This is a genomic window from Pseudoalteromonas sp. SIMBA_162 (genome assembly GCF_046535955.1).
Classification (GTDB): Bacteria; Pseudomonadota; Gammaproteobacteria; order Enterobacterales; family Alteromonadaceae; genus Pseudoalteromonas; species Pseudoalteromonas marina.
In genome coordinates this window covers 1-57,671 of record NZ_JAWJBQ010000020.1, presented here as the reverse complement: position 1 = coordinate 57,671, position 57,671 = coordinate 1, and the positions used below count along the sequence as shown (strand labels likewise).

At 38.8% G+C, this 57,671-nt stretch carries 48 protein-coding genes and 3 pseudogenes (1 of these 51 running past the window's edge); 21 read left to right on the top strand and 30 right to left on the bottom strand.

The window, feature by feature from the left end; all coding sequences use genetic code 11:
* The 4 genes in view from glgX to R0J88_RS14835 are tightly spaced (at most 9 nt apart) and all read right to left on the bottom strand, a layout consistent with a single transcriptional unit that may run on beyond the window.
* Positions 1–369, bottom strand: partial view of a glycogen debranching protein GlgX gene (glgX, locus tag R0J88_RS14850; protein ID WP_410900283.1) — the 5' portion only. 1,695 nt of this gene lie to the left of the window's left edge; only the first 369 of its 2,064 coding nucleotides appear in the window; the start codon lies at positions 367–369; the stop codon falls past the left edge of the window.
* Entirely contained in the window at positions 362–2,599 is a 2,238-nt protein-coding gene (gene glgB / locus R0J88_RS14845; RefSeq protein ID WP_410900282.1) for a 1,4-alpha-glucan branching protein GlgB, read from the bottom strand. The genes glgX and glgB overlap by 8 nt, the downstream gene beginning before the upstream one ends.
* Entirely contained in the window at positions 2,600–4,591 is a 1,992-nt protein-coding gene (malQ, locus tag R0J88_RS14840; RefSeq protein WP_410900281.1) for a 4-alpha-glucanotransferase, read from the bottom strand. It lies immediately after the preceding gene.
* A 9-nt stretch (positions 4,592–4,600) separates the two neighbouring features.
* Positions 4,601–4,903 carry an isoamylase early set domain-containing protein gene (locus R0J88_RS14835; protein ID WP_008127875.1) on the bottom strand — a complete coding sequence of 101 codons (303 nt, stop codon included), beginning with the start codon at positions 4,901–4,903 and terminating at the stop codon, positions 4,601–4,603.
* Between the two features lie 388 nt (positions 4,904–5,291).
* Here R0J88_RS14835 and R0J88_RS14830 point away from each other — a divergent pair, with 388 nt between their 5' ends.
* The gene (locus tag R0J88_RS14830; protein WP_410900280.1) at positions 5,292–6,206 is read left to right on the top strand and encodes a hypothetical protein; all 915 of its coding nucleotides are present in this window, start codon (positions 5,292–5,294) and stop codon (positions 6,204–6,206) included.
* A gap of 33 nt (positions 6,207–6,239) precedes the next feature.
* Here the strand turns inward: R0J88_RS14830 and R0J88_RS14825 are convergent, their stop codons facing one another.
* Positions 6,240–6,668, bottom strand: a complete 429-nt coding sequence (locus R0J88_RS14825; protein ID WP_006791771.1) for an Lrp/AsnC family transcriptional regulator — start codon at positions 6,666–6,668, stop codon at positions 6,240–6,242.
* Between the two features lie 182 nt (positions 6,669–6,850).
* On the opposite strand from R0J88_RS14825, the gene R0J88_RS14820 reads away from it, so the two are divergent.
* The 4 genes from R0J88_RS14820 to R0J88_RS14805 are packed head-to-tail and all read left to right on the top strand — an operon-like array spanning position 6,851 to position 11,436.
* Positions 6,851–8,056: an aspartate aminotransferase family protein gene (locus tag R0J88_RS14820; protein WP_410900279.1), complete on the top strand. Its 1,206-nt coding sequence runs from the start codon at positions 6,851–6,853 to the stop codon at positions 8,054–8,056.
* Between the two features lie 45 nt (positions 8,057–8,101).
* On the top strand, positions 8,102–9,136 hold the full coding sequence (gene astA, locus R0J88_RS14815) for an arginine N-succinyltransferase (protein WP_138739683.1): 1,035 nt from the start codon (positions 8,102–8,104) through the stop codon (positions 9,134–9,136).
* A gap of 7 nt (positions 9,137–9,143) precedes the next feature.
* The gene (gene astD, locus R0J88_RS14810) at positions 9,144–10,610 is read left to right on the top strand and encodes a succinylglutamate-semialdehyde dehydrogenase (RefSeq protein WP_410900278.1); all 1,467 of its coding nucleotides are present in this window, start codon (positions 9,144–9,146) and stop codon (positions 10,608–10,610) included.
* Positions 10,611–10,632: 22 nt separating this feature from the next.
* Positions 10,633–11,436, top strand: a complete 804-nt coding sequence (locus tag R0J88_RS14805; RefSeq protein ID WP_271481027.1) for a DUF1338 domain-containing protein — start codon at positions 10,633–10,635, stop codon at positions 11,434–11,436.
* A gap of 76 nt (positions 11,437–11,512) precedes the next feature.
* Here the strand turns inward: R0J88_RS14805 and R0J88_RS14800 are convergent, their stop codons facing one another.
* Complete coding sequence (locus R0J88_RS14800) at positions 11,513–12,793, bottom strand: flavohemoglobin expression-modulating QEGLA motif protein (protein ID WP_410900277.1); 1,281 nt, start codon at positions 12,791–12,793, stop codon at positions 11,513–11,515.
* 145 nt (positions 12,794–12,938) lie between these two features.
* Between R0J88_RS14800 and R0J88_RS14795 the strand changes: the two genes are divergently transcribed.
* From R0J88_RS14795 to R0J88_RS14765, 7 genes and pseudogenes are all read left to right on the top strand, one after another.
* A complete protein-coding gene (locus R0J88_RS14795) occupies positions 12,939–13,196 on the top strand; it encodes a DUF3081 domain-containing protein (protein ID WP_006791765.1) in 258 nt (85 codons plus the stop codon).
* A complete protein-coding gene (locus tag R0J88_RS14790) occupies positions 13,196–13,501 on the top strand; it encodes a hypothetical protein (RefSeq protein WP_010556260.1) in 306 nt (101 codons plus the stop codon). The genes R0J88_RS14795 and R0J88_RS14790 overlap by 1 nt, the downstream gene beginning before the upstream one ends.
* Before the next feature lie 491 nt (positions 13,502–13,992).
* Positions 13,993–14,568, top strand: a complete 576-nt coding sequence (betI, locus tag R0J88_RS14785; protein WP_008127893.1) for a transcriptional regulator BetI — start codon at positions 13,993–13,995, stop codon at positions 14,566–14,568.
* Between the two features lies 1 nt (position 14,569).
* The gene (gene betB / locus R0J88_RS14780) at positions 14,570–16,033 is read left to right on the top strand and encodes a betaine-aldehyde dehydrogenase (protein ID WP_410900276.1); all 1,464 of its coding nucleotides are present in this window, start codon (positions 14,570–14,572) and stop codon (positions 16,031–16,033) included.
* Positions 16,034–16,044: 11 nt separating this feature from the next.
* A complete protein-coding gene (gene betA / locus R0J88_RS14775; RefSeq protein WP_410900275.1) occupies positions 16,045–17,712 on the top strand; it encodes a choline dehydrogenase in 1,668 nt (555 codons plus the stop codon).
* 145 nt (positions 17,713–17,857) lie between these two features.
* Positions 17,858–19,074: pseudogene (locus tag R0J88_RS14770) on the top strand (BCCT family transporter).
* Between the two features lie 9 nt (positions 19,075–19,083).
* On the top strand, positions 19,084–19,785 hold the full coding sequence (locus R0J88_RS14765; protein ID WP_410900274.1) for a TorF family putative porin: 702 nt from the start codon (positions 19,084–19,086) through the stop codon (positions 19,783–19,785).
* Positions 19,786–19,860: 75 nt separating this feature from the next.
* Here the strand turns inward: R0J88_RS14765 and R0J88_RS14760 are convergent, their stop codons facing one another.
* The 6 genes and pseudogenes from R0J88_RS14760 to fdxA all read right to left on the bottom strand — a co-directional run bounded on the left by R0J88_RS14760 (position 19,861) and on the right by fdxA (position 26,749).
* On the bottom strand, positions 19,861–20,697 hold the full coding sequence (locus R0J88_RS14760) for a putative bifunctional diguanylate cyclase/phosphodiesterase (RefSeq protein ID WP_410900273.1): 837 nt from the start codon (positions 20,695–20,697) through the stop codon (positions 19,861–19,863).
* Positions 20,698–20,727: 30 nt separating this feature from the next.
* A pseudogene (locus tag R0J88_RS14755) lies at positions 20,728–20,817 on the bottom strand (hypothetical protein); the annotation flags it as partial.
* Positions 20,818–20,879: 62 nt separating this feature from the next.
* Entirely contained in the window at positions 20,880–21,782 is a 903-nt protein-coding gene (locus R0J88_RS14750) for a diguanylate cyclase domain-containing protein (RefSeq protein WP_410900272.1), read from the bottom strand.
* Between the two features lie 93 nt (positions 21,783–21,875).
* Positions 21,876–23,786: a putative bifunctional diguanylate cyclase/phosphodiesterase gene (locus R0J88_RS14745; protein WP_248518918.1), complete on the bottom strand. Its 1,911-nt coding sequence runs from the start codon at positions 23,784–23,786 to the stop codon at positions 21,876–21,878.
* 249 nt (positions 23,787–24,035) lie between these two features.
* Complete coding sequence (locus R0J88_RS14740) at positions 24,036–26,279, bottom strand: DUF5916 domain-containing protein (RefSeq protein WP_410900271.1); 2,244 nt, start codon at positions 26,277–26,279, stop codon at positions 24,036–24,038.
* A 146-nt stretch (positions 26,280–26,425) separates the two neighbouring features.
* Positions 26,426–26,749, bottom strand: coding sequence for a ferredoxin FdxA (gene fdxA / locus R0J88_RS14735; RefSeq protein WP_006791755.1), 324 nt, complete (start codon positions 26,747–26,749; stop codon positions 26,426–26,428).
* A 192-nt stretch (positions 26,750–26,941) separates the two neighbouring features.
* On the opposite strand from fdxA, the gene R0J88_RS14730 reads away from it, so the two are divergent.
* Positions 26,942–28,549: an NAD(P)/FAD-dependent oxidoreductase gene (locus R0J88_RS14730; protein ID WP_410900270.1), complete on the top strand. Its 1,608-nt coding sequence runs from the start codon at positions 26,942–26,944 to the stop codon at positions 28,547–28,549.
* Positions 28,550–28,638: 89 nt separating this feature from the next.
* Positions 28,639–30,135, top strand: a complete 1,497-nt coding sequence (locus tag R0J88_RS14725; RefSeq protein WP_410900269.1) for an amidase family protein — start codon at positions 28,639–28,641, stop codon at positions 30,133–30,135.
* Between the two features lie 32 nt (positions 30,136–30,167).
* Here the strand turns inward: R0J88_RS14725 and R0J88_RS14720 are convergent, their stop codons facing one another.
* The gene (locus tag R0J88_RS14720) at positions 30,168–31,469 is read right to left on the bottom strand and encodes a DEAD/DEAH box helicase (RefSeq protein ID WP_006791752.1); all 1,302 of its coding nucleotides are present in this window, start codon (positions 31,467–31,469) and stop codon (positions 30,168–30,170) included.
* Between the two features lie 300 nt (positions 31,470–31,769).
* Between R0J88_RS14720 and R0J88_RS14715 the strand changes: the two genes are divergently transcribed.
* Positions 31,770–32,231, top strand: coding sequence for a DUF3015 family protein (locus tag R0J88_RS14715; RefSeq protein WP_410900268.1), 462 nt, complete (start codon positions 31,770–31,772; stop codon positions 32,229–32,231).
* A gap of 59 nt (positions 32,232–32,290) precedes the next feature.
* Positions 32,291–34,111 (top strand): DUF4105 domain-containing protein, encoded by a 1,821-nt coding sequence (locus tag R0J88_RS14710; RefSeq protein WP_058429198.1) that lies wholly within the window; start codon positions 32,291–32,293, stop codon positions 34,109–34,111.
* Positions 34,112–34,162: 51 nt separating this feature from the next.
* Here R0J88_RS14710 and dapA read toward each other — a convergent pair whose 3' ends face one another.
* Entirely contained in the window at positions 34,163–35,080 is a 918-nt protein-coding gene (gene dapA / locus R0J88_RS14705) for a 4-hydroxy-tetrahydrodipicolinate synthase (protein ID WP_305471135.1), read from the bottom strand.
* A gap of 172 nt (positions 35,081–35,252) precedes the next feature.
* Here dapA and R0J88_RS14700 point away from each other — a divergent pair, with 172 nt between their 5' ends.
* Positions 35,253–35,906, top strand: coding sequence for a DUF6058 family natural product biosynthesis protein (locus R0J88_RS14700; protein ID WP_008127925.1), 654 nt, complete (start codon positions 35,253–35,255; stop codon positions 35,904–35,906).
* Between the two features lie 113 nt (positions 35,907–36,019).
* On the opposite strand, the gene R0J88_RS14695 is transcribed toward R0J88_RS14700, so the two are convergent.
* The 3 genes from R0J88_RS14695 to R0J88_RS14685 form a co-directional block, all read right to left on the bottom strand.
* Positions 36,020–36,307: a putative quinol monooxygenase gene (locus tag R0J88_RS14695; RefSeq protein ID WP_410900266.1), complete on the bottom strand. Its 288-nt coding sequence runs from the start codon at positions 36,305–36,307 to the stop codon at positions 36,020–36,022.
* 65 nt (positions 36,308–36,372) lie between these two features.
* Positions 36,373–37,188, bottom strand: coding sequence for a 2,5-didehydrogluconate reductase DkgB (gene dkgB, locus R0J88_RS14690; RefSeq protein WP_410900265.1), 816 nt, complete (start codon positions 37,186–37,188; stop codon positions 36,373–36,375).
* 145 nt (positions 37,189–37,333) lie between these two features.
* The gene (locus R0J88_RS14685) at positions 37,334–38,506 is read right to left on the bottom strand and encodes an MFS transporter (RefSeq protein WP_006791745.1); all 1,173 of its coding nucleotides are present in this window, start codon (positions 38,504–38,506) and stop codon (positions 37,334–37,336) included.
* Positions 38,507–38,620: 114 nt separating this feature from the next.
* Here R0J88_RS14685 and R0J88_RS14680 point away from each other — a divergent pair, with 114 nt between their 5' ends.
* Both R0J88_RS14680 and R0J88_RS14675 read left to right on the top strand, forming a co-directional pair.
* Positions 38,621–39,508: a LysR family transcriptional regulator gene (locus R0J88_RS14680; RefSeq protein ID WP_008127930.1), complete on the top strand. Its 888-nt coding sequence runs from the start codon at positions 38,621–38,623 to the stop codon at positions 39,506–39,508.
* Between the two features lie 58 nt (positions 39,509–39,566).
* A complete protein-coding gene (locus R0J88_RS14675; RefSeq protein ID WP_410900264.1) occupies positions 39,567–40,604 on the top strand; it encodes a metal-dependent hydrolase in 1,038 nt (345 codons plus the stop codon).
* Here the strand turns inward: R0J88_RS14675 and R0J88_RS14670 are convergent.
* From R0J88_RS14670 to R0J88_RS14650, 5 genes are all read right to left on the bottom strand, one after another.
* Positions 40,601–41,521, bottom strand: a complete 921-nt coding sequence (locus R0J88_RS14670; RefSeq protein WP_410900263.1) for a diguanylate cyclase — start codon at positions 41,519–41,521, stop codon at positions 40,601–40,603. The genes R0J88_RS14675 and R0J88_RS14670 overlap by 4 nt on opposite strands.
* 2 nt (positions 41,522–41,523) lie before the next feature.
* A complete protein-coding gene (locus R0J88_RS14665; RefSeq protein ID WP_305471124.1) occupies positions 41,524–42,333 on the bottom strand; it encodes an alpha/beta fold hydrolase in 810 nt (269 codons plus the stop codon).
* Positions 42,334–42,486: 153 nt separating this feature from the next.
* Positions 42,487–42,753 carry a hypothetical protein gene (locus R0J88_RS14660; RefSeq protein WP_410900261.1) on the bottom strand — a complete coding sequence of 89 codons (267 nt, stop codon included), beginning with the start codon at positions 42,751–42,753 and terminating at the stop codon, positions 42,487–42,489.
* A gap of 313 nt (positions 42,754–43,066) precedes the next feature.
* A complete protein-coding gene (locus R0J88_RS14655; RefSeq protein WP_008127939.1) occupies positions 43,067–43,453 on the bottom strand; it encodes an OsmC family protein in 387 nt (128 codons plus the stop codon).
* Positions 43,454–43,462: 9 nt separating this feature from the next.
* Entirely contained in the window at positions 43,463–43,852 is a 390-nt protein-coding gene (locus tag R0J88_RS14650; protein ID WP_039037452.1) for a cytochrome b562, read from the bottom strand.
* Between the two features lie 693 nt (positions 43,853–44,545).
* Between R0J88_RS14650 and R0J88_RS14645 the strand changes: the two genes are divergently transcribed.
* Positions 44,546–47,389 (top strand): TonB-dependent receptor domain-containing protein, encoded by a 2,844-nt coding sequence (locus R0J88_RS14645; RefSeq protein WP_410900260.1) that lies wholly within the window; start codon positions 44,546–44,548, stop codon positions 47,387–47,389.
* A gap of 45 nt (positions 47,390–47,434) precedes the next feature.
* Here R0J88_RS14645 and R0J88_RS14640 read toward each other — a convergent pair whose 3' ends face one another.
* From R0J88_RS14640 to R0J88_RS14610, 7 genes are all read right to left on the bottom strand, one after another.
* A complete protein-coding gene (locus R0J88_RS14640; protein WP_010556278.1) occupies positions 47,435–49,213 on the bottom strand; it encodes a sugar phosphorylase in 1,779 nt (592 codons plus the stop codon).
* Positions 49,214–49,253: 40 nt separating this feature from the next.
* The gene (locus tag R0J88_RS14635) at positions 49,254–50,474 is read right to left on the bottom strand and encodes a hypothetical protein (RefSeq protein ID WP_006791735.1); all 1,221 of its coding nucleotides are present in this window, start codon (positions 50,472–50,474) and stop codon (positions 49,254–49,256) included.
* Complete coding sequence (locus tag R0J88_RS14630) at positions 50,467–52,212, bottom strand: HAD-IIB family hydrolase (protein WP_410900259.1); 1,746 nt, start codon at positions 52,210–52,212, stop codon at positions 50,467–50,469. Before R0J88_RS14630 ends, R0J88_RS14635 begins: the two co-directional genes overlap by 8 nt.
* A 144-nt stretch (positions 52,213–52,356) precedes the next feature.
* Complete coding sequence (locus R0J88_RS14625) at positions 52,357–53,595, bottom strand: uracil-xanthine permease family protein (RefSeq protein ID WP_410900258.1); 1,239 nt, start codon at positions 53,593–53,595, stop codon at positions 52,357–52,359.
* Positions 53,596–53,733: 138 nt separating this feature from the next.
* Positions 53,734–54,363, bottom strand: coding sequence for a uracil phosphoribosyltransferase (gene upp, locus R0J88_RS14620; protein ID WP_006791732.1), 630 nt, complete (start codon positions 54,361–54,363; stop codon positions 53,734–53,736).
* A 142-nt stretch (positions 54,364–54,505) separates the two neighbouring features.
* Complete coding sequence (locus R0J88_RS14615) at positions 54,506–55,462, bottom strand: kinase (protein WP_410900257.1); 957 nt, start codon at positions 55,460–55,462, stop codon at positions 54,506–54,508.
* A 120-nt stretch (positions 55,463–55,582) separates the two neighbouring features.
* Positions 55,583–56,005 (bottom strand): DUF4174 domain-containing protein, encoded by a 423-nt coding sequence (locus tag R0J88_RS14610; RefSeq protein ID WP_410900256.1) that lies wholly within the window; start codon positions 56,003–56,005, stop codon positions 55,583–55,585.
* Positions 56,006–56,315: 310 nt separating this feature from the next.
* On the opposite strand from R0J88_RS14610, the gene R0J88_RS14605 reads away from it, so the two are divergent.
* A protein-coding gene (locus R0J88_RS14605; protein ID WP_410900255.1) for an IS3 family transposase occupies positions 56,316–57,496 on the top strand; the annotation gives its coding sequence in 2 pieces (ribosomal slippage) (positions 56,316–56,574 and positions 56,574–57,496; 1,182 coding nt in all).
* Between the two features lie 16 nt (positions 57,497–57,512).
* Here the strand turns inward: R0J88_RS14605 and R0J88_RS14600 are convergent.
* Positions 57,513–57,671: pseudogene (locus R0J88_RS14600) on the bottom strand (IS3 family transposase); the annotation flags it as partial.

The window sequence follows — 57,671 nt, the reverse complement described above, 5'->3', positions numbered from 1 at the left end:
GGTGCCTATTGGCATTTGGCCATAATGGCGTTCACTCCATGTAAACTCACCAAATAAATCTTTTGCGTAAGGGTCAATTAATAATTTATGTTCATTAAATAGCGAGCCAGTATCAGGGTTATATTCACCCTCAACCCTAAACCCATAAAGTGCCCCAGTGGTGAGAGGTGCAATATGGATACTCCAAATACCACCTTCATTTATATTCATAGCCACTTTTAGTATTTCAGAGTGGCCACTTTTATCAAATAAACACACATACGCTTGTGTCGCTTTTGGCGCGTACAATGAAAAATTAACACCATTTAAATGCAAGCTCGAGCCAAGAGGCTCAACAAGGCCGTGAGTTACTTCAAATTGATTACTCATCTTGTACCTTTTGCAAATAAATTGTTGTTAAGCCACCCATAGCAATAGTGATGCTTTGGTTAAAACCATGTTGAGGATTGTCGTTAGTGACAACAGTATTTGATTGGTTTTGCGATACTTTAATACCCGAGCCAAAAAATTCGCTTTCATCTGTGTTTATTATTACTTTATAAACGCCTTTGCTCGGAACGCCTAAGGTATATTCTTGATATGACATAGGCGTAAAGTTGGCAATCACCACTACAAAGTCATGGGCATTTTTAGCGTAACGTACAAAGCTTAAAATGCTTTGTTCGTTATTATTGTTGTCAATCCAATCAAATCCTGCGGCACTTGAGTCAAGTTCATACAGCGCGGGTTGATTTTTATAAACCTCATTTAACGTTTTTACTGTCTGCTTTATACCTTTATGACTTTCATGTTGTAGTAAATGCCAATCAATAGAATGATCATGCCCCCACTCAGCACGTTGAGCTATTTCCCCCCCCATAAATAATAACTTTTTACCTGGGTGTGCCCACATAAATGCATAATAAGCACGTAAATTTGCGAATTTTTGCCAATCATCGCCCGGCATTTTTTCAATGAGCGCGCCTTTCCCATGAACAACTTCATCGTGACTCAGCGGTAAAATAAAGTTTTCACTAAATGCATATACCATCGAAAACGTTATTTCGTGATGGTGATGTTGCTTATAAAGTGGATCGCGTTGCATATACAACAAGCTATCGTTCATCCACCCCATATTCCATTTATAGCCAAAGCCTAGGCCATTATGCTCAACACTCTGCGTAACACCTGGCCAAGCAGTCGACTCTTCTGCCACCATCATAATGCCAGGGTTGTTTTTATAACTGCGTAAATTAACCTGTTTGAGGCATTCAATTGCACCGAGGTTTTCGCGACCGCCATAGCAATTAGGTATCCACTCACCTTCTTTACGGCTGTAATCTAAGTACAACATTGACGCAACGGCATCTACTCTTAAACCATCTAAGCCAAATTGATGAAGCCAATACATTGCATTAGAAATCAAAAAGCTCTTAACTTCTGGACGGTCATAATTATAAATATAAGTATTCCAATCTGGATGAAAGCCTTGGCGCATATCGGCATGTTCATACAAGTGTGTACCATCAAATCGGTGTAAACCATGGGGATCACTTGGGAAATGCCCAGGAACCCAATCAAGTAAAATCCCTACATTATATTTATGGCATTGCTCTACAAAATATTTAAAGCTGTTGTAATCGCCAAAACGACTGGTTGGAGCAAACAGCCCAACAGGCTGATAGCCCCATGAACCGTCAAACGGGTATTCACTTATGGGCATAAGCTGTAAGTGGGTAAAGTTCATTTCAAGCGCGTAACTAACGAGTTTGTCGGCAAGTTCGGTATAACTTAAATAACGATTACCTTCACCTCGCTGCCACGACGCTAAGTGCACCTCATAAATACTGATTGGTGCGTCTATATGATTACGCTTTTGCCTATTGCTTATTGCTTGTTCACTTAACGCTATTGCCTCTGGTTTGTATTGAAGAACACTCGCGGTACCAGGAGCCTGTTGCATTTTAAAAGCGTAAGGGTCTGCTTTTTCTATTACCTCACCACTTTGCGCTGTAATGGCAAATTTGTAGCACATGTCTGCTTTAAGCTCGGGAATGAATAACTCCCACACACCACTGGCAGGGTGAAAGCGCATAAAATGTCGATTCGCTTGCCAAAAATTAAACTCACCAATAATTGAAACGCTGGCTGCATTAGGTGCCCACAAACAAAAACGAACGCCATCTACATCTTGCTGGTTGGTAAAGTGCGCGCCAAAGTGTAAGTAGGCATGCTCTAAACTGCCCTCATTAAATAAATACATGGCATCAGTATCAAGCTCACTGTTAAAACTATATTCATCAAAAAACGTAGTCGAAGTGTCGCTATATTTGGCTGTACATAAAAAAGGCGAGGTAGGCAACTGACTTACACGGGCTATAAATAAATCACTGTGCTTATATCTTTGCGTTTCAACTAGTTGATTGTCAATTAACAAAGAAACATGTTGGGCATCAGGTAAATATACACGTACTTCTATATTTGATTCACTTACTTTATGTGCACCTAAAAAGCTAAATGGGTCTTTAAATCGCCCTATGTTAAGTGCATTAACTTGGGCATCGTAGTCAGCGCTTTGATATTTAGGTAATGCCGAACTATTTGAAGCTGTACTGCTCATTTAACCTTTCCTTATTGAATCGATTGCAGCTAAAAGCGTGGCGTTGTTTGCAAAAATTTCTTCACATGTATGTGTTAATACACGTCGCCAATTTGGATATTCTTTGTCTGTACCAGGAATATTCACCGGATATTGCTGTTCATCTAAATCATCTATTTGTAGTGCAAACAATCGAGAATCTGAGCCAGCTAAACACTGGCTAAGCGCACGGTAAACCGACTTAGCATCGCTGTGTATTGTTAATGTAAGATTAGCTGTAGCATTGATAAAACGAAGCAATCGCGTTTTTTCATCGATTCTCTGGTTGGTAATTTGCGTTGATTGCTGGTCGTCAATTAAATGATATTGTTGTTTTATAGCTATGTCATCGTGCTGCCACCAGCCTGTAAAGGGCGGTACATCGTGATTTGCAATCATCAACAAACACTGAGAGGGTAATTCGTGTAATGGTAAAAAATCACCATCGTTTTGCTTTTCAAAATAAAACAAACTGTTTGAAAAAATACCACTACTTGATAATGCATGTTTTACTTCTGGTGGGACAATGCCTAAATCTTCACCTATAACTATGCTTTGATTAATATGCGACTCTATTTTCAAAATAGCCAGCAAATGTTCAAAGGGGTAATAAGTATAGCAACCATCTCGCTGACCATTATTTTCAAAACACCACCACAAGCGGCGAATAGCCATAACATGGTCGATTCTTAGCCCGCCTACATTCTGCATATTTTCACGAATTAACGAACGGTAAAATGAGTAGTTATTGTGTGCTAAACTTTGCGGGTTTAAAGCCGGTAACCCCCAATCTTGCCCGCCCTCAGCCCAAGGGTCAGGCGGTGCACCCACACTGGCATTATCGGCGAATAATGACTGTTGTGATTTGAACTCAACACCATCGCCAGCGCACCCAACAGCTAAATCATTAATCAGACCTATTGCCATACCTCCTTTCTTGGATCGCTCTTGACATAAACCAAGTTGAAGATGCGCTTGCCACTGTAGGTAATAATCAAAAAGAGGGGTTTGTGAATCTATTGTTTGTAAGGTGGGCTGATGTTTATCGCAAAAAGTATTGAATGCATCACGACGAAGCTTACTGGCTGTTAATTCAAAATGGTTGTACAGTGCTTTAAATAATTTATATTTAACGCAACTAACATCCTCGTAATTAATAAACTGTCCGCTTTTATTTAAAAGAGAAGTCGCCTCATCACTTTGCATAATTTTTGCTAATTCAGCATTGTTTTTACTGTCTTCGCACAAATCAACAGAAATGTATAAAGGGTTTAGTAACGCTCGACTATTAGGGCTGTATGGGCTTGCACGCTCAGGCATGTCGCAAAACAACAAATGCAGAGGATTGAGCAAAATGTAATCCATATTGTGCTCACAGCACAAGTCAACTAGCGTGAGTAAATCTGAAAAGTCGCCAATTCCCAATCTTTCATTATTTTTAAGCGTATATAACTGAACCGACAACCCCGTTTTTTTTGTATCTTCAACTTGAAAAACACGCTCGGGCACAGACCAGATCTCAGTACTTGCGTGCTGTTCGCCTACTGTAATGTCTGCGTGGTAATACCCTGTTGGTATTGAAGGTAAAGGCAGTGTAATTTCAATATAACGGACGCCATTAAAGTGGTATTCGCCTGTAATTATTAAATCATCAAGGTTAGTAAATTCACACTCTATTCCCAGTTGTTCAACACTTACTGATGCAGTTTGGCTAAGTTGTCTGTCATCTATTTTCACTTTTAAATAACAGTCTGTTTGCTCAATTAAACTTACATTGGGTAAGAGCTGCATCCAAGGCTCTACATCGAGCTTATAATTTAATTGAGCTATTTTGTTATGATCGTTTGTATCAACACCACAACATTGCAGGGCACGCTTACGTGTATCTTCACTGAAAAATATCTGCTCGCCTGTGTATTTAGTAAACTCATAACCAATACCGTGTAAGTAAAACAACTGCGAAAGTTCGTTCATTTACAGGCCTTAATTAATACGTTGGGTATTAACAATACTATTTTCAGTTCCAAAACTGTTAGCCTCATAAGCGTCTGCTTTATGATCGTTATCCCAAAATTCGCCATTTATTAAATACCGAAAGTGGTATTGTTGATCAAGAGGAAGGCGTTGTTTGCATTTAAACACACCTTGTTTTTTATTAAGCTTCATTGGCACGGGCTGCCAGCTGTTAAACTCGCCAATTAAGCAGACCTCTTGCGCATCTGGGTGAGCAAATTCAAAGGTGATTTCCGCTTCATCTTTTGTTTTAAAAAATCGTTTGTGCAACATAGTAGGCTCCAACTAAACAGTAAAAGGTATTTAATTATTGCCACAGGGCCTATTTTTAAGCTGGCGATGTGGGAATGTATTCAGTCAAACTTTAAGCTAACCGTAGTAAAGCAAACTTTTGTTTACGCTTTATTACAGTGCAGGCAATCTTACTTATCGCACTTTATTAGTGCGTAAAGCGTAAAATATAGACATTAAGAATTGCATATACATTACAGAGCAATTTTCAAACCAACTGGAGCGATTTTAACCATTTAATACTTACCTTTATTACACTGATGATTTGGTTTGAAGTAACGAGAGAGCTTACACAATAAACTGCTTTTGTTACGTATTCACATCAGTGATAATACACATCAAGTTAACGCTCTGAAATATCGTAAATTTCATGTTGAAAAAAAGCATTTTATTAACTACGGCATTCATTTTTTTTGTTGTCGCAGTGTTTATTATTTCCTCAATCTACACCTTATACAGTAAAAAGGAAATTTCATTCGACCCTAAACTCAAAGAAATATCAGGCATTGAATTTGATAAGCGCGATCGCTTGTGGGCAATTAACGATGGGGGTGACGATCCAAAGCTTTACCGCTTAAATAAAGATGGGTCGATTGCGCAAGAGATTTTAGTATCTAATGCTAAAAACATTGATTGGGAAGACATGACTCAAAATAAATTTGGTCATTTCTTTTTAGGTGATTTTGGCAACAATAAAAATGATAGGCGTTGGCTGACTATTTATAAAATAGAGAATCCAATTGATATCAAAACCGATACAACAAATGCCGAAATAATAAAGTTTACGTACCCTGAAATGGATGGCAATCAAATAAAACCAAGTAATCGTAATTTTGATCTAGAAGCGTTTGTAGCCTTGGGTCGCCACCTTTATTTATTCACTAAAAACCGCACAGAACCTTTTGATGGCATTACAAATTTATACAAAGTAGGCGACCACGCTGCTAACTTTAAAGCCCAATTAATAGGATCTTTTAAAACCTGTACAACAATGGAAAAACTGTGCTGGATAACCTCTGCAGCGTTAAGCCCAGATCTTAAAAAACTCGTACTACTCGACTCTACCAGTATTTGGTTATTTGAGAACTTTAAAGGTGATCAGTTTTTCTCTGGTGATGTGTCTAAAATAGATTTAGGCATCGTTACGCAAAAAGAAGCCATCACTTTTTATGACGATAATACAATTGTATTCACCGACGAGGAGTTTAAAGGAATTGGTGGTAATGCCTACTTTATAAAACTTGATAAAGCAAAAAAAGTGGTTGTTAAACGCGCTCTCCCATAGTGCAATAAAACATAAATTTACATAGGAAGTACATCAACGTTTAAACTTGGTTTCTAAAATAACCGAAGAAGTTGTGCGTTCCACACCATCTAAATTACCAATATCATCGAGTAAATGGCTGAGTTTTTCTAAGTTTTGTGCTTGTACAACTGCAATTAAGTCAAACTCACCACTTATAGCATAAAGCTGTGATATCGCATCAATTTGCTTTAGCTCAATATTCGTCTTAGTAGTAAGCTTTTGAATCACCTTTATTGACACATGCGCCGATACCATTTTACTTAAAAAAGCATCGCCGTAATCAACGCTATAGCCTTTAATAACACCCGTTTCTTCTAATTTAAGCATCCTACTTTGCACGGTAGAACGCGATAAATTAAGAATTCTAGCTAAATCAGAAATACTCGCTCTAGCGTTGGTTTTAAGGACAGAAAGTAACTTTTCATCTTGTGGAGTTATCATATTGCTTATTGATTTCGTTATTTTGACTTTTATTGTAATCAATTTTCACAAAATAGCACTGCAAATTTAACCTATAACCTTCGATAATAACCACTAATAACAAAAATTACCTAGCTCAGAAAACGCTAACGTTTTTATTTTGCTAATCTTTATTCAATATTCACAATTTTTAGGTGTACATAATGCAAGTAACAAGAGACTTATTTAATGATGTAATGGTGCCAAACTACAACCCTTCTGCTGTTATTCCAGTGCGAGGCGAAGGCTCACGTGTATGGGATCAAAATGACAATGAGTTTATTGATTTTGCAGGTGGTATCGCCGTTAATTGTTTAGGCCACTGTCACCCAGCGCTTGTTAATGCACTTAAAGAGCAAGGTGAGAAAATTTGGCACTTATCAAATGTAATGACTAACGAGCCTGCCCTGCGTTTAGCACAAAAAATGGTTGAAGCTACATTTGCTGATAAAGTGTATTTTGCAAACTCAGGCGCAGAAGCTAACGAAGCGGCTCTGAAGCTTGCTCGTCGCTTCGCACTTGACGTACACGGCGAAGAAAAGTCACAAATTATAGCGTTTAACAAAGGTTTTCACGGTCGTACATTTTTTACTGTAACGGTGGGTGGACAAGCTGCTTACTCTGATGGCTTTGGCCCAAAACCTGGCGACATTATGCATTGTGATTACAACGATATTGCAGCATTTGAAGCACTTATCAGTGATAAAACATGTGCCGTGATGATGGAGCCACTTCAAGGTGAAGGCGGCATTATTTCACCTACCGACGAATTTGCTAAAAAAGTACGCGAATTATGTACTAAACACAATGCACTGCTAATTTTTGATGAAGTACAAACAGGCGTTGGCCGCACTGGCGATTTATACGCTTACGAAGGCTTAGGTGTAGTACCCGATATTTTAACGACTGCTAAAGCGTTAGGTGGTGGATTTCCTATCGGTGCAATGATCACAACAACAGACATTGCTGCTCATCTAAAAGTAGGGACGCATGGGTCAACTTATGGTGGTAACCCACTGGCGTGTGCAGTAGCAGAAGCTGCCTTTGATACTGTTAATACTGAAGATGTATTAAATGGCGTAAAGGAACGTGAGCAACTATTTCGCGATGGCTTAAACGCTATTAACGAAAAGTACAACGTGTTTAGCGAAGTGCGTGGTAAAGGTTTATTAATTGGTGCTTTATTAAAGGAGCAATTTGCAGGACGTGCACGCGACTTTTTAGTGGCGAGTGCTAACAATGGTTTAATGAACTTAGTAGCAGGTATGGATGTGATTCGTTTTACCCCTTCTTTAGTTATTCCATTTGAAGACATTAAAGAAGGCCTAGCTCGCTTTGAAAAAGCAGTAAGCGACGTAGTAAACGGCTAATTTAATTAAGCGCGCCCTAGGGCGCGCTGTTGGAGCAAATAATAAATGCAAGTATTACGTCCTATTACCACTGCAGATTTTGCCGCACTTAAGCAAATTGCAATCGAGTCAGGCCATGGGTTTACATCACTTCCGGTGGACGATGAGCAATTAAAAGAAAAAATAGATCGTGCCGAAAAAAGCTTTGCTAAAAATATCAATCAGCCGTTAGATGAGAGCTACCTATTTGTTTTAGAAGATAGCGAAACAGGTGAAGTCATTGGTACTACCGCCATAGAAGCCGCGGTTGGCTTATCGGTGCCGCTGTACCATTACCATTTAGGTAAAACAGTACACCACTCGCCTACACTTAATGTTTATAACACCGTAGATATTTTAAGCATGTGTAACGATTACACCGGATGCTCTGAAATATGTACTTTGTTTTTGCGCGAAAACAGCCGTAAAGGTTTAACCGGGCGCTTTTTATCACGCTCACGCTTTTTATTTATGGCCCAGCATAGCGAACGTTTTGCCGATACCGTGATTGCTGAAATGCGCGGCGTAAGCGACGAAGATGGTCACTCACCGTTTTGGCAATGGTTGCAAGAGCACTTTTTTAGTATTGAGTTTCCTCAGGCTGATCACTTAGTGGGACTTGGCGATAAAGTGTTTATTAGTGAATTAATGCCTAAATACCCTATTTACGTCAACTTACTCAGTAAAAAAGCCCAAGCAGTGATTGGCAACGTGCATGATAAAACTAAACCGGCGCTCAAACTGCTCGAAAAAGAAGGTTTTGAGCATCGTGGCTACGTTGATTTGTTTGATGCAGGGCCAACGGTAGAAGCTAAGCTTGGTAATATTCGCAGTGTTCGTGAGTCTCAAGTATGCCCTATTACAATTGGCGAGCTGGAACATATTAGCCAGCACAGCTCAGATACTTTAGCCGTTTGCAATCAAGGTGTAAGTGGGTTTAGAGCAACCTTTACCCAGCACGCCCACTATAACCACGCTAAGCACACATTAGTAATAAGCCAAGAAGTGGCTGATGCCCTTAATCTATCCCAAGGAGATGCAGCGCGTTTTTTCCGCCTGTAAAACAAATATGAACACACACCTTATAAATAACCAATGGCATACAGGCCAAGGCCCCGCTTTTAACTCTGTTAACCCAAGTAACGGCGAAGTTGTATGGCAAGGTAATGGCGCAAATGCCGAGCAAGTAGATTCTGCAATTAATGCAGCTAGAGCCGCACAAGTACAGTGGGCCGATACGCCAATTGAGTCGCGTATTACCATACTTGAAAACTTTGTAGCGCAATTAAAAGAGCACAGCGAAGAATTTGCAGCCATTATAGCGCGCGAAACCGGCAAGCCTCTTTGGGAAACACGAACAGAAGTAGGCGCTATGACAGGTAAAGTAGCCATTTCTATCAAAGCCTATAATGAACGCACCGGCACAATAGAAAACCCAATGCCGGGTGCTAAAGCCTTTATACGCCATAAACCACACGGCGTTGTAGCTATATTTGGCCCGTATAATTTCCCTGGGCATTTACCTAATGGCCATATCGTACCGGCTATTTTAGCGGGTAACACCGTGGTATTTAAACCGTCTGAGCTTACACCTCACGTTGCTGAATTTACTTTAGCACTTTGGTTAAAAGCAGGATTACCAGCGGGTGTCATTAACCTAGTGCAAGGTGAAGTAGAAACAGGTAAAGCACTTGCTTCGCATCAAAACATAGACGGCTTATTTTTTACCGGCAGCTCAAACACCGGCCATTTATTACATAAACAGTTTGCAGGCCACCCAGGTAAAATATTAGCACTTGAAATGGGCGGTAATAACCCATTAATAGTTAAAGATGTAGCCGATGTAAGCGCTGCAGTGCACGATATTATTCAGTCTGGCTTTATTACTTCTGGCCAGCGCTGTACTTGTGCCCGCCGCGTGTTTATTGAGAATTCAACCAATGGCGATGCCATTTTAGAAAAACTAATTAGCGCGACTAAAAATATTGTTGTTGACGACAGTTTTGCAGGCGATCAACCATTTATGGGTGCAATGATAAGCGAAAAAGCCGCCCTTGGTATGGTTGCTGCGCAAAAAGAATTAGTTGAAAGCGGCGGCGAAATACTCGTTGAGCTTAAGCAGCTAAAAGCAGGCACCGGCTTTGTAAGTCCAGGTATTATTGATGTTACACATATCGCTAACATGGCCGATGAAGAACACTTTGGCCCGCTTATAAAAGTGTATCGCTACAACAACTTTAACAGCGCAATAGCAGAGGCTAATAACACCAGCTTTGGTTTATCAGCAGGCTTACTTGGCGATAACGAGGATGATTACAGCCACTTTTTAAAGCGTATTCGTGCTGGCATTGTCAATTGGAACCGCCCTATTACGGGTGCTTCTAGTGCTGCCCCGTTTGGTGGTATTGGTGCAAGTGGAAATCACCGTGCTAGCGCATATTATGCTGCAGATTACTGCGCTTACCCTGTTGCGTCGGTTGAATCAGAAAAAGTGAATTTACCGCAAACTTTAGCACCTGGCTTAGTAATAGAATAATACCCATTTTTAAGGATTTAACATGCATACCAACGTAAATACATTATTTGAAAACCTATGGGATAACTATTTAGCAGTTACTCCATCGGCAGATAAAATTCATGACCTTTTAGGTTCAACCCAAAAAAACGACATAATTAACGACCATATTGCGTTACGTACGTTCAATATTGAAAAAGTAGGCCTTGAAAAACTAGCAGCACACTTTTTAGCGTTAGGTTACACAGAGTGCGGCGAATACCACTTTGAAGCTAAAAAGCTATATGCTAAACACTACGAACACAGCGATCCTAAGCAACCTAAAGTATTTATCTCTGAGTTATTAGTAGAAAAGTGCTCGCCAGAGTTACAAGCTATTGTTACCGATATGGTAAATCAAATTGATGAAAGTACTGTAACGGCTGATAACTTTTTATATTCAGGTACACATTGGCAAGTAAGCGGTGAAACCTACAAGCAGTTATTAGCAGAAAGCGAGTACGCAGCGTGGATGTCGGCATGGGGCTACCGTGCAAACCACTTTACTGTAAATATTAATATGCTTGCCAAGTTTGATAACATTCACGATGTTAACCAAGCGCTTAAAGATGCAGGCTTTGCGCTTAATACATCAGGCGGCGAAGTAAAAGGCTCACCAGAAGTGCTATTAGAGCAATCATCAACGCTTGCTGATGATTACGCCGTTACCTTTAGCGATGGCGAGCTACGCATCCCTAGTTGTTTTTATGAATTTGCCATTCGATACCCGAAAGCCGATGGCGAACTTTACACGGGGTTTGTTGCAGCTTCAGCTGATAAAATATTTGAAAGCACTAACGCACGCTAATTTGATGAAAACAAAAAAAAGCCCTTACGGGCTTTTTTATGCTCACGAACTTAAGCATGCAGATAAAATACCTACATCATAAAAACAAGGGTTTATAGTCGTTTTCTAGTTGTTCAAAAGATAAGTCACCAATAAAGCGCCCAAAACTCAACCATGTTGCTAGTCCGCGTAAATCTTTAAAATGCGGGGGAACAAACTTAGGGCTTTCAATCACACCTAAATCATGAAGCTGGGAAATTAATCTAAAATCATCAATAGACAACTTACCGACTAATAACAACGGTAACTGATCGATTCGCCCTAACTGAATTGCCACACGTATTAAGTTATACACTAAAACAAAGCCTTTTATGTAGGCAATGTCTTTAGTAAACGGTAATCCTGTTGCTGTGCTGCCTCTAAATACACGCTGAGCCAACGTATAACTATCGTCTTTAGATATTCCTTGAGCTACGTAATCTCTATATATGTCTACAAACTCAGCCCCATCTATCACCTTGGTAACCGCTTGAATACGGTTAACTAATTTTGATAAGCGCCTAGGGGTAGATTTTAAAGTAATAATTTCAGTTAATACTGCTAAGCCCTCTTGTGTTACTGTTGAGCTTGGTGTGCCCTTACTTAAACAGGTTAAATAAGGTTGGGCTAAACCATTTTGAGTCGTGCCCACATGAATCCACCCTTCATGTACTTCTAATATATCTAATTCACGTTGTGAAAATTTAACATCTTGGTTTAGCTTTATATTGTTAGCACCTGCTGCTGCGTCGCTTACAATCCCATCGCTCAACATAACCTCTACATTTATGCCTGGCATACTACTATTAACTTGCTCTGATAAAATTCGCACCGCGTCGCTAGCATCTATATTTTTAGGATCATCGGGTAAAATGTCGGCCATTAATAAATTTTGCAGTGGTTGCTCTAGCATATTCGCAAGCTCGGAGAGTGAAGGCTCACCCGCATGGAATAAATCTTTAGGATGACCAAAAAGCTCAACTGATAAATCATGAAATTCAGGAGTACCTCGGTACTCCAACATACTTAATACCGTTTTATATTCGCCACACATTTTACCCATATATTGAGAAATGGGGTTTAACTGACCTAACTGGTTAATAATGTTTCGGTGTAATGTTGAAAACGCTTGACGCAACTCGCTAGGCACAAAGCCTAAATCGCGCTGTTGGTAGTATGCACGATCTATTAGAGGGTTTTTTTGACACTTTTGCCTAAAAAATTCCTCTTTGATCTGTTTATCCCAATTTATTGCATCAAGAATTCGAATAGGTGTTTGAAGTGCAATTAGTTGGTCTGATAACTCACGAGTTTTAAGCAGTAACGCCTTGTCTATCATGGTGAAAGCTCAATAAAAAATGAACCATGAGCATAATTTATAAACAGTAAATCGCCAAGTATTATCAATCAATTTTATCTGTTGTTTTAACCTGATCGACCCTCATATCTAATACGTATTGAATCTTAAATTAAAGGTGTGATATATGAAAAATGAACTCGACAATAAACAAATACTTGCCGTGTACGAGCGAATACAAAAACGCGGAGAAACGAACGATGAAGGTAAGCATTATCAAGGTGTTACTGCATTTTCAGATATAGATGGATACACAATTTATTTACAAGGTAGTGGCGTACTATTACGCTTTGGGTTTCATAATACTTATCATCTAGATTACGAGCACGATAAACATAAAGATGATTTCTTAAAAAAATTACACAATATTGCTAACGAGGAATAATGTATCCAAGAAAAGTAAGAAAGCGCAGCGACAGCAAGCTCAATACAGCCTTTATTAATCAGGTAATAGCTGCGCTTAAATCAGATCCATCAAAACTCGCCGTCATTCAAGAAAACCTGGAACAATACAGAAGCCAACGCCATTTAAAACGGGGGTTTTTACTCGCAATTGAACGCTTTGACTGGGTATTTGAGGCAAGTGATGATGTTAATTTTATTTGTGAACAAATACTAGCTGACGACTATATTGGAAATCGCCTAAGACGTTACCCCCTTCTATTCAAAGGCGTGATTAGCGAACAATAATAGCTATTATTTATACTAAATAACATCTATACAAGCCAGATAAAAGCCTCAGGTAATTTCCAAATTAGCGTGGTTAATATTATTTAGCCAGGGCTAGTTGCCTTACCGCGCCCCTAGTAATACTAACCTTCCCTAAGTTATTAGTGCACTAAGTAATTGTTGTGTTTGTGCTCACTTGGATTAAAAAAATACTATTAGTACTCTAATTATTACCACTCAAATAAATTTATTCATCTTTTATTTGATAACAAGCAGTAAAGATATAATTACACTCTTAAGCATTTCTAAAAAAACATTTAAACCACTGTTTTAAATAGTAATTAGCCATCTATTGCATCTATTTGCTTAAGTACTTCTCCTGTTGGTTTTATTAATAATTCATCTACATTTTAGTATCTGACTATTTACTTCACCCTTGAATTGTTAGAGCTATTACCTTAAGCTTATCTTTATTGAACGTTCAATTAATAAAAATTATGCCTAAAGTTGGAATGGAACCTGTCAGGCGTCAACAGTTAATTGACGCGACAATTGAGTCAGTGGCGATGCGTGGATTACAAGCAACCACTATTAACAGCATCAGTAAAAATGCGGGTTTATCGTCAGGCATTATTAGTCATTACTTTGGTGGTAAGCAGGGTTTAATAGAAGCAACTGTTCGTTATTTGCTTTCTAATCTTAAAAAAGACCTTATCGAAAAAGTGTGCAACAACACCAGCGCTACACAGCGCCTTATGTTTATTGTTGAAGCTAACTTTGCGCTTGTACAACAGCGCAGTGATACAACCAAAACTTGGTTGAGCTTTTGGGCGCAATCAATGCACGATGACGAACTTCACCGACTGCAAAATGTAAACAGTAAACGCTTGCAAAGTAATTTAGCATTCTCATTTAAGCAATTAATGCCTATTGAGCAAGCAAAACAAGCTGCTGAACTTAGCGCCGCTATGATTGATGGCCTATGGTTGAGAGCAGTATTGAGTAAATCAGACAAAAACCAGTTTAAACACAGTGAAACTCTAGCAAAAAGCTATGTAAATTCACTCATCAAGCAATATGGAGCCTAGCGTGAGCACACCAGTCTATCAAAATTTTATTAATGGCCATTTTCTTGCTAACCAAAGCGGTGAAACTTTTGATGTAACTAACCCTGCAACAGGTGAAGTTATTTACAGTGTTGAAGTTGCCGATGAATTTGTTCAAAACGCAGCCATTGAAAGTGCAAAGCAAGGTTTTGCACAGTGGTCAAAAATGGCCCCTATTGAACGCAGCCGTATTTTATTAAACGCTGTGGCAATACTTCGCGAACGTAACGATGAGCTTGCCCTAATAGAAGTGCTTGATACCGGTAAGCCAATGCAAGAAGCAAACTGTGTTGATATAGAAACCGGCGCCGATGTAATTGAATACTTTGCAGGCCTAGCCCCTGCGCAAGTAGGCCAACAACAAATGGTAGGCGAAGACTTTTACTATACACGTAAAGAGCCATTAGGGATTTGTGCCGGCATTGGTGCGTGGAACTACCCGCTACAAATAGCATGTTGGAAATCAGGCCCAGCCCTTGCTGCTGGCAACGCATTTATATTTAAACCATCTGAAGAAACGCCACTAGGCGCTATTAAACTTGCCGAAATTTTTGTAGAAGCGGGCGTACCTGCTGGCGTATTTAATGTAGTACAAGGTGCGGGTGAAGTAGGCCAATGGTTAACTGCACATAGTGAGATTGACAAAGTGTCGTTCACTGGCGAAGTAGGCACAGGTAAAAAGGTAGTCGCAAGTGCTTCAGGTACATTAAAAGACGTAACCATGGAGCTTGGCGGTAAGTCGCCGCTTGTTGTGTTTGATGATGCAAATATAGAGCAAGCAGTAAGCGCTGCCATGCTAGGTAACTTTTATACCCAAGGCGAAATTTGCACTAACTGTACACGCATTTACGTTCATAAAAATATATATCAGCAATTTATTGATGAGCTTAAAACGCGAACAGAGAAAAATATTATTGCGGGCGACCCGCAAGGTTTAAACACTAACTTTGGTGCGCTCATCTCTAAAAAGCATCAAGACTTAGTGATGAGTTATATCAATAAAGGGATTGAAGAAGGCGCAACACTGCTTACCGGTGGTTCAACGCTTTCACCTGAATCTGCGCCTAATGGCTACTTTGTTGCACCTACCGTGTTTATTGATTGCAACGATGAAATGACTATCGTTAAAGAAGAAATATTCGGCCCAGTAATGAGCGTACTCGTTTTTGAAGACGAAGACGATGTAATTGCACGGGCTAATGGTACTCACCTAGGCCTAGCTGCAGGCGTGTTTACTAGTGATATTAAACGCGCACACCGCGTAATTCATCAATTAGAAGCCGGTATTTGTTGGATTAATGCCTATGGTAACTCACCTGCTGAAATGCCTGTTGGTGGTTATAAGCAATCTGGTATTGGCCGTGAAAACGGGATCGAAACACTTGATCATTACACGCAAACTAAGTCTATTTATGTTGGTATGGCCGACATAGAAAGCCCATTTTAAGGCGCCCTTTTATGAGTAATCATTACGACTATATTATTGTTGGTGCGGGATCTGCGGGTTGTGTTTTAGCTAACCGATTATCTGAAGATTCAAGCAACAAAGTGTTACTACTAGAAACCGGTGGCAGTGATAAAAGTATTTTTATTAAAATGCCAACGGCGTTGTCTATTCCTATGAATACTGACAAGTATGCTTGGCAATTTCATACTCAGCCAGAGCCGTACTTAGATAACCGTGAAATGCATTGCCCTCGCGGTAAGGTACTCGGTGGCTCGTCATCGATTAATGGCATGGTGTACGTACGCGGCCACGCAAAAGATTTTGATGAGTGGCAACAGCACGGTGCTAATGGTTGGGACTACCAATCGTGTTTACCGTATTTTCAAAAAGCGGAAAGCTTTTACCTTGGTGAAAACGCATATCGAGGTGGCAAAGGCCCACTTGGCGTTAATAACGGTAACGAAATGCAAAACCCGTTGTACACCACGTTTATAAAAGCAGGTGTAGAAGCCGGATACGCTAGTACAGACGATTATAACGCGTCACAGCAAGAAGGCTTTGGCCCAATGCACATGACCGTTAAAAACGGTGAACGCAGCTCGGCTTCTCGTGAATATTTAGACCCTGTAAAATCACGTAGTAATTTAACAGTCATTACTGGCGCACTTGCTCAAAAAGTTATTCTAGACGGTAAAAAAGCCACAGGCATTGAGTACAAGGTAAACGGTAATGTTCAAACAGCACATGCAGCAAAAGAGGTTGTTTTAAGTGCTGGCCCTATTGGCTCTCCGCATATATTACAGCTATCTGGCATTGGCGATAAAGACATCCTTGAAAAAGCAGGCGTTGAAGTTAGTCACCACTTACCGGGTGTGGGTCAAAACTTACAAGATCATCTTGAATTTTACTTTCAATATAAATGTAAGCAGCCAATTACACTAAACGGCAAATTGGGTCTTATTTCCAAGGGCTTAATTGGCGCTAAATGGTTACTTACTCGAAAAGGTTTAGGCGCTACTAACCACTTTGAGTCATGTGCATTTATCCGCTCAAAGCCTGGAGTTGAATGGCCTGATATTCAGTATCACTTTTTACCAGCCGCTATGCGATACGATGGGCGTAGTGCATTTGCAGGTCATGGTTTTCAAGTTCACGTAGGTCATAACAAACCAAAAAGCCGTGGCAGCGTTACTATTCAATCAGCTAACCCTGAGCAACCGCCACAAATTTTGTTTAATTACTTACAGCACAAAGACGACATTGAAGGCTTTAGAGCCTGTGTGCGTTTAACTCGCGACATTATTGAGCAAAGTGCCTTTGATGATTACCGTGATGAAGAAATTCAACCAGGTAAACATATTCAAACAGATGAAGAAATAGATGCCTTTGTACGCCAAGCCGTAGAGAGTGCTTACCACCCTTCTTGCTCATGCAAAATGGGTGAAGACAACATGGCCGTAGTTAATTCAAATACCCAAGTACATGGTATTGAAGGCTTACGTGTGGTTGATTCGTCAATATTTCCAACGGTTCCTAACGGAAACCTTAATGCGCCTACGATTATGGTTGCAGAAAAAGCGGCAGACATCATTTTAGGAAATGTGGCATTACAAAAAGCAAATGCTCATGTTGCTATGACTCAAAATTGGCAAGAAACACAGCGTGCAGCAAAAATTTAATCAGCTACTTATAGGGTTAGCCTCGTCAGACTAACCCTATGAGCCTTGCAGTGGCGAACAACATAAATTGGTTATGTTGTAATAATGCAAGATTGAACAATAAAAAACGGAGTGCTTATGAATAACTCACTATTGGAGGGTAGCAATGACCATTTGGCTTAATGCTGGTATTATTTTTACCCTACTTGCAATTACAATCATTTTATTAAAATGGGGTAATGTTCGCGTTGTTGGCGTAACACCAGTTCGCACCTTTACGTTTATAGCAATATTATTTACATCAGGCCTAGATGTTGGCCTTATAATGTTTCCTTTAACTGAGTTTGCAGGTTATGCAGACATAAAAGCAAGCCCAGAATACGCGTTTGCAAATCCACTGGCCATTGAGTTTGGTTACTGGGGATTTTTGATCTGGGGATTTTACTTTCTTACGTGTTTTTATTTCTGGTAATAGAACCTAAAGTTAAATTTTTCGAAATTCCATGGGTTAAATTTATCAATAATGTAGTAATTATTGGTACATGTGCTTTTACCGCATACCTTTTACTTTCAAACCTTCCATGGTATTTACCTGAAATTGGTGATGGTTCAAGTGTCGTTTCTGAGTTTTACTTAATTGTATTTGCAGCAATTTTTTTTGCGGTATATTCAAGTACAGATATTAAGTACGTACGATTTTTAAGTATTTCTACAACTTGGTTATTCATAGCACTAATTGGGTTTATGTGGGCAGGTGCCTTTGTGTTGGGTGACAGTCAAATGTCAGCATTCACAGATAACTTAGCCTCTATCGGCACATACTTTGCCAACATAAATGAATTTGTTTTACCGCTTAACGATTACCATGAGTTTTACCTATTTTGGTGGTTTGCTTGGAGTATTATGATTGGACAGTTTACTTCTCGTTTTGTTGGCGGGTTAAAAACTTACCAAGTACTTGGCGCTATGTTGATTTTCCCTTCAATACCAATCGCAATTTGGTTCAGCGTACTTTACCACTATCATGAAGCGGGCATTCCAACGCAAGGCATTAAAAACTTTGCGATGGTATTTGTAGGTATTGTGTTTGTAATTAATTCACTTGATTCGTTAGTGCGTTTATACACAGATAATTTAAACATCACTGTAAAACGCTTTGGTAAAGCGAAGTATATGATTGGAAACATACTTGCTCTTTCATTATTAACATTATTGTTCAAGCTAGAGTTTTTACAAATACAGTGGGTAGGCGCATTGGTGATTGCCTTGTTTTTCCTATGTGCTGGCTTCATTGGCTATAGCAAATTTAAAACCGTTAATAGTATTGATAGCTCACCAAAAGCAAACAAGATTGACTACACTAAAATTGAGACACAAAGTTAGGGATTTATAATGAACCACAAACTAAAACAACTTGCAGTAGCATTGCCACTAGCACTTTTATCAACAACGGCAGCTGCAGACTGGTCAACAACTATTACAGCAGCATCAGATTACACTTTTAATGGTGTAAGCCAAACAGATAACGATCCTGCATTACAAGCAAGTTTAGATTATGCTTTTGATAATGGCGTGTATGCCGGTGTATGGGCATCAAACGTTGACTTTGGTGACGATACTGATTTTGAACTAGATGGCTATGTTGGTCGCTATGTACAATTAAACGACAAGTTTAGCGTTGACTACGGTATTGCATACTACACATACCAAGGTAATAACAGTGATGGAAATTACCCAGAGGTTTACACTAAATTTGGTTACACAAGTGACTACGGCCAAACAGAGCTTAACTTTTGGTACAGCTGGGATTATTTTGGTACAAGTGCGGGCCATGTAGTTTCAATGATTGCTCATACTTATGAACTTGCACCAAATCATGCAATACGTGCAAGTTTTGATATCTCTAATTCACTTGACGGTGAAAAATGGGCTTGGGATGTAAACCAAAAGAAATCGTATAATCACTACCGTCTTGCTTATCAAACAAGTTACGAAGGTTTTGGTATTGAAGTAGCAGCTGAAAATACTAGCCTTGACTACGATTACGCCGATGAGCGCATCGTGCTAGCAATTTCAAGAACATTTGATTTATAAAGATTAATTAATTTTAACTCTGTACATAAATTTAGCGAACCACAACCCAGGTTCGTTAAACTGAAAAAAGCCTCTTTATGAGGCTTTTTTATTGTTTAAATATTCAATTAATGCGCTTGAGGTCAGCGGTCTTGAAAAGTAATACCCTTGCAAATGCGTTACGCCAAGTTGAGTAAGCTTTTTGCACTGCAAAGGTGTTTCAACCCCTTCAGCAATAACATTAAAATTAAGCGAACTTGCCATTTGCACTACTGCGTTAACAATGCTTAAGCCTCTTTCATCCTCATCTTGAACAAAACTTTTATCTACTTTTACAATATCTACACCAACATCAAGCATACTTGATAAAGAAGAGTAACCGGTTCCAAAATCATCTATTGAAATTCTAACACCCAACTCTTGTAATGATTTAACCACATACAAAAATGTATGCTTATCGTTTGCAAATACAGATTCAGTTACTTCTAAATGAAGCTTATGAGCAGGAAAATTTAAATCCGCCAAAATGCTTTTAACCTTACTGGCAAACTCTATCTCTTTAAGCTGCATTACAGATACATTAATACTGACTGATAAATCTGGAGTTAATTTTTGAAAAGTAAGTGCTTGTTGGCATGCCGTTTCGAGTACCCAAAAACCTATTTTTGAAATTAACCCATACTGCTCAGCAATAGGTATAAACTCGTCAGGAGGAATGTTTTCTCCTTTCAATTGCCAACGTATAAGCGCCTCAATCGCATAAATATCATGTGTTTTAGAGTCAATAATGGGCTGGTATACTAACGAAAAACAATTGTTGATGAGCGCTGTTAAAAGCTCTTCGCTAAGTAGGCGCTTTCTTTCTAATTCTGAACGAAGCGACTCGCTAAAAAAACTTATTTGCCCACGATTCATTCTCTTTTGATGATACATTGCCATATCGGCATTTAAAATTAAGGCATCCAGATCTCTACCATGCTCTGGGTAAAGTGCAATACCTATGGTTGCCCCTACCCGTGCACCGTGCTCTGTTTCTGGATGATCCTGCGTAATTGCATCAATAATTTCTTTAGCAAAATCGTATGTATTTTCTTTGCATACAAAATCACTTAAAATTAAAACTCATCGCCACCCCAGCGGCACTTTTGCTGATTATGAGCACACACGTCAGAAATACGTTTCGCTGTTCTTCTTAAAACATTATCGCCTACCTTGTGACCCATCACGTCATTTATATTCTTAAACCCATCTAGGTCTATAAAAAATAGCGCAAAAGGTGGGTCTGGATAATGCTTAATTCTCTTTTTTGCATCATTTAAAAATGCATTTCGATTTAATAATTGAGTTAGCGAATCAGAGTTTGATAAATGCATTATTTCTTTAGTACGCGCATCAACTCTTAGCTCCATTCTTTCTAACAAATCGCTGTTTTGATTTTTTAAATGTATTGCCTGTTGTGTAAATGCAGATGCTTTATTTAGAGTTAACAAGGTAATTGAGCCATAGCCAATACCCAAAAAGCCGAGTACATTTTCGTAATAGTCTTCAGACATTATTAGCACTAAAGCGTAGGGAAATAACAGAATAAAAGCATAAGCAAAACAGGTCAGCTTATGTGCTGACAAAACATTGGCAGAGCCACCACCAAGAGCGGATAATATAATTATGATACTTGTGGCTTCTAGGGGGGCAAAAGAAGTGTGAAAATACAAGGCATAACTGCACCATATAATGGCAGTTATAATAACCCCTGTTGAAAACTTTAGTAGGTCTAATTGGGTAGCCGTTTTGTTTGTTTTTAAAAATAGACGAATATCTAAAAAACGGATCCCCAAAGCAAGCAGCATAATAAGCCACCAAACTAGCTTGTCGTTATAGCTTAACAATCCGCCTTTATTAAAACTAAAAGCAATACATGCGCTGGCAAATAAAGAGACGAGTAAACCTGAATAAGCGTTCTCGTAAAGCAATCTAACGGTATCATTAAGGTTTTCTTTGATTAGGGAGCTTCGATGCATATTATCTAAGCCTTTACATTCGTTTTTATTATTAGTTTAACTAAAGCTATGCCTTAATTAAAAAATTGTCCATTAAACGCCCTAGCAACACATTTATTTAGAAATTTCCCAGGCGCTAGAGCCAGATGCAGATAAATTAGCGTTATTATTACGTAACACTTTATTTCCTACATTAATTGACGACTCAGGTCGACTGACTAAATAACCTTGAACTGAGCTCACACCTAATTTTTTCACAAGCTCAAACTGGGCGATTTCTTCAACGCCTTCTGCGACAATTTTAAGCCCCAATCTTTGCCCAAGCTCACTAATTGTATTGAGTATATCGTTATATTTTTTGCTTTTGTTAGCTTGTGTAATAAACGAGCGATCTATTTTTATAACATCGATGGGTAAATCTGCTAGCGTACTTAAAGAGCTAAACCCGGTACCAAAATCGTCTATAGCAATAGTTACACCGTCTTCTCTTAGCTTGCTCAACTCATCAATGATTCTAGAGCTTGCTTGAATAAAGGTAGACTCTGTTACTTCAAGCATTAAAGACGTTGCCGGTAACCCAGTACTTTTGAGGATTTTTGTGATCCAATCGTATATATCACGATGTTTTAACTGAATACCGGAAATATTCACTGATATTTTTACTTTACGCATACCCGCATTGTGCCAAGCAGCCATTTGTCTGCATGACTCAAGCATAATCCAATCACCTAACTCTAATATTAAATTTGATTCTTCAGCAATAGGAATAAATTCAGCGGGAGAGATCATACCTTCAACGGGGTGATTCCATCGAGTGAGCGCTTCAAAATAGTCAATCATGCAATCTTCTACGTGCACAATTGGCTGAAAAGACAAATAAAAGTCTTTGCATGCAATGGCTAAACGAAGCTCTTCAAGTAAGTAATGATAGCGACGCATTTTATTACCCATTTCTGGAGAATAAACTTTAAAAATACCTTTACCATCACTTTTAGCACGATACATTGCTACATCAGCTAGTTGTAATAGTGCTTGTGGTGTAGATGCGCTTTCTGGATAAGTAGCAATACCAATGCTTGCGCTAATTTTTACAATCTTATTGCCAAGCACAAAGTCTTTTTCAAGCTCACTAAGTACTTGCTTGGCTATGTCGACTACTTTGTCACTTTCGTCCAACGATTCAATAAATATAGAGAATTCATCACCGCCTAAACGCGATAAATTTTGTTCTAACTGGTTTGCAGAATTGATATTACTCAACTTATGGTGACGCAACACATTAGCTAATCGCGTGGCAACTTGCACCAGTATTTCGTCGCCAAAACTATGACCGAATGAATCATTTACTTGCTTAAACCCATCTAAATCTATAAACAATAATGCACAAGTAAGTTCTTTTTGACCGGTTTGATTTATGTGCCTACCAATATGCTCAATGTAGGCATGTCTATCGATGAGTTGTGTTAATTTATCTTGGCATATACTTGTTTGTGTTTGTTTCACATAATTCACTACATGCATATTTAAGGTCGTGATAGATTTGCTTAAATTACTAATACCATTAGGGTTTTGAGCAGGTTCAATATCTAAGTTAAACGACTCTAAAAGTTTATTAGCCTGCTGATTAAGTTGGCTTAGCTTATGTTTGTGATTTTGTTTCCTGCTTTGTTTTTTTATGTAGACAGCAAGCAAAAGTATACAAGAGAAGAAAATAATAATGTTTTTAGGCGACGTTAACACCATCAAGATGAGTGCGTTTGAATCAGCCGCAATAAAATGTTGATCCGTTGTTTTAACAAGAAGTAATGTTTGAGAAGCACTGTCAATTGTATAATGACCGCTTAAAACAGGGTTATACCAAGGGGCAATATCTAAACTGGTGCTGCTTATATCAAATTTTTTAACACTAAAATTAGACTGAAACAGATTGGTACGGCTTATTTGGCTCGTTAATTCAGCATTTAGGTAAAAGCAAAATAACAAAGTGACTAAGGAAATTAATCCAACATGCTTTAATTTGTTCATGAAAAATTCCCTAACAATACTAATCCTTAATAACTAAATGCTCATTATATCCCCTATTTTTGTTTGTAAGCAATTATTAATGACTTGTATGCTATTTTTTGTTCATTTTAATATAGCTAAGTTATTGATTATTCGTTAAGGCAATTATTTTTAGCGCAAAGTATCCGCAGACTCACCATGTATTTGATAGATTGCTCACAAACAGCTTATGTGTATATTTTGCTTGTGAGCTTAAATCTATCTATGCTTTTAAAGCTGCCATGCGTAACTTACTTTTGTAAAAAAGGTGCGTTGGTCGCGCTCAATATTTTCTAGTGTGTCATCCTGATACCCTCTATCTGAGTAACCTAGGTAAAATAGCGTTTGTGCGTTAATCTTATACGAATAAACAAGTTGGCTGCCATAGTCTTTGTTTGTCTGGCTTACTTGATAAAAATAAGCGTCTTTGTTTCTGTCTATATCTTCAACCTGTAAAATCAGCTTTAACATTGATCGCATATTAAATTTATAATGCAGTCTAAAGTCGACTAAATTAGCTGTGTAAACGCGGTCATCTCGTGGGTTATCTAACTTACTATAACTGTGTCTTATATCCACTTGCCAATGATCGTTTATATCCCAAACTGCTTGCGTTTGTGTATTAATTACATCGCCAAGCTCTAAATTTGTATAGTCAATACGGCTTGCATATTCTAAGTAAAACGATAAGTTCAAGTCTTTTGTCGGTTTAAGCGAAGTGTAAAGATAACCTATATTCTGATTGTAAAATTCATCGTAATAACTTTCTTTACGATGGATAAAACCAATATTAAATAAAGACTGCTTTTGCCCCTTAAAACTTAAAAAGCCTTCGTATTCTTCCTCAAGCAAGTCACCACTTTGCGACCAGGTTTTATCCCAATCAGCTTCATAAGACCATGAAGTAATTAAATCTAACTCATCTCGATACCACGTTTGACCGCCACCAATTAGCACTTTTTCATAATCAACTTTTGCTTGGTATCCTAAATCGGTGCGATAATCCTCACCAATATTTTCATAAGATGTGTAAAGTTTATAGTCTCGCTTGTCACGCGTTAACTCAATTGCGTATGCCTGATCAGATTGCGTTTTGGATAGTCCATAGTTATCAACCAAAAAGTCAGAATTTCGTGTATCAGCTGACGAAACCTGATAAAGCAATGTATCTGACTGATTAAACCAATAACTGCCATCAACTGATAGTACCGTATTACGATAATTATCGCTTTGTCGGTGTGTACTTGAAACGCCCAACGTTCCTTGATCACCTAAGTCATATTGATAACGGCCGACTGCTGCCTGTGTTTTTTCATTTAATGAAGCAAAACCAGAGCCTTGATTTGAAGGAAGTAGAATATTACTGTTTTCATCATCAGCTAACATAAGTGCATAGCTATGCCCATCCGTTTTACCGGTTAACTTAGCGCCTAAAGTTGGCTCTGCAATGGTTCGGGTGTATAAAAGCTCAAATAAGCTACTTTTAAAATATGAGGCACCATCTAAAAAGAAAGGTCTTTTTTCTGCATAATAAATTGAGTACGTGGTATTTACATCAAGCTCTAGAGAATCAGTCTCTACCTGCGAAAAATCAGGATTAATAGTCGCATTTAATACCGCGTCTTTTGTTATTCCCCAGCGTAAATCTAAACCGGCTTCAGTATCTATGTTACCGTTCTCCCAGTCACCGGGGAGTTGCGCTTTATCATCGTGACGAAGCGCTGTAAGCGTTGGGGTAAGTTGTACATTTTTACTTGATTCAATTTTACTTAAGCCCGTTAACTTATCAAACTGGCAAAGGCTACATTTGACATCGCGGTCGAACCCCATGTTAGATATTTGATAGAGCACGTCCCGTGGGTAGTTTCTCATTAACAAAAAACCCCACGTTAAGTCTTTTTTATCTTCTGGAAAACGCAATGCTTTAAAAGGAATACGCATTTCAACTACATAACCTTCATCGGTAATTTTTCCGGCACTATCCCAAATTGCATTCCACGACGGATCAGACTGCCAACCATCGGTATCGCTCATGCGTAAATCGCCTTGTGCACCTAACGGGTTAACAAAAAACTCATAGCCTGAGCGCTCATCATTAAAAGTATCTATTACAAGTATGGCAGTGTCGTCTTGCCAAAGGGTATCTCGGTCACGAAGTGAAGCACGTATTTGATCTGGCTCCGGATCGTAAGCAATAAAACCAACATACAAATTTGTGCCATCTTCGTACATGTAGGCATCGGTTTTTACCGGAGGCGTGCCTCTTTCATTAGGCTCATCTTGAACGAGTAAAGGAACATAGGTCGCTTTTTTCCAATGCGCTTCATCAAGTACGCCATCAACACTGATATTTTGATTGATTCGTGCTAGCGATACCTGCTCTTTTTCTGCAAATACACAGAAGCTATTAAATAGGAGAAAAAAGGATAAAAGTAAAAGCGTGAGTGGTTTTTTTATAGTTATAAAGTACTGCATAAACATCCATTTAGAACAACTTTACCCAATATGAGTAATTTCTAAGCCGGAGTGTAATTTAAGCAGGTACATTTGTTAATACCTTGCAAACAAAATTTCGCTAAATATTAACTAATTAATAATAAAGGATTATTTTAATTGCACTGTTAGGTGTCGAGTAGCTTTAGCTTATTCTCAACTCCATTCCATGTGTCAGCATCATCTGGGGCAGATTTGACTTGGGTAATGCGTGGCCAAATTAAGGCAAGCTCTGCATTAAGTTCCGTGAACTCTTTTTGAGAGTCGGGTAGCTCATCTTCTTGATAAATTGCTTCAGCTGGGCATTCCGGTACACATAACCCACAATCAATACAATCAATTGGGCTAATTGCTAAAAAATTAGGGCCTTCAAAAAATGCATCAGCAGGACACACTGATACGCAATCGGTGTACTTACATTTTATGCAATTTTCAGTAACTACAAACGCCATAAATTTTTTGAACCATAAAGCTAATTTAATAGTTCGCGATCATACTCTTTCACCTCAAAAATACAATAAATAACTGCCATAATTAGCCAATTTAACGTAGTATATGCGCCCTTAATGTAAAGCCAATTCGTGCCCTACACTTTCTTATTGTGAGCGGATATACAACCGCTAAGACACCAAATAGAGATATTAATGATACGTTTAACTGAAATAAAATTGCCACTTGATCATGATGAAAATGCTATTGGCCAAGCCATTATCAACAAACTAAAAATACAACCAGAACAATTACACAGTTATAACGTATTTAAACGTGGCTACGACGCGCGCAAAAAAAAAGCCATATTACTCATTTACACCCTTGATATAGAAGTTGATAACAAAACTGAGCTTTTAGCCACATTTGCAAAAGATCAACATGTTAAAACAGCGCCCGACACATCCTATAAATTTGTAGCTCAAGCAAATAAAAACATCACAGAGCGCCCCGTTGTTATAGGTTTTGGCCCCTGTGGTTTATTTGCAGGCTTAGTGCTTGCACAAATGGGGTTTAATCCAATTATTGTTGAGCGTGGAAAAGAAGTACGAGAGCGTACCAAAGACACCTTTGGCTTTTGGCGTAAAAAAGCACTAAACACCGAATCAAATGTGCAGTTTGGTGAAGGCGGTGCGGGTACATTCTCAGATGGTAAATTATATAGCCAAGTAAAAGACCCTAAGCATTATGGCCGTAAAGTTATTACCGAATTTGTTGAAGCAGGCGCACCTGAAGAAATTTTGTATGTAAGTAAGCCTCACATTGGTACGTTTAAACTTGTGACAATGATTGAAAAAATGCGCGCTCGTATTATAGAGCTAGGTGGTGAAATTCGCTTTAGCACCCGTGTAGATGATATTCACTTAGATGACGGTCAAGTAACAGGCTTAACCCTTTCTAACGGTGAACACCTTGAAACACGACACGTTGTTCTTGCCGTTGGGCACAGCGCACGCGATACCTTTAAAATGATTCACGATAAAGGCATTTATGTAGAAGCCAAGCCCTTTTCAGTTGGCTTTAGAATAGAACACAAGCAATCAATGATTGACGAGTGTCGCTTTGGACCAAATGCTGGCAACCCAATTTTAGGCTCTGCCGACTACAAGCTCGTGCATCATTGTAATAACGGACGCACTGTATATAGCTTTTGCATGTGCCCTGGTGGCACTGTCGTTGCGGCAACATCTGAAGAAGGCCGAGTTGTTACCAATGGTATGAGCCAATATTCACGCAGTGAGCGCAATGCAAATAGTGCTATTGTTGTGGGTATTTCACCTGAAAAAGATTTCCCAGGCCATCCTTTAGCGGGTATTGAGCTGCAGCGCAAATTAGAGGAGCAAGCTTACAAGCTAGGCGGCGAAAACTATGATGCACCAGCCCAGCTTATCGGCGACTTTTTAAAAGGCAAATCTTCTGCTGATTTAGGCGATGTTAAACCCTCTTACACACCAGGAATTAAGTTAACTGACTTAAGTAACGTATTGCCTGCGTTTGCTATTGAAGCGTTACGTGAGGCTATTCCTGCTTTTAATAAGCAAATACGTGGGTTTTCTACTAATGATGGATTACTAACGGGTGTTGAAACGCGCACGTCATCACCCATTAGTATAAAACGTGATAGAAGCTTTCAGAGCATTAACACCAAAGGACTCTACCCTGCAGGTGAAGGCGCAGGCTACGCTGGCGGTATATTATCAGCGGGTATTGATGGCATTAAAGCTGCCGAAGCTGTTGCGCTTTCAATGCTTGAAAACGCTTAAACGCGCTATTTAGTTAATTGTCGTAAAGCCTCACATTGTGGGGCTTTTTTGTGTTAAAAGTAACCAAAAAATTATTTGTGTACTTTTTTATGATAAAAAAATTATTAGGGTTATTAATCTGGGTCGTTGCTTTTAATATTTCAGCTCACGAGTTAAAAACAATAGATGAGATCCACTCGGCGTATAAAAATAATAAAATTACCGCTCAACAACTTACTCAAGGCTATATTAAACGAATTAATCAGCTTAACCCTCAATTTAATGCCGTCATTAACATTGAACCTACAGCTGTTACGCAAGCAAAAAAAATTGATGAACTTAGTGCTCAAGGGCTTTGGGCTGGGCCTCTTCATGGAATACCCGTACTTTTAAAAGATAACATAGAAACCACTGGATCATTACCAACAACAGCTGGCTCTTTAGCTCTTAAAAATAATATAACTAATAACGATGCATTTGTTGTTAAGCAGTTAAGAAATGCGGGCGCTATTATTTTAGGCAAAACCAATTTAAGTGAGTGGGCAAATTTTAGATCGTCTTACTCATCGTCTGGATGGAGTGCAGTTGGCGGGCAAACACACAATGCGTATGACACAACTCGTAATCCCTGTGGTTCGAGCTCTGGATCAGCGGTTGCCATCGCACTTAACTTTGCCCCTGTTGCCCTTGGAACAGAAACCGATGGCTCTATCACCTGCCCCGCTTCTGTAAATGGCGTTTATGCTATAAAACCAAGCATGGGCCAGGTATCGCGCTCTGGTGTAGTGCCACTTTCTAGTAGTCAAGACAGTGTTGGCCCAATGGCACACTCATTAAAAGATGCCCGCCTTGTAGTATCTGTTTTACAAGGACGTGATCCGCTTGATACTTCAACGCATAGTTTTGAATTGCAAACATTGCCTAAAATTACAAAGTCATCATTAGTTATTGGTGCGTTGCCCAGTGATAAGTTTACAGTGGAGACTCAGCGTTTATACAAAAAACAGCTCTCAGCGCTCAAACAGGCAGGTCATACAGTAGTCAATATTGATATATCTGATGATCTAGCTACGCTTTTTGTCGATGAATATTACGTGTTACTTTATGATTTTAAAAAAGAAATAAACCAGTATTTAACAAATACTCCTGACCAAGTGAAGGTAAAAAGTTTAAGTGCATTGATTGATTTTAATATACAAAACAAAGCAGCAGAAATGCCCCACTTTGGGCAAGATATTTTAATACAAGCCAATGCTATCGACTTAACACAAACAGACAAATACCAAAAAACTAAACACCGTTACCGCACACAGGCCACAGCTGCAATTACTAATTTATACAAAAATAATAATGTGGATGTTGTCATTGCCCCAACAACATCACCTGCATGGAAAACAGACTTAGTAAATGGTGATAACTTTAAAGGCAGTAGTAGTTCTTTATCAGCAATTGCCGGCACAACTCATATTACTCTTCCTGTTGGTCAAGTCAGTGGACTACCTATTGGGCTATCTATTATTGCAAATAAAAACCAGCCACAGGCGGCCTATCAGCATGCTCAAATAATCGACGAAGCCTTTATTTCATCCATAAAAAAACCTGAGTAAACTCAGGTTTTTATTAATTCTTATATGAGTTGTTATTTTTTAAGTGACAACTTTGCACCTTTTAAGCTTTTACGCACGTTGGATATACGCGAACGGTTTACTGCACGAGCTTCGCCCGTTGCTTGCCCTGATAACTTATTAGAACGAGTACGGCGTAAGTGAGCCGGCTTTTTACCTATTTTATCAATAAGCACTTCGCGGTTACTCACTTCATAGCCTTCAAGGTAAACACGCTTAATTTTTTGACCGATTAATGCTTCGATTTCAAATAATGTATTTTCTTCTTCACGGCTTACAAACGATATTGCTTGGCCTTGATTACCAGCACGGCCTGTTCGGCCAATACGGTGAACGTAATCTTCAGCAAGCCATGGTAAGTCAATATTAATTACACGCGGTAATCCATCAATATCAATACCACGCGCAGCAACTTCAGTGGCCACTAGCACACGTACCTTACCTTCTTTAAATTCACGTAAAGCACGGCGTCGGTTACCTTGTGACTTATCGCCGTGGCAAACGGTTGCAGGAATGCCATCGAGATTTAATTCTTTAACTAGCTCATCCGCTGTGTCTTTCATATTTACAAACACAAGTACTTGCTGCCAGTTCTTTTTACCAATCAGCTCAGAAAGAAGTTCTTGTTTGCGGCGCTCTTCCACTGGGTATACAACGTGCTGTACAGTAGATGCGGTACTGTTAGTTTGGTCAACACGCACAATTTCAGGTTGCTTAAGTACCTTAGAAGCAAATTGTTTAATAGCTGCAGGGAATGTAGCCGAAAATAATAAAATTTGACGGTCATCAGCACAGCTTTTAATCACAGTTTGCATATCTGTGATAAAGCCCATATCAAGCATACGGTCGGCTTCATCGAGTACTAGGTGTTTTACATTGGCCAAGCTTAAGTTACCTAGGCGAATGTGATCGAGTAAACGACCCGGAGTTGCGACTACGATATCAACGCCTGCTTTTAATGCGTTTTCTTGGCCTGCGGTATTCACTCCACCAAATAAACTCACTACTTTTAATGAGGTATGCTTTGCATATTCTTTACAGTTATTGGCTATTTGCTCTGCTAATTCACGTGTAGGCGCTAATACCAAAGCAGTTGGTGCATTGGTTGTACTTAAGTCTGACTCAATTAATTTTTGGATAACAGGTAAAGCAAACGCGGCAGTTTTACCGGTACCAGTTTGTGCACTGGCTAAAACGTCTTTACCTTTACGAACAGCTGGAATTGCTGCGCGTTGAATGGGCGTAAGAGTGTGATAGTTGAGTTCGTCTAATGCCTGGATGATTTCAGGTGCGAAACTAAAAGATTTAAAATTCATGCTGTATAACCTACGGCCACATTATCAAGGGTCGCAAATTATACAGTAAAAATGAGCCAACAGTTAGTTTTAAACAATATTACTATTTAAATATTTTGTTTTATTAAAGTACCTTACCTGTAACCCAAGAGTTTCTTTCACAAAGTAGCCGCAATCTCACTTCTCGCAAAAATATTTACCTCATAAAAATTTACAAAATATACTTATTATTAATTTTTTTTAAACGTGTTATTGCTCTACAGCTTTCTTATGTATAGAATTCAAGCCCCATTTAAGGGACATTTAAATAAGGATTTAATAATGATAAAAAGATGTTTAACTGCAGCAGTATTCGCAAGTGCTTTCGTAGTAACCCCAGCGCAAGCAGATGTTAACCCATGGCAACAATGTGGTATCGGTGCAATGGTTTTTCCTGATAATGGTACAGCCGCTGCTATCTCAAACATTATTTGGGATTTAGGAACAACAGCTGTTTCTTCAAATGTTTCATCTGTAGAAAGCTGTAAAGGTGCAAACGTTAAAACTGCACAATTTATTCAACAAACATTCCCAATCTTAGAGCAAGAAATTGCACAAGGTGAAGGCGAGTACATCTCAGCAATGCTTAATGTACGTGGTTGTGACAGCGCAGCTCACACGCAAATGATCTCAACAATACGTAATGATTTTGCTCAAACATCTGTAAACGATGCTCAGGCTCTTTACACACTTGTTGAAAGCAACATTGCTAGCCAGTTCTCAGCTAACTGTTCTGCAATATAATATATAAAAGGGCTAATTTAGCCCTTTTAGCTCTTCTACCCCAAGCCCGTTGGGTATTTATGAAAATTCATTCTTCAATAATTTTTATTTTTTTTATTGCTTCGTTTAATATTCAAGCATCAACAACATTAAAACAATTAGCACAACATCCCACATGGCTAAGTTTAGGCCATTACAAAAAACCAGCGTTTAATGAGAGCTATATTACAAACACGTCATTTTTTATATCTCCACTGGGAGCAACAAGCCCTTTTGAAGAACTAAAAGCGACTGTGCAAAGCTTTAATTCAAATCCATTAACACAATGCAAATACCCAGCAAGATACACGTGGCTACAAAAACAAGGGCTCACATTTACGCAGCCTAAATCCTCCTGTATTGAACTAGAACAATGGCGAGATGAGCAGCCTATACATTCTATAAGCCTAATATTTGCATCGGGTTATATGAGTAACCCCGCATCACTTTATGGGCATTTGTTGTTAAAACTAAATCGGTCATCAGCCAAAAATAATAAACTACTCGATTACAGCATAAACTATGGTGCTCATGTACCGGATAACGAAAATGGACTAGTTTATATAACAAAAGGCTTGTTTGGCGGTTATAAAGCGGGATTTTCAGATCAATTGTTTTACCGCCACCAACATAATTATGGCGAGATAGAACTAAGAGACCTTTGGGAATATAAGTTAGCCTTAAAAAATAACGATACAAGGTTTATTGCTAATCATTTATGGGAAATACTCGGTGCGCAATTCGATTACTATTTTGCTGATGAAAACTGTGCTTTTCATATTGCGCAGCTAATAGAGCTTGTTATAGGAGAGCAGTTAACAAATAACAGTTCGCCTTGGATGATCCCTACAACTGTTTTTTCAAAATTAAATCAGGCAACTTATAACAATAAAAAGCTGGTTCAAGACGTACTCTTTACGCCATCTAGGAGTACTGTTTTTATTGAGTACATGAAAAAGCTGACTGCCAACGAATCAAACATTGCAGAGAAAATATACAAAACACCTGATTTTCTTGAGCAAAATGATTTCACCTCACTCAATATAAAAAGTAAAAAGCGAATTATTGAAACATTATTTGAACTAGTCCAATTACAGCAAATAAAAAAACACAATATTGACCATATTAAAAGCTTAAAAAAGGCGCTTATTAAAACGCGTTTAACACTCCCAATTGGTAATGAAGTGCTAGTCTCATCATATACCCAACAAGCGCCTCACAAAGGGCAAAAGCCGTCAAACATTTCTGTTTCTTCAACACGAGTAAATGAACAGCACAACCTAGGGTTAGGATTTAGGCTAAGTTATTTTGATTCCTTAGCGTCAGATGTTGCACGCATTGCGTTTTCTAATTTAGAAATGGTTGATACCGAAGTCTCAATTTTAAACTCTAAGGTGTACCTAGATAAACTACACTTACTGGACCTTGAGTCCTTTTCACCAGCCTACGTTGAATGGCCACAAGAAAATAACTTATCATGGAAAATTAATGCTGGTTTTGAAAGACAGAATACACTTTGCAGAAGCTGCACAAACACGTTTTTAATGGGGGGAATAGGTAAATCTTATCTTACCAACAATAATAAAACCTTAATTTTTACGCTTGCTAACGGGTATATTGGAGATCTCGCTGCTACAGACAAGATTTATGATTCATCGTTAGAACTAGGTGTAATAACAACACTATACTCAGATATAAAATTAAGAGCTTCTCACGAACAATTTATTTTAGGAAATGATGAGAAGTCATCAACTCAAGCTGAAATATCAATTCCAATTAATCAAAATTTTGACATTCGTTTCAGTTATAAGCATGCAAACTTAACAAGCTGGAAATTTAAATTAAATTATTACTGGCAATAAAATAGGCCAAAAGTGAAATCATTTACGCTTCACTTTTGGCTTAAATCTTAATTAAGAAAGAGTTAATACTTCATCGCTGTTAAGTAAACGCGCCTTGCCACCTACTACATCGGCTTCATTTAACTGATTAATGAGTGGCAACCCTATTTGTTGCTGCTCATCATTCAGTGGCAAATACGGCAATCTAAATACGGGGTTTACCGCGCCCGTCATCATCAATGCCGTGTTTATTGCAATCGGGTTTGGCTCGCAAAACAACCAGTTCATTAAAGGTTGTAATGAGCTATTTAACGCATCATTCTTAGTATCCATTAGCTGGCGAAACAACCCAGGAATAAGATTAGAGGTAACCGATATAACACCGTGGGCTTTGTGTACATGGCGTGCGTCGTGCGCTTCGTCATCGTTACCAGACCAGCACGCAATACCTTGCTGCTCGTAATGTGCAATTCGCTCGTTACCACCGCATTCTTTTACACCAATTAAGTTAGGGTGTTTTGCTAATGGCTCAATAATATCAGGTGTTAAATCTTGCCCTGTGCGCCCTGCTACGTTGTAAATAAACGCAGGGCCTATATCGAGCACGCGTTTAAAGTGCTCTTTTACACCCGCAATAGACGTACGGCCATAATATGGATTAATTTGCAGCGCTGCATGCATTCCACTTGCAAAGCCATATTTAGTGGCTTTTATTGCCTCGCGTGTATTATTACTGCCTGTATTACCAACAATTAGTAACTGATTGCCATACTTGTTTGCACTGTGCGCAATAAGCATTAAATGCTCTTCCCAGTTCATTAACTGGCCTTCGCCGGTTGTACCACCAACCACAATGCCATCTACACCCGCTGCAATTTGTATTTCGACGAGTTCGTCATACTTGGCTAAATCTATTTCACCATTAGCTAAATACGGGGTTTTAATAGCAGTAATTAAGCTTGCTTGTTTAATTTGTTCTAGGGTGCGCATAAAAATTCATTATTTATAAAACTTGCGTTATTTGTAACATACTTACACGCATTTTTGCAGGCCTAAGCTAATAATAAACGTAAAATGGCTTGTGTTATTTAGTTTGATAATACAAAATACAAACACTGTACATTTAAACAGTATTTGTATTTTTAACTTTAAGCGAGCCTTTATGCGTTTATCTGACTACTTAGCCACTCATTTTTATACCACCGATGAGCTTTGCCATGCTTTAAATATTGACGCCGAGCAACTAGATACATGGCAGCAGCAAAGTATTTTTCCTAAACCAAGTTATTGTATAAAAAGCCAGTTAAGTTGCAGCTCGTATTCTGGTTTGTATGAATGTGAAGAGTACGATGATTATTACCCGCGAGGTTGTGTAAATTGGGGGCAAGGGCTAATAAAACAAAAAATTGAATCCTCAAGCAATGCCTTTAATTACTTTGCGCAGCAGTACACAGCAAGCCTGAGTAAACTTGCTCAGCAAGGCTTTAATTTTAATGAAGAATTATTTGGCTGCGAAATAGACGAGCATTTACAGCAAGTGTGGCAACAGTTTTTATGCAGCAAATACGGTGTACTGACACAAAACGGGTTAATTGACGAAATAGTATGTGTGGATATAGGCCGCTTGCTGGTAGACGATATTACTGAATTGCGCACTAAAGGAAGTTTAAACCAACAAGAGCGTACGCAGCTTCACCCCGCTATGAAGCTGCTCAATAAAGCATTAGGGCACGGGGCTGATCACGAAAAACAACACACATTGCGTGCCCGTTACATAGATGCACTTATTTTAAAGTACGATTTATCGATTAAATAAATACGGCTGAGATTTATACAAGCTTGGGGTTTAAAATACAGAGTAACGCAAATGGCGATATATGTTTACGTCGCTACTGTATTTTACTAACTAACTAATAAGATTGCTTTTTACTAGCCAATGGTGTTGTAAACGTCAATATTACTTCTTGTTAGAAGCCCGGTAACTTGTGTTCCAAAAGCTTTAAAATGTGGCTCGTTTTTGTGCGATTCAAAATGCTCATCTGATGCCCACTGTTCAGTCACTAAATAAGTCGTTTGCTGCGCGTCACTTTTTACCGATAGCTCATAACGTAGACAGCCTACTTCTTGGCGTGAGTACTTTTGCAGATTTTCGAGCGCGGTTAATACAACTTCTGCATCAATATTTTTGCTCGCGATTGTGGCAATTACCGTTAACATAGGGCGTCCTTTTTTAAAAATAAAGGTGCAGCTTTACTACACCTAATATCATGTTGCGTATTTTATTACTGATCCCACTGCGGCGCAAAATCAGGCGTTGCTTGGCGGTCGCCACAATCAAGTGCATCAATACGGGCAATGTCTTCATCGTCTAACTTAACATGGTCGTTAAAGTTATCTTCCAAGTTTTTACGCTTGGTTGACGATGGAATAGTAGTCATATCATTTGCGTTTTCCCAAGCAATTACAATTTGCGCAGGTGAAGCGTTATGCTTATTCGCTATATCAAGAATCGTTTCATCTTTTAGTACTTTACCGACCACAAACGGCATATAAGCCGTTACGTGTATACCGTGCTGAGCGCAAAACGCACGTAATTTTGTATTGGTTAAGTACGGATGTACCTCAACTTGGTTAGTAAATATTTCACGCGAGTCTAGCGTTTGCATTGCTTCGTTTAAGTTTGCAATAGTGAAATTAGACACGCCAATATGTTTTGTTAAACCAAGCTGTTTAGCTTTTAAAAGCTCAGTTAGGTACTCACTCATTGGCTCATCGTTTGATGGCGCAGGCCAATGAATAAGCAATAAATCAACAGAGTCTACTTGCAGCTTTTCTAAAGACTTTTCTACGCTTGCAATAAAATCAGTTTTATTGAGTTTGTTATTCCACACTTTAGTCGTTAAAAATATTTCGCTGCGAGGAATGTTGCTGTCTTTAATGGCTTGGCCTACTTGCTCTTCGTTACCATAAATTTGCGCTGTGTCTATATGGCGAAACCCGACATCTAATGCCATTTTTACCGATTTATATGCAGTATCGCCTTCTAAACGAAATGTTCCAACACCTAAATTCGGCATTTCAATTACACGTTGTGTCATGAATCTATCCTTATACGTTGGTTTAAAATACAGCTATTGAATAGCGTTAAAAAATACACCTTTTACTTTCTCAAAAAATAACCTCACAGTAGCTATGAGGTTATAAAAATGCGTTTCAAGGGTTTAATGATACAAAGTTTACACTTTATGCTCGCTGAATTTCACGCTTATCGAGCAAGCCACTGTAACGAGTCGCTATAAGTGCTAATGCAGAAATAACGGCGCCTATCCATGCTGTGTCTCGCAGAGTCATACTTTCCACTACGCTTCCACCAATGATTGAGCCAAGTGCTATACCAATATTAAAAGCGGCTATATTTAATCCAGATGCAACATCCACAGCATTAGGTGTATGTTTTTGTGCTTGTTTTACAACGTAAAGCTGTAAGCCTGGCACGTTACCAAACGCAAAGGCGCCCCAAACTAAAATTGTAAGTACGGCAGCTACTTTATTATCCATGGTAAATGTAAGTGCCAATAAAATAATGCTAAGAGCACTAAATATAATACTGAGTGCACTTATTGGGCCGCGTTTATCCGCAAGTTTTCCACCCCAAATATTGCCTACTGCTACAGATGCACCATAAACCAGCATAATTAAACCAATAGCTGAGGGTGCAAAGCCAGTTTCCTGCTCTAGAATCGGCGCTAAATAGGTAAATGCTGTAAATGTGCCGCCATAACCTAAAATAGTCATTAAATATACGAGTAATAAACGCGGTTTAACAATAACCTGAAGCTGTTCTTTAAAGGTTGCAGGGATAGACTGCTTCAAGTTTTTGGGTACCAAAATAGCACTTCCTACCAAAGCTATTAAGCCCAACACTGATACCACTAAAAATGTTGCACGCCAGCCAAAATGCTGACCAATCCACGTTCCTAATGGCACTCCTGTTACAAGTGCAACCGTGAGTCCCGTAAACATAATTGCAATAGCGCTGGCCTCTTTATCTTTACTTACTAAGCTTGTGGCAATCATAGAACCAATTGAGAAAAACACCCCATGGGCTAAGCCTGTTAAAATACGCGCAAGTATTAATGTTTCATAACTTGGCGCTTGCCATGCTAATAAGTTCCCCAGCACAAATAAGCCCATTAAGCTTATAAGTACAATTTTACGATTCCATTTCCCGGTGAGTGCAGTAAGTACGGGTGCACCAATAGCTACACCTACCGCATATAAACTCACTAGCAAACCCGCTGAAGGTAGGCTTACGCCTAAATCGTTTGCAATAGTAGGCACTAATCCCACTATTACAAACTCGGTTGTTCCTATTGCAAATGCGCTTAAGGTTAGCGCCCACAAAGCCAATGGCATAATTAAATCCTCATTATTAGTTAAGACTTACAGTTTGACTAAAAATGTGTTTGCAAAAAATAGCATTAGTGACAAAATACTTTTGTAAAAAATGCAAAAGTAAGGTGCTAAAATATGGCTCAGCATGCAAAAACCGAAGACTTAGAAATGTTTTTAACGGTAGTAGATAGCGGGAGTTTTTCAGCAGCCGCGAATTTGCTTAATCAGCAAGTAGCAAAAGTGTCGCGTGCCGTGTCTCGTCTTGAAAATACATTACAATGTACGTTACTAAACAGGACCACTCGCCGATTAGAGCTAACCGAAGAGGGCCATACCTTTATTAAATATGCTCGTGATGGCTTAAACACATTACAAACCGGCGAAGAGGCAATCAAACTGTTAAAACAGTCGCCCAGTGGAAAGTTACGTATTGATGCAGCAAGCCCTTTTGTACTGCACCAATTGGTACCTTTGATTGCTGAGTTTAATATGCAGTACCCCCACATTACGCTTGATATTACCTCTCACGACAGCATTATTGATTTACTTGAGCATAAAACTGACCTAGCCATACGTATTGGTGATTTAAAAGATTCAAACCTGTATGCAAAAAAGTTGGGGGCCAGTAAATTGCATTTGGTCGCAAGCCCTGAGTATTTGAAAAACGCACCTGAACTTACTCAAGCAAGCGATTTGGGCCAACATAAACTTATCGGCTTTACCGACTCACCCGCGCTCAATAACTGGCCTCTTAACATACCCTCAAAGCTTTCGTTTGAAATCACAGCAAGCAGCGGCGAAACAATTAGACAACTATGTATAGCAAACCAAGGCATTGCTTTACTCTCGCATTTTATGATTGGAAACGATTTAAAAGCTGGTAGGTTAGTCAATGTTTTACCAAATAGTATTAAAACACCAAACCACCGAGAAGATATACAAGCCGTTTATTACAAAAACAGTGCGGTGTCGTCTCGCATTGTTGCATTTTTAGATTTTATAAAACCAAAGCTTGCATTATAAGTGGCCTTTTTACGCTTTTAATCAGTATAAACAGACTTATAATCAATAAAGGATTGATATGGACTCGTTAACACAGGTTGCTTTGGGTAGTGCTGTAGGCTACGCCGTGCTAGGCAATAAAATTGGTCGTAAAGCGGTATTTTGGGGTGCAGCGCTTGGCACCTTGCCCGACTTAGATGTTTTTTTACCTTATGGCGGCCCTGTAGAGTCATTTACTTATCATCGCGGTTTTAGCCATTCCTTCTTTATCCATTTATTAATAAGCCCACTTATCGTATGGCTTATATTAAAATTACACTCTGGCATGCAAACTTACAAAGTGAGATGGTTTTGGTTAGTGTTTTTGTGCTTATCAACCCACGCATTGCTAGATAGTTTTACCGTATATGGCACCCAATTAATGTGGCCGTTTACTGAGCACCCTTTTGCGTTATCAAATATGTTTATAATTGATCCCCTTTATACACTTCCATTATTGCTAGGAGTCGTGTGTACGTTACTTCCTAAAGTATCATCAAACACCGCCTACAAAATTAATAGTATTGCGCTTGGATTAAGCTCACTTTATTTATGTACGTCTTTTGCATTGAAAGTCATGATTGATGACAAAGTAAAAACGGCGCTAAACAACAAAAACATTACGTATGAGAAGTATATAAGCACACCAGCGCCACTTACTACCTTGCTTTGGCGAGTCGTTGTTATGTCTGACGATCATTACTATGAAGGCTATGCCTCTGTATTTGATGAACCCGGCGAGGTAACACTTAGTGCATATCCTACTAATCCCTCGCTATTAAATAACATTAAAAATGAATGGGGTGTAAAACGCTTGCAATGGTTTACAAAAGGGTTCTATTCAGTAAGAGAGCAGCAAAACAAAGTGATTTTGTCAGACTTGCGCATGGGAATGGAATGTCAGTATGTGTTTAATTTTCAAGTAGGTGAAATAAATTCAGAGGGAGTCACAGCCAGTAATTTTGACAAAATAAGTCAACGTCCAAGCTTCAATGATATGGATAAAATATGGGATAGAATTTGGCAACCCAGCAATTCACTCCTCAACAATACATGCAACAACGATACTAATCATTAAATAGTGTTATCGTCCCCAAACAGCTGAGTTCTATTTTTACCAAGCGATTTTGCTTGGTAAACAGCGTTGTCTGCTTGTGTAAATAAATCTATAAATGTGTTTATTGTATTACTTATGGTCATACCTATACTCACAGTCACAGGCTTATTATCGACTAATATGTCCGCAATAATGGCATGCAATCTATTACAAAATAGTAAGGCCCCTTTTTTATCTGTGTCTGGTAGCATGATTAAAAATTCTTCACCACCATAGCGGGAAATTAAATCGGTTTGTCGTCCAAAACTTTTTAGTGCTTGCCCAAGCTCTTTTAAAACACGATCGCCTTCTAAGTGGCCAAAAGTATCATTAATTAATTTAAAATTATCTATATCTATAACAAGCAAGGCTACAGACTGCTTTGATCTTAACGATTGCTCTAACAGTAAAGTACTGCGGTAATTCATTTCTCTTCTGTTTAACAAATTAGTTAGCTCATCAGTAGAAGCTAAAGACTTTAACTCTTCAGCCTGCTCTTCTAGTTTTTCTCGTGTTTTTATTAGCTCATCATAAAGTTGATCCTGCTTTGATGAATTAAAAAGGCTCCAAAACACCTTCCCCTCTTCATTTATTTGAGCATTAATGGTCATGGGGGTTTTTATCCCTTGTCCATTAAAAATAATTAGCTGCATTTCTTCGGATGTTTTTTCGTGAAGCAAGGTAGGAATAAGATAACTTTGAAAAAATATTCTTGATGATTTGGTCAAAATTTTATTTATATTTTGACCCACTAGTTCATCACTTTTCCAATAAAGATGCTCTTCAAAATAGCTATTTACATAAATAATCGTATTTTTAGAATCTGTGATCAAGGCACCACTGAGAAAACAGTCAGCTGAGTAAGATTCTTTTTTGTTTTCTGTTTTAATGGATTTCACGCTTATTGCTTTACGTAATCAATAATAGATTGACTTACAATCTCTGGGTGAGTCATTTGCAAGCAATGGCCTTGTGCACTTATAACAATGAGTGAACTCGATTGTATTTCCTTTTCAATGTACTGGCCAACAGAAACATCAGCGAGTGCATCATCTTCGCTTTGTAAAATGAGTGTAGGTTGTATAATTTTTGTGAGTAAAAAACGATAGTCAGAAAAAAAGGTCGCCTCTGCAAAATTTTTGGCTATTACAGGATCAGTTGAACAAAAACTACCTGAAAGCTCGCCAATCAACTCAGCTGAGTTAGTATTACCTATAACCAGTGGTGCTAAATAGTCAGCCCAACCAATATAATTTTTATCCATTAAGCTTAATAATTCTTGTAGGTCTTCTTTGTCGAACCCGCCTTGGTAATCTGGCGGAAAATTTAAGAAGCAAGGAGAAGGACACACCATAATTAATTTACTAATTAAATCAGGCCTTTCAACTGCCGCAAGCGCGCCTATCATTCCACTTACCGAATGGCCAACAAATACTACATCCGATAAATTTAACTCTGTGCACACCTCTATTACATCTAAGGCATAACCTTCTAGTTTTTTGTATCGTTGTTTATTGTATTGAGATATGTCTGAATTACCTGAACCCACATAATCAAACAGTACAATTTTAAACTGCTTTTCTAAATAAGGAGTTAAAAAACGCCACATGTTTTGGTCACATCCAAATCCATGTCCAAATAGCAATGTTTTAGAGCCGCTACCAATTACCTTTACATTGTTTCTCGCTTTTATCGATTCTGAATTTAGCACTTTAAAGCACGCCTTTATCTGTAATATAAGTAATGTTATCGACAAAATGTTAAAAGCTAACTTGTATTAACTCTTACTCAAATTAACCGCCGTATAATCTTTATCAATTAATCTTAGTACACAACCAATACAAGCTATTAATTAAATAAAGATTTAATTTTGATGTTCGTATTGGCCTCTATATACCTCAAATACTTTTAAAACAGTATGTTGGTCTTTTGATAGATTATCGTACCAGTCATCAAATAATTCATCATTTTCTTGCTCGCTCAACGCCATATAATAAGCTAGTAGCTCAATAATGTCGTTATTATCGCAGCCAAGATGGTTAACTTGCTGTGCTAAGGCACTATGGTCGCGCTCTCTTAAGGTCTCCATTACCCCTTGATCTATTTGTTCTTGTTGTATTGCGTCGCTCATAAAATACCTCAGTATCTACTGTAAATATGTTTAACTATTTTTATTGTTGTGTTTATAGTTATAACAGCCTAAACATGAATAGCCAGTATTTTTGAACTAAGTGATTACTTTTTGATTTATTTGTTTAAATAGCCACCAAGAGTGCTTATAAAAGCATCACATATTGAAAAACCAATAAAAAACACACCAAATTACAACTCGTAATTGTTGTATTTATAGCTATCTGAAAACGTCGTATTTTAGGGTGAGCGGCAAGGCAAGGGTATTAAAATGAAAGAGGTAACTCGTTAAAGTTACCTACATATTGGTGAACTTATTTTACAACAACAGAAAACTCAGGCACAGCTTGAATTACTTTTTTAACAGTACATGTATTTACTGCCGCAATTAATGCTTTTTTATACTTTTGAGGAAAACCATCAGGCAAATTAATTTCGATTGAAAATAACTTTTTACCATTTTCATCTACATTTTCGTTGTTTTGTGTAAGTGTCATACCTTCTGTAGAAATGTCACGTTGCTCACAAAATTTTCGCGCATAAAACCCTGCACACAAAACCATACTCACTAAAAAGTAGTCAAATGGTTCTGGGTGCTCTGCACCACCACCAGCCGAAATACTCTGATCGCTAATGACTTCCAAATCACCAAATTTAGCACTTTGCTTTTGGCCTTCTAATAATGAAACCGAAATTTCCATAACTATTCCTTACTTTCCAAACAATAATTCAAAAAAGCCTGGTGGCTCATGTAGTTTATGATATTTTTTTCGTAAATCATCAATGCGTTTAAGCGGTACTTTAGCAGCAGTGAGCCCTTGCTGATTAGCCGCTTGTTTAGCAAGCCTTGCTTGTGTAAGCACTTTATCAAGCCCCTTAACCGACTGTTCGGGCTTCTTGTAAAACTTTGCCGTTTTGCTTACTTCAACCAGCTTAATAAATTCATCAATTGCGGTATTAAACTCTGTTAACTGGCTAGCTTGTACCGCTTTTTTATAAGCAAGCCCTGTGTTTTTCATGTTTAATTCTAGATCAATAGTCTCGCTAGCATAACTGAGCGAGCTAAATAAAATGACAATAATGAGGTAAGTGTATTTCATGAAAAACCCTAAAAAAACTGATAATACAAATTGTATCAAGTAAACAGAATAAAGTAACGAATCAGCAATCACTCTTTATATGCTGTAAAGGGGGTTTACAAATTATTAGTGGTGATTGTCAGCATTAAGTTAAAATCAAATAACTACCTATCTTACTAACATTGAATATATCTAGATCAACAAATGAATAACGACACATTTAATAAAGATGATGAAATTTACTCAATTTAAACATTTATTTTAATAACACCATTGAACGCCCCGCTCGCTAAATCAGCAAAAATATACATTTAAGTAACTTAATAGCACAATTAACAAACACACCTGTTAATTACATCTGCAATTTAACTATCATTTTGACGAGTCAAATAAACAGCAAATAGATCAAAAATACCGCGCCAATTTTAATATTAATAACTCAATGTAAACAACGCGGCCAGAAAAGGTAAACAACCAAGAAAAACCCCATCTTATTGTCATCATAATTTAAACAAAAGTAACAACTTAAAACACTATAAATAAAATTAATTTCAAACCTTAACACAACAACATATAGGCTTTCAGAGGGTTTAATCTTATTTACGAGCGTGTAATAATCGTTAGTTCTTTAGCCAAATGTGATGACAATGTTGCTATTTAACTATGCCAATTTTGTTAAGCATTTTTTCATAACAAACACCCATTAGGGAACTCATGAAACATTATTCTTTAATTTCTAACAGCATTAAATGTGCACTACTAACCGCTGCTGCAACAGCGAGTAGCACAGTATTAGCTCAAGAAGAGCAAGTAGCAAAAAAAATAGAACGCGTTGAAGTAACAGGCTCACGCATATTACGTGAAGGCGCAATTGCACCGGCACCCGTAACCGTAATCAGTGGCGATCAACTTGTAAATAGTGGCGCTGTTAATATTGGTGAAGCATTAAATAACCTTCCTGCACTGGGTAGCACTTATTCAATGGCTAACTCTGGTCGTTTTATAGGTACTGCAGGTTTAAACATCCTTGATTTACGTAATATGGGAACAGACCGCACACTTGTACTTGTAAACGGTAAACGTCACGTATCAAGCTCTGCGGGCTCTCAATCAGTTGACACTAATACAATTCCAAGCGTATGGATTGAACGTGTTGAAATTATTACTGGTGGCGCCTCTGCTGTATATGGTGCTGACGCCGTAACGGGTGTGGTTAACTTTATATTAAAAGATAATATTGAAGGTTTAGATGTAAACCTAACCCGTGGCTTTGCCGACCTAAATAGCTATAACAACAAAAAAGCGACTTTTTCATACGGTTCAAACTTTAATGATGATCGTGGTAATGCAGCTTTTGCAGTAGAGTATTCTTCACAAGAGTCGTTAAATGCTTTAGACCACCCATGGACTAGCACATCGTTCAGAAGCCTTCGTAATCAGGCACAAACCGATGAAAACAAAGACAGCGCAGACTTTCCAGACAAAATACTAACACCTAACGCTGGTTACTACGCGATCAACAACGCAGGTGTTTATGCATTAGAAAATGGTTACACAAATAGCTTCAACCCAGATAGTACCGCTCGCGATTTATACATTGGTGACAATGTTGACGGCCTTTCATGTGCTAACTGTGACTTTTTTAACCTAGGTCAGTTTGAAGAAATTCAACCTGAGTTTGAACGTTACAACGTAAACTTTAAAGTTAACTACGATGTGACTGATGATTTAAACGCTTACTTCGACGCTAAATATGTAAATAGCCAAGGCGAAAGCATAGGTCAACCTGCGTTTTTCTTTTTTGACAGCGACAACAGCATTAAGCTAGATAACCCATACCTAGACCCAAGCATTAAAGCGCGTATGGAAGAAGAAGGTGTTGAGTCAATCATGGTTAACCGCATGATGACTGACTTAGGCCGCCGCGTTGAAAACAACACCCGTGAAACAACCCGTTTTGTTACAGGCTTACAAGGCACTGTATTTGAAGATTGGGAACTAGATACATCAATCGTATACGGTAAAACAGAATTAGAGCGCGAAAATGGCGCTAACATGATTTTAGCAAACTACTTTAATGCGCTTGATGCCGTTGAAGATGCAAATGGTAATATTGTGTGTCGTAGCGCAGAGGCGCAAGCTGATGGCTGTGTACCTGTTAATATTATGGGCTTTGGCGCACCAAGCCAACAAGCCATTGATTACATAAACACAGTGTCTATTGGCGACTCGACCATTGAGCAAACTGTTGTATCTGCCTCGCTTGCAAACGGCGCTATTTTTGAGCTACCAGCCGGTTATGTAGGTATTGCTTTTGGCGCAGAGTATCGTAAAGAAGAAAGCGAAACGAACGAGCCAGATAATGCAGAAGGTACATTTTTTAACGCACTAGGCGAAGATAAAGGCTCGTTTAACGTGCGTGAAGTATTTTTTGAAGCTTCAATGCCTATCTTAACTGATTTACCGCTTATTCAAGACTTAGTGTTTGATACCGCAGTGCGCCATGCCGATTACAGTACGATTGGCGAAGCAACTAGCTGGAAACTAGGCCTTGATTGGACAGTAAACGACGAGCTACGCGTTCGAGTAACGCAATCTGCTGCCCTTAGAGCACCTAATATTGGTGAAGTATTTGGTGCACCTAGCCAAACTTTCTACAGTGTTGACGATCCATGTCGTGCTGAAAACCTAAATGACTTGTCAAACAGCACGACCCGCCGCGCTAACTGTGCTGCATTAGGTGTAGCAACCGATTTTAACTCAGACTACGATTCAGCGTCTTTAAATGGCTTAACAAGCGGTAACCGTGACGTAAAAGGTGAAGAGTCAACAAGTACAACGGTAGGTATTGTTTACCAACCAGAGTTTATTGACAACGCAGTATTAACTATCGATTACTGGGAAATTGAACTTGAAGATGCCATTGATACAATCAGCGCGCAAGATATTCTTGACCGCTGTGTAGACAGCACTACTGGCATCAACAACCAGTACTGTAATTTAATTACGCGAGATGCAAACAGCGAAATTTCGTTAATCCAAAACTCTGTATTAAACGTGGCGGGTCAAAAAGCATCAGGTGTTGATTTTGAACTAGGCTACGATTTTGAAGCCTTAGAAGGTAGCTTTAAAACACGTTTAATTGGTACTTACTTAATTGAACGAAAAGACTACCCTTTCCAAGATGATCCAAGCAACTTTATTGAAGCAGCAGGTACTTCTGGCGAAGCTAAATGGCAAGCAAATCTATCTGTAAGCTACTCAATTGACCGCTTTTTCAGCACTGTTGAAACACGCTTTATTGACGAAGTAGACCTTTATACAAATGTTGAACTTGCTCAAAACTCAAACCCTAATAGCAACATGAGCTACGGTAAATACTTTATTACCGATATGACTGTAGGTTACAGCTTCGATAGCGGTGTTGGCGTTAAAGTAGGTGTAGATAACCTATTTAACCGTAAACTACCATACGGTACACGCGGTACAGGCGCCGGTAGCGCAAGCTACGATAACATTGGCCGCTTTGGTTATGTAAGCTTTTCTTACAAGCTTTAATTTAAAGTGAATAATAGGCCAGGCAACGCTTGCCCGGCCTATTTGTTATTTTATATTACTTAGCCAAACACATTGATACGGTTCAAGTTCAATCGTTAACTGCCCTTCCTCTATTGTTTTTCCTGACACTAAGTCAAACCACTGCTGAGTATTAATTAAATTTAAGTCAGCTAATAAAAGTGTTTGCGGTTTATCGCTAATATTAAATACACAAAAAATACTTTGCCTGCGGTCTATACTCTGGCGCCAAAAGCCAAATAATCCACCAGAAAGATGTAACGTAAACTGAGTGGCATTAGGATGGAATGCACGTTGTTTTTTGCGCACACCTAATAAGTTTTTAATTGAAGTGAACACTTTGTGATGATGGCTGTATTTTTCACCAATTGCGGCTAACAGTTTTGATTCTTGCCAACGATGGCGATTAATTGCCCTGTTGTGTTGCGAGTTTTCAAAACGCTCATAATCATTGGTAGTGGCAAGTAAACTATGAATATATAAGCCAGGTATCCCCTCAAGCGCGAACATAATGGCATGCGCGCACATAAAACGCTCAAAGCCAAATTTGTCAGGCCCATTATGTGTTCCTTGCATTGCATCAAATAACGCAATATTTAATTCATACGGTGTATGGGTGCCATCGTTACTGGTTCGCATTGAAACGCGACCACCAAATTGCATGGTTGTACTGACCAGCGACGCCACTTCAGTTGGCTGTAATAATCCCTCAATTGGACGAAGCCCTATACCATCATGAGACGCTATAAAATTAAAGTATGCGGTACCGTTTTGCGCAGGTGGCATGCTCATCATCCAATGCTTGAGTGCCGAACTATCACCACTTAATAAGGTATGCAGTAGTAACGGAGGTAAAGCAAAGTTATAAATAGCATGCGCTTCATTGGCATTACCAAAATACGACAGGTTTTCTTGGTTTGGTATATTTGTCTCAGTGATGATCACCACACTTGGCTCAACATGCTCAATAAGTGTGCGCATTAGCCTAACGGCTTCGTGGGTTTGTGGCAGGTTAATACAACTTGTATTAAGTTGTTTCCACAAAAACGCCACTGCATCGAGCCTAAAAAGCCTCACACCGTTATCTAAATAATGACGAATAATGCCTACAAACTCTTTCAAAACTTCCGGGTTTGCAAAATCAAAGTCAACTTGATCATGGCTAAACGTACACCATACATGCTTTTCACCACTGGGAGTTGTTACTGTATTGAGTAAAGACGATGTGCGCGGACGAACAACTTGGCTTAAATCATCGCTTAAGCTTGCAGTTTTAAAGTAATCTTTGCCGGGGTGTAAATCATTTAAAAAGTTTTCAAACCAAACACTTCGGCTAGAGCAATGGTTAATAACTAAGTCAGCCATTAGCTTTACATCTTTAGCAATGCGTTTTATGTCTTCCCAATCACCTAACGACTCGTTGACTTGCACGTAGTTCATCACCGCAAACCCCTCGTCAGAGCTATACGGGTAAAAAGGTAAAATATGCAGGGCGTTAATTTGCATATCGCACTGCTCTTTTATAAATCGATGCAAGGTTTTTAGTGGTGCTTCGATTGGGTTTGCTACCGCAAACTCAGTGTCGTCGTGCTTTATAATCGAATCACCATAAGCAATCAGTACAATGTCTTGCTCATCCCATCGGTTAGTGTGTGGAGTTGGGTCGCGAAGTGGACTGTCACCTAAAATAATTTTAATGAGTTGCTGTGCAAACTCTGCTATCGATATAGGCAGCTCAACATCTTGGTAAATAATGTGTAGGTGCTGCTCTACTCGCTGTAAAAATAATTCATTCACTGTACTCACACGCGACTCCTTTAACCGTTTTTATATTTATTTTTTTAACTTAACTGTATTCTTCGTTATCGAGCTCTACCGCCTCTTTTAAACGTTCAAATACATCAGGCATAGCCGATACCACTCGGTTCCAACTTGGTACAAATGGCGCTTCCATTGGGTTATCTAAAAAGTGTTGGCCTGCTTCCATAATGTTTTGTGCAAACATTTCTACGGCTTTTTCTTCTTGGTGAACATCCAGTGTTAGTCCGTTCATAAGCGCATCATTGTGGTAGGTTTCAATAAAATCTAAGCCAATTCGGTAGTACGTTGCTTTTAATGAACGAATTGTTTCGCTAGTAAATGTCACCCCTTGCGTAGCGAGTTTTCTAAATAATGCCTTGGTAATATCAATCGACATTTTAGACAAACCGGCACTTTGATCGTCAAGCGACAACGCTTGATGTTTGTGATCGTAGTTATCGGCAATATCTACTTGGCATAAACGGTTGTGCGAATAGTTTCGATACATTTCACTTAATACGCCTATTTCAAGCCCCCAGTCACTTGGAATACGAATATCGTTTAATACGTCGCGCCTAAACGAAAACTCACCCGCTAATGGGTATCTAAACGAATCCATATATTCAAGGTAGTCTGTATTACCTAAAATTGTTTTAAATGAGCGTAACAAAGGTGTGACTAATAAACGCGATACGCGCCCATTAATTTTGCCGTTGGCTGTACGCGGGTAAAATCCTTTACAAAACTCGTAGTTAAAACGAGGGTGTGCAACTGGATAAATAAGACGTGCAAGTAAGCTTCTGTCATAGGTTAAAATATCGCAGTCATGAAGCGCTATAGACTCAACCTCGGCGGTTGCAAGCTTATAACCCATGCAATACCAAACGTTACGCCCTTTACCCAGCTCTCTTGGTGCAACGCCTAATTCTTGAAGCTCTTTATCAAGTGCTTGCAAACGTGGGCCGTCGTTCCACAACACTTTGTGATTTTGGTTTAACTCTTTAAAAAAACCAAGTGCATGGCGGTATTGCTGCTCATCGGCTCTATCTAAGCCAATTGTTATTTGCGACAAGTACGGCACTTCTCTTAACTCTTTTATTATATTTTGTAGTGCAGGACCTTCTAACTCACTAAATAAAGAAGGGAGAATTAGCCCCATAGGGCGTTGTTTACTAAAGCTTATTAGCTCTTCTTCTAGTGCTTCAATCGGTCTATCTGCAATATTATGTAAAGTCGTGATAATGCCATTTTGATAAAAATCAGCCATGTGATTTTTGCTCCTCAATAGTATTTAAAATGCTGCTAATGCTTGGCAATGTTGTTATTTCTTCAACCCAGCCCTGCGGCGCGGGCGATTGAGAATAACGTGCCTTGTTATGCGATAATTTAACCGGCTTTTTACTGCTTGGGTTATTGATGATGATGGCGATATCAGCGTGTTCTAACATCTGCTTATCGTTGTCACTATCACCTAGGGCTATTACTGTGAGAGGCTTTCTAAAATGTTGAGTAAATTGTTTAACTAACCACTGCTGCGCAGCGCTTTTGTCGGTATTTTTAGCAATATGAATAAATCGGCCACCTATCTTTATTTCGTAGCCAAGTGCTGTTACGTCATTTACAAAGGTATCGAGTAATTCATCACTGCCATACCAGTACAAAGGATCGGAGTAATCGCGTGTTTGAGCGCGCCTAGCTTGCGCATTGTTTAATCCGGTAAGCTCGCTTATTTGCTCGCTGCTTAACTCACTAAATAATTTATAGTGTGCTTTATATTGTGCATCTAATGAGTCTAAATCACTTAACAAGCTTGATAGCGGAGACGCTAAGGCGTAACACCAATAACCTGCCACTTCTTTACAGCCTATTGGCTTAAGCTCAAAATAGTTTTGCGGTATAAATACTGCTGCGCCATTTTCAACAATAAAAGGTTGCTGAATGTTCAACTCGTTTTTTATTTCAACCACTTCGCAAAATGTTTTGCTGGTATTAAATACCACAGGAATGTGTGCGCTTTGTAACTGCTGAAGTAGCTCACTTACATTACTTGTGTTGTAATCTGTATGGTCGAGTAAAGTACCGTCTAAGTCAGTAAAAATAATAGGCTGTAAGGTATCATCACTTGTTAAGTGCATGCTTACTATGTCTCGATTGCTATCAAGCTCAATGAGTGCGTTTGCTTTACGACTCAATGTATTTAAGTTTTCACGCGTTATACGCTCAAAATGAGAAATAAAATAAACTAACTGCTCGTCTGTCATCGTGCCTGTACCAACACCACTTTTAGCTATTAGCTTTTGTTCTTGCTCTTTTCGCCACGTAAAAACATCTGAAAAGCTAGGCGCTTTGAGCATAATTTTATAATCTATTTTATTAAAAATAGATTTATATTCGTTTGCTAAGCAGCTATTTATACAACGACGCCACACACCTTCTTTATCATTTAATTGTTCTAATTCATTCAGTGGCTCGCTTAGTGAAAATAGCGGCTGTGGCTCGCTTCCTACACACCACCCTTCTAAAAACATAATATCAACAGGCGCTACATTTTTAACCCAATCTTGCTCTGCAACGCAGTCGTCTTGGTGTTTGTTAAAACGCGGTAATGCTACTCCCACCTCACCGGCTAATAACTGAGTAATTGTTTTATTCATCAGGTCGGTATCGTGTGTACCGGGTACGCCACGTGTTACAAATAAAGGATGTACGTCTTGAGCTAGTTGCTTACGGCTTTCTTTACCTAGATAAAAATCGTCGATTGATAAAGCGACCGTATTTAACGACGTATTGTTGCTAAACCACGTGACTAAAAAGTCTGCAAGGGTTGTTTTGCCGGATCCTTGGCAACCATTAATGCCAACAAAAAGAGGAGTTGATGATTTTTTTGATTCGAGAATGTCATGCGCAAGAGGTACAAAGTACTGCTCACTTAAATATTGATACTTTAAAGGCAGTTGATGCTTTGCTAAAAACGGGGTTATATCCACAATATTGGCCTCTGACATAGTAACTCCTTAAATACATAGTGTACAGAGTACTAAATGCAGGGACTAGACCAACATTATTTTTATAACCTTTTTAATAGGTTATAAAAAAGGCGCGTTTAAAACGCGCCAAATTGGTGCAAATATTTTAACTAATGTTCAAAGTTAAGCAGCGGTTTGCTCTACTTTGGGGAGTACTAAATTAAGCACTATACCTAAAACAGCACACAAGCTAACGCCCTCTAAACTAAATTGACTGCTACCTATGTGCATACCGCCAATGCCACACACTAAAATAAGGGCAACAATACTTAAGTTACGAGGCGCTGTTAAATCATCACCCGACTTAACCAACGTATTGAGTCCAACGACCGCAATCGAACCAAATAATAAAATCATAATACCGCCCATCACAGGCACCGGTATCGTTTGTAACCCAGCCCCCATTTTTGCAATAAATGCCAGAGCAATAGCAATAATAGCGGTCCACATCATTACTTTTGGATTAAAGTTTTTAGTTAGCATTACCGCGCCAGTCACCTCTGAATACGTGGTGTTTGGCGGGCCTCCAAATAACGACGCCGCAGATGTTGCTAATCCATCACCAAACAAAGTACGGTGCAGACCTGGCTTTTTTAAAAAGTCTTTTTTAGTCACTTGGCTTATAGCCATCATATCGCCTATATGCTCAATAGCTGGCGCAATGGCCACAGGCACCATAAACAAAATAGCCTGCCATTTAAACTCTGGCAGTGTAAAGTTTGGAATAGCAAACCAGTGTGCATTACTTACCGCATCAAACTGCACTACCCCCAACGCAAGCGATAAACCATAGCCCGATATTACGCCTGCCAATATAGGAATTAACTTAAATACTCCTTTACCCCACACGGCAAAAATAAGCGTTACCACAAGTGAAAACATGGAAATTAAAATAGCACTGTTGTAATCAATAAGCTGAACACTGCCATCACCTGTTTTACCCATTGCCATGTTAACTGCAACAGGCGCAAGCGCTAAACCTATCACCATAATAACGGGGCTAACAACAACCGGTGGTAAAATTTTATGAAGAGTCGCCACACCTTTAAATTTAACTAACAAACCTAACAACATATAAGCAACGCCAGCGGCCATTAATCCGCCCATCGTAGCGGGTACGCCCCACATTTGTACTCCTGCAATAATGGGAGCTATAAACGCAAACGAAGAGGCTAAAAATATTGGTACCTGCCCTTTAGTCACTAATTGAAATAGTAATGTGCCAACACCTGCAGTAAATAGCGCCACACTAGGATCGAGCCCCGTTAATAACGGCACCAATACCAATGCACCAAATGCAACAAATAGCATTTGTGCGCCGGTTAAAATTGTTTTAATTGAAAACGTTGCGTTACTTTTCACTACACACTCCTAAATTTAAACATTGCTTTTTGCAGTTATAAAGTAATAAACAAACACGAAAAAGGCCTTCCTCAGAAAGCCTCTTTGATGATTGCGTTGCCCATAACGCGAAACACAATTAACGCTAATTAATGACGACTACACCGTACCAAATATTTTATCACCCGCATCACCTAAACCAGGCACTATATATCCTTTCTCGTTTAAGTGGCTGTCTACCGCTGCGGTAAATATTTCTACATCAGGGTGAGCTGCTAACGTTTTTTCTACCCCTTCAGGGGCTGCAACTAACACTATAACTTTGATTTCTTTACAGCCCGCTTTTTTTAACATGTCTATTGTAGCAATCATCGAGCCACCTGTTGCAAGCATCGGGTCAATAACCAAGCTAAGACGTTGTTCAATGTTACCAACCAACTTCTCAAAATAAGGAATTGGCTCAAGCGTTTCTTCGTTGCGTTGAAGGCCAACTACGCTCACTTTAGCCGCAGGCAATAACTGCATAACACCATCCATCATACCTAAACCTGCACGTAAGATAGGCACCACTGTAATTTTTTTACCTTTAATATGCTGTACGTTAAGTTTGTTGCCATCCCAACTGGTTATTTCATTGTCTTCAAGGGGAATATTTTTCGTTGCTTCGTACGTTAATAATGTGCCAACTTCTGAGCACAGCTCACGAAAGCTTTTAGTGCTAATGCCGAAAGCGCGCATTAAACCTAATTTATGTTGAACAAGTGGATGAGTAATAACGTGAATAGCCATGATGAAAACCTACTTAGACAATAATTAGCGATATTTTATATTAAAAATGATCATTTGACCTGTAGTTTTAAACCAATTCTCATACATTGTGCGCAAATATATGTGTTTGTTTGATATTTATGCACAACACAATTGTAAAAGTTCAGCTGTTGGTTTCAAACCAACTCACAACTTGGTCATGCATATAACTATTTATTTTATAATGCTCCGGGCTCCAGCCGGCTAAAAAGCGATAAAAATCAGCCCACGCAGCAGGCCACAACGCTTTCCATTCCTTTGTTACCGCTTGAGCAGGTATATTAGGTTGATACTGAGTCAGCGCATGTTCTAACTCATAAAAATAATAGGTAAGTTCGCTTGTTGCATGAGCATGTAATTCTTCACAGCTATAGCAGCTCGTCATAAAATACATAACATCGACTATACCAACGCCAGCGCCTGTGTACTGAAAGTCGTAACCACGTATCTCATTATTTAAGTTAACGGCAAAGTTTGCCAGCTTAGCATCGCCGTGGATTAACGTTTTATACTTAGGGTGTTCTAGCTGATAAGCTATTTTTTTAGCTGCCGCTTTTATATCAAACTGGTTATTAGGGTTTGATTCAAGCGCGTTAAATTCATCTGGCCGGGTATTTAAATGCCAATAACACCCTTGCTCCCACAAATCATCATGCTGCTTATTTAAATTAAACGCATGAAAGTGAGCAAGCCACTTTAATATTGGCTTTATATGCAACGAGCTGGCTTGCGTAAACCCAAACTGAGTAAAATTTTTAAATACCAGCGCATACTCATCTCCACAATTAATAGCACTTACACATTCAATACTGTTTGCTGTTTTAGGTAAATGCTCGCTGTAATGCTTATAAAAATTATATTCAACATTATAAGACTGCTGCTTTCTTTTTAATGCAAATTCGCTTTGCTTAATTTTTGGATGGTTTATGTGGCTGGGTATTCTAATCGCCTTTATAACACAAGGCACATTATCAAGCCTGCACTCAATAATACTGCCACACCCGCTCCAAAGCGAGGTAAGTGTTGCACCTATTTCAATATGTTTAAAGTGAGGCTGTAATAAAGGAAGGTAAAATGCCATAGCTGTAATAAGTAATTAATTTTTTGTAGTTTAGCATTAGACGATATTATTAGTGAAAGTACTTATTTAAACCCAATGCTTTAACAAGCCCACAGCTTTTATTTTTAAATGGCACCCTTTTTAATTTTTTAGTTGTGTTTCTCGCTGTCGCATATACATGGCATCTATGATCGAAAAAAGTGCTTTAACATCAATGGTGCTTCCTTGAGATTTAATGCCCCCATCTTTTCCTATTAAAGTAACGATATTGTTTTTGAGTTGATATTGCTGCCTAACATTTGACATGAACGACTCGGATAACCGACCAGAGTAGTTAGTTAAGGCCTCACTTTCTTTCAAAATAAACCAAACTATGTGTCGGTCATTAATCCCTTCTGAACTGTTTTTCATAAGGCTTAATGCGTGATCAGTATTTGTAGGTTTATTTAATATAATCAGGCGATTTTCCCATCGTAAACTGGATAAGTCATTCAATGGAATACTTTCACTGGCATTCGAAAACACGCTGAATACGAGTAAAGGAAGGTATTTGAGATATTTCATAACATAGCCTAAAAATAGAGTTATAAATAAAATACGTTCTATTTGGCTTTGCGGTTTTGCTTATTTTATTTTTTAGCGTTTATTGCTGTAGAGTATTTGTATGGGTATCGTTGTTGTTTTTGTTTTAACCCGCTTAAAGTGCAAAATTTATAATAAGTGTCTTGTTAATTTTTCTATTGAAGACGTGTTTTATCTTCAGCAACAAATTAGCATCTAACAGCGCTCTAGCTGACTGTAGTGGTACAGTGATTTTGGCCACCCATTAAGAAAGAAATGTTATGCTGATAAGCATACAAATTTGGGTGAAAAAATGACGAAATTAAAACGCGCAACGTATTCTGCAGCAATAAAATTAGAAACCGCTCAGCTTGTAGTTGACCAAAGTTATACTCAAGAAGAAGCAGCCAAAGCGATGGGTGTGGGTAAATCAACCGTTAGTAAGTGGGTTACTCAATTAAAGCAAGAGCGGAGTGGCCAGACACCATCGGCTTCGCCAATGACGCCCGAGCAAATTGAAATCCGCGAACTTAAAAAGCAAATCCACCGCATCGAATTAGAAAAGGATATATTAAAAAAGGCTACCGCTCTCTTGATGTCCGACTCCCTGAACAATTCTCGTTAATTGAGAAGCTAAATCAACGAGAGCGTTACCCAATTAGCGTGCTGTGTAACGTATTCAATGTGCATCGTAGCAGCTATAAATATTGGGCTGTACGGGATACAACGCCGACGCCAGAGCAAGTAAGGCTAGAGGCTGAAGTTAAAGCAATACATGCAATGAGCGGTGGCTCAGCTGGGGCGCGGACAATCGCGGCAATAGCAACGAACAATGATTTTGAATTGAGTCGTTATCGTGCTGCTAAGCTAATGGTTAAATTAAAGCTTGAAAGCTGCCAAGTACCTCAACATTCATATAAACGCGGTGGTAATGAACACCTTGAAATTCCAAACCTGCTAGATAGACAATTTGATGTTGTTGAGCCAGATACCGTGTGGTGCGGTGATGTGACGTATATTTGGGTAGGCAATCGCTGGGCTTATTTAGCCGTTATTATTGATTTATTTGCACGTAAAGTAGTTGGCTGGGCCATGCCGTTGTCGCCAGATACTAATTTAACGCTAAAAGCGCTTGAACTCGCGTATGAAAGCAGAGGAAAACCGACAGGACTGATGTTTCATTCAGACCAGGGTAGTCATTATACAAGTTTAAAATATCGCCAACGTTTATGGCGCTATAAAATCAAACAAAGTATGAGTAGGCGTGGAAACTGTTGGGATAATGCACCAATGGAGCGATTTTTTAGAAGCTTTAAAACGGAATGGATGCCAAAGGTTGGATATGGAAATTTTATAGATGCTAAATATAGCGTTAGTGATTATATCAACGGATATTACAATAACGTTAGGCCGCATAATTATAATGCCGGTTTAGCGCCAAATGAATCTGAGGTTAGATATCAAGATTCTAAAACTGTGGCCAAATTTTATTGACCACTACACACACTGTTCTGTCACGCCAAGCATAAAACCCACTACGCGAAACATTAAGCCAAGAACACAAGTATTTTACACCTAAGGCTTGTCCGAATTTTTGGATGAATCCAAATCGTTCTGATGTACTTCCGCCAGATACCGTTGCCACTTTTTTAGCAGGTCATTCTCCTGC

Coding starts and splice junctions, on each gene's coding strand:
- glgB (WP_410900282.1), bottom strand. CDS start 2,599: ATGAGCAGTACAGCTTCAAATAGTTCGGCATTACCTAAATATCAAAGC.
- malQ (WP_410900281.1), bottom strand. CDS start 4,591: ATGAACGAACTTTCGCAGTTGTTTTACTTACACGGTATTGGTTATGAG.
- R0J88_RS14835 (WP_008127875.1), bottom strand. CDS start 4,903: ATGTTGCACAAACGATTTTTTAAAACAAAAGATGAAGCGGAAATCACC.
- R0J88_RS14830 (WP_410900280.1), top strand. CDS start 5,292: ATGTTGAAAAAAAGCATTTTATTAACTACGGCATTCATTTTTTTTGTT.
- R0J88_RS14825 (WP_006791771.1), bottom strand. CDS start 6,668: ATGATAACTCCACAAGATGAAAAGTTACTTTCTGTCCTTAAAACCAAC.
- R0J88_RS14820 (WP_410900279.1), top strand. CDS start 6,851: ATGCAAGTAACAAGAGACTTATTTAATGATGTAATGGTGCCAAACTAC.
- astA (WP_138739683.1), top strand. CDS start 8,102: ATGCAAGTATTACGTCCTATTACCACTGCAGATTTTGCCGCACTTAAG.
- astD (WP_410900278.1), top strand. CDS start 9,144: ATGAACACACACCTTATAAATAACCAATGGCATACAGGCCAAGGCCCC.
- R0J88_RS14805 (WP_271481027.1), top strand. CDS start 10,633: ATGCATACCAACGTAAATACATTATTTGAAAACCTATGGGATAACTAT.
- R0J88_RS14800 (WP_410900277.1), bottom strand. CDS start 12,793: ATGATAGACAAGGCGTTACTGCTTAAAACTCGTGAGTTATCAGACCAA.
- R0J88_RS14795 (WP_006791765.1), top strand. CDS start 12,939: ATGAAAAATGAACTCGACAATAAACAAATACTTGCCGTGTACGAGCGA.
- R0J88_RS14790 (WP_010556260.1), top strand. CDS start 13,196: ATGTATCCAAGAAAAGTAAGAAAGCGCAGCGACAGCAAGCTCAATACA.
- betI (WP_008127893.1), top strand. CDS start 13,993: ATGGAACCTGTCAGGCGTCAACAGTTAATTGACGCGACAATTGAGTCA.
- betA (WP_410900275.1), top strand. CDS start 16,045: ATGAGTAATCATTACGACTATATTATTGTTGGTGCGGGATCTGCGGGT.
- R0J88_RS14765 (WP_410900274.1), top strand. CDS start 19,084: ATGAACCACAAACTAAAACAACTTGCAGTAGCATTGCCACTAGCACTT.
- R0J88_RS14760 (WP_410900273.1), bottom strand. CDS start 20,697: ATGTATCATCAAAAGAGAATGAATCGTGGGCAAATAAGTTTTTTTAGC.
- R0J88_RS14750 (WP_410900272.1), bottom strand. CDS start 21,782: ATGCATCGAAGCTCCCTAATCAAAGAAAACCTTAATGATACCGTTAGA.
- R0J88_RS14745 (WP_248518918.1), bottom strand. CDS start 23,786: ATGAACAAATTAAAGCATGTTGGATTAATTTCCTTAGTCACTTTGTTA.
- R0J88_RS14740 (WP_410900271.1), bottom strand. CDS start 26,279: ATGCAGTACTTTATAACTATAAAAAAACCACTCACGCTTTTACTTTTA.
- fdxA (WP_006791755.1), bottom strand. CDS start 26,749: ATGGCGTTTGTAGTTACTGAAAATTGCATAAAATGTAAGTACACCGAT.
- R0J88_RS14730 (WP_410900270.1), top strand. CDS start 26,942: ATGATACGTTTAACTGAAATAAAATTGCCACTTGATCATGATGAAAAT.
- R0J88_RS14725 (WP_410900269.1), top strand. CDS start 28,639: ATGATAAAAAAATTATTAGGGTTATTAATCTGGGTCGTTGCTTTTAAT.
- R0J88_RS14720 (WP_006791752.1), bottom strand. CDS start 31,469: ATGAATTTTAAATCTTTTAGTTTCGCACCTGAAATCATCCAGGCATTA.
- R0J88_RS14715 (WP_410900268.1), top strand. CDS start 31,770: ATGATAAAAAGATGTTTAACTGCAGCAGTATTCGCAAGTGCTTTCGTA.
- R0J88_RS14710 (WP_058429198.1), top strand. CDS start 32,291: ATGAAAATTCATTCTTCAATAATTTTTATTTTTTTTATTGCTTCGTTT.
- dapA (WP_305471135.1), bottom strand. CDS start 35,080: ATGCGCACCCTAGAACAAATTAAACAAGCAAGCTTAATTACTGCTATT.
- R0J88_RS14700 (WP_008127925.1), top strand. CDS start 35,253: ATGCGTTTATCTGACTACTTAGCCACTCATTTTTATACCACCGATGAG.
- R0J88_RS14695 (WP_410900266.1), bottom strand. CDS start 36,307: ATGTTAACGGTAATTGCCACAATCGCGAGCAAAAATATTGATGCAGAA.
- dkgB (WP_410900265.1), bottom strand. CDS start 37,188: ATGACACAACGTGTAATTGAAATGCCGAATTTAGGTGTTGGAACATTT.
- R0J88_RS14685 (WP_006791745.1), bottom strand. CDS start 38,506: ATGCCATTGGCTTTGTGGGCGCTAACCTTAAGCGCATTTGCAATAGGA.
- R0J88_RS14680 (WP_008127930.1), top strand. CDS start 38,621: ATGGCTCAGCATGCAAAAACCGAAGACTTAGAAATGTTTTTAACGGTA.
- R0J88_RS14675 (WP_410900264.1), top strand. CDS start 39,567: ATGGACTCGTTAACACAGGTTGCTTTGGGTAGTGCTGTAGGCTACGCC.
- R0J88_RS14660 (WP_410900261.1), bottom strand. CDS start 42,753: ATGAGCGACGCAATACAACAAGAACAAATAGATCAAGGGGTAATGGAG.
- R0J88_RS14655 (WP_008127939.1), bottom strand. CDS start 43,453: ATGGAAATTTCGGTTTCATTATTAGAAGGCCAAAAGCAAAGTGCTAAA.
- R0J88_RS14650 (WP_039037452.1), bottom strand. CDS start 43,852: ATGAAATACACTTACCTCATTATTGTCATTTTATTTAGCTCGCTCAGT.
- R0J88_RS14645 (WP_410900260.1), top strand. CDS start 44,546: ATGAAACATTATTCTTTAATTTCTAACAGCATTAAATGTGCACTACTA.
- R0J88_RS14635 (WP_006791735.1), bottom strand. CDS start 50,474: ATGGCTGATTTTTATCAAAATGGCATTATCACGACTTTACATAATATT.
- R0J88_RS14630 (WP_410900259.1), bottom strand. CDS start 52,212: ATGTCAGAGGCCAATATTGTGGATATAACCCCGTTTTTAGCAAAGCAT.
- upp (WP_006791732.1), bottom strand. CDS start 54,363: ATGGCTATTCACGTTATTACTCATCCACTTGTTCAACATAAATTAGGT.
- R0J88_RS14615 (WP_410900257.1), bottom strand. CDS start 55,462: ATGGCATTTTACCTTCCTTTATTACAGCCTCACTTTAAACATATTGAA.
- R0J88_RS14610 (WP_410900256.1), bottom strand. CDS start 56,005: ATGAAATATCTCAAATACCTTCCTTTACTCGTATTCAGCGTGTTTTCG.